General features: G+C 67.3%; 50 protein-coding genes (1 of these 50 only partly in view). 29 read left to right on the plus strand and 21 right to left on the minus strand.

Annotation, left to right across the window (positions count from 1 at the left end):
• Positions 1-53 precede the first annotated feature (53 nt).
• From AC0CH3_RS15245 to AC0CH3_RS15255, 3 genes are read right to left on the minus strand one after another with little or no spacing between them, the layout of a single operon-like run.
• A complete protein-coding gene (locus AC0CH3_RS15245; protein WP_465238037.1) occupies positions 54-1250 on the minus strand; it encodes a thiolase family protein in 1197 nt (398 codons plus the stop codon).
• 37 nt (positions 1251-1287) lie between these two features.
• A complete protein-coding gene (locus tag AC0CH3_RS15250; RefSeq protein WP_465238038.1) occupies positions 1288-1698 on the minus strand; it encodes a DUF4345 domain-containing protein in 411 nt (136 codons plus the stop codon).
• A complete protein-coding gene (locus AC0CH3_RS15255) occupies positions 1698-2174 on the minus strand; it encodes a DUF2721 domain-containing protein (RefSeq protein ID WP_056022111.1) in 477 nt (158 codons plus the stop codon). Before AC0CH3_RS15255 ends, AC0CH3_RS15250 begins: the two co-directional genes overlap by 1 nt.
• 138 nt (positions 2175-2312) lie before the next feature.
• Here AC0CH3_RS15255 and AC0CH3_RS15260 point away from each other — a divergent pair, with 138 nt between their 5' ends.
• Entirely contained in the window at positions 2313-3401 is a 1089-nt protein-coding gene (locus AC0CH3_RS15260; protein ID WP_354303130.1) for a GNAT family N-acetyltransferase, read from the plus strand.
• Here AC0CH3_RS15260 and trmB read toward each other — a convergent pair.
• Positions 3398-4078, minus strand: coding sequence for a tRNA (guanine(46)-N(7))-methyltransferase TrmB (gene trmB / locus AC0CH3_RS15265; RefSeq protein ID WP_354303128.1), 681 nt, complete (start codon positions 4076-4078; stop codon positions 3398-3400). The genes AC0CH3_RS15260 and trmB overlap by 4 nt on opposite strands.
• 170 nt (positions 4079-4248) lie before the next feature.
• Between trmB and AC0CH3_RS15270 the strand changes: the two genes are divergently transcribed.
• The 3 genes from AC0CH3_RS15270 (at position 4249) to AC0CH3_RS15280 (ending at position 6496) form a co-directional block, all read left to right on the plus strand.
• A complete protein-coding gene (locus AC0CH3_RS15270) occupies positions 4249-4860 on the plus strand; it encodes a phosphatase PAP2 family protein (RefSeq protein WP_056020443.1) in 612 nt (203 codons plus the stop codon).
• Between the two features lie 122 nt (positions 4861-4982).
• Positions 4983-5267 carry a hypothetical protein gene (locus AC0CH3_RS15275; protein ID WP_056020445.1) on the plus strand — a complete coding sequence of 95 codons (285 nt, stop codon included), beginning with the start codon at positions 4983-4985 and terminating at the stop codon, positions 5265-5267.
• Between the two features lie 119 nt (positions 5268-5386).
• Positions 5387-6496 (plus strand): AI-2E family transporter, encoded by a 1110-nt coding sequence (locus AC0CH3_RS15280; protein WP_333996098.1) that lies wholly within the window; start codon positions 5387-5389, stop codon positions 6494-6496.
• A 92-nt stretch (positions 6497-6588) separates the two neighbouring features.
• Here the strand turns inward: AC0CH3_RS15280 and metK are convergent, their stop codons facing one another.
• Together metK and lnt are read right to left on the minus strand one after the other, a co-directional pair.
• Entirely contained in the window at positions 6589-7806 is a 1218-nt protein-coding gene (gene metK, locus AC0CH3_RS15285) for a methionine adenosyltransferase (protein WP_333996099.1), read from the minus strand.
• 73 nt (positions 7807-7879) lie between these two features.
• Positions 7880-9418: an apolipoprotein N-acyltransferase gene (lnt, locus tag AC0CH3_RS15290; protein WP_354303125.1), complete on the minus strand. Its 1539-nt coding sequence runs from the start codon at positions 9416-9418 to the stop codon at positions 7880-7882.
• A gap of 191 nt (positions 9419-9609) precedes the next feature.
• Between lnt and AC0CH3_RS15295 the strand changes: the two genes are divergently transcribed.
• Together AC0CH3_RS15295 and AC0CH3_RS15300 are read left to right on the plus strand one after the other, a co-directional pair.
• Complete coding sequence (locus AC0CH3_RS15295) at positions 9610-10029, plus strand: VOC family protein (RefSeq protein WP_056020456.1); 420 nt, start codon at positions 9610-9612, stop codon at positions 10027-10029.
• A gap of 10 nt (positions 10030-10039) precedes the next feature.
• Positions 10040-10342, plus strand: coding sequence for a polyhydroxyalkanoic acid system family protein (locus AC0CH3_RS15300; protein WP_031438938.1), 303 nt, complete (start codon positions 10040-10042; stop codon positions 10340-10342).
• A 70-nt stretch (positions 10343-10412) separates the two neighbouring features.
• On the opposite strand, the gene AC0CH3_RS15305 is transcribed toward AC0CH3_RS15300, so the two are convergent.
• Positions 10413-11738: a PQQ-dependent sugar dehydrogenase gene (locus AC0CH3_RS15305; RefSeq protein WP_354303123.1), complete on the minus strand. Its 1326-nt coding sequence runs from the start codon at positions 11736-11738 to the stop codon at positions 10413-10415.
• A gap of 136 nt (positions 11739-11874) precedes the next feature.
• On the opposite strand from AC0CH3_RS15305, the gene miaB reads away from it, so the two are divergent.
• The 4 genes from miaB to AC0CH3_RS15325 all read left to right on the plus strand — a co-directional run bounded on the left by miaB (position 11875) and on the right by AC0CH3_RS15325 (position 16210).
• Positions 11875-13218, plus strand: coding sequence for a tRNA (N6-isopentenyl adenosine(37)-C2)-methylthiotransferase MiaB (gene miaB / locus AC0CH3_RS15310; RefSeq protein WP_354303121.1), 1344 nt, complete (start codon positions 11875-11877; stop codon positions 13216-13218).
• 413 nt (positions 13219-13631) lie between these two features.
• Positions 13632-14636, plus strand: a complete 1005-nt coding sequence (locus AC0CH3_RS15315) for a PhoH family protein (RefSeq protein ID WP_056020461.1) — start codon at positions 13632-13634, stop codon at positions 14634-14636.
• A 150-nt stretch (positions 14637-14786) separates the two neighbouring features.
• A complete protein-coding gene (ybeY, locus tag AC0CH3_RS15320) occupies positions 14787-15296 on the plus strand; it encodes an rRNA maturation RNase YbeY (RefSeq protein WP_056020464.1) in 510 nt (169 codons plus the stop codon).
• A gap of 8 nt (positions 15297-15304) precedes the next feature.
• Positions 15305-16210 carry a hemolysin family protein gene (locus AC0CH3_RS15325; protein ID WP_056020467.1) on the plus strand — a complete coding sequence of 302 codons (906 nt, stop codon included), beginning with the start codon at positions 15305-15307 and terminating at the stop codon, positions 16208-16210.
• A 122-nt stretch (positions 16211-16332) separates the two neighbouring features.
• Here the strand turns inward: AC0CH3_RS15325 and AC0CH3_RS15330 are convergent, their stop codons facing one another.
• The 7 genes from AC0CH3_RS15330 to AC0CH3_RS15360 form a co-directional block, all read right to left on the minus strand.
• On the minus strand, positions 16333-16917 hold the full coding sequence (locus AC0CH3_RS15330; protein ID WP_354303118.1) for a lysophospholipid acyltransferase family protein: 585 nt from the start codon (positions 16915-16917) through the stop codon (positions 16333-16335).
• Positions 16918-17050: 133 nt separating this feature from the next.
• A complete protein-coding gene (locus tag AC0CH3_RS15335; protein ID WP_031394622.1) occupies positions 17051-17473 on the minus strand; it encodes a Fur family transcriptional regulator in 423 nt (140 codons plus the stop codon).
• A 76-nt stretch (positions 17474-17549) separates the two neighbouring features.
• Positions 17550-18050 (minus strand): GNAT family N-acetyltransferase, encoded by a 501-nt coding sequence (locus tag AC0CH3_RS15340; RefSeq protein ID WP_354303116.1) that lies wholly within the window; start codon positions 18048-18050, stop codon positions 17550-17552.
• Positions 18050-18667: a tRNA (adenosine(37)-N6)-threonylcarbamoyltransferase complex dimerization subunit type 1 TsaB gene (gene tsaB / locus AC0CH3_RS15345; RefSeq protein WP_354303114.1), complete on the minus strand. Its 618-nt coding sequence runs from the start codon at positions 18665-18667 to the stop codon at positions 18050-18052. The genes AC0CH3_RS15340 and tsaB overlap by 1 nt, the downstream gene beginning before the upstream one ends.
• 87 nt (positions 18668-18754) lie before the next feature.
• Positions 18755-19348, minus strand: a complete 594-nt coding sequence (locus AC0CH3_RS15350) for a malonic semialdehyde reductase (protein ID WP_354303112.1) — start codon at positions 19346-19348, stop codon at positions 18755-18757.
• Positions 19348-19920 (minus strand): NifU family protein, encoded by a 573-nt coding sequence (locus AC0CH3_RS15355; RefSeq protein WP_354303110.1) that lies wholly within the window; start codon positions 19918-19920, stop codon positions 19348-19350. The genes AC0CH3_RS15350 and AC0CH3_RS15355 overlap by 1 nt, the downstream gene beginning before the upstream one ends.
• 77 nt (positions 19921-19997) lie before the next feature.
• Positions 19998-20735, minus strand: a complete 738-nt coding sequence (locus AC0CH3_RS15360; RefSeq protein WP_056020481.1) for an aspartyl/asparaginyl beta-hydroxylase domain-containing protein — start codon at positions 20733-20735, stop codon at positions 19998-20000.
• 309 nt (positions 20736-21044) lie between these two features.
• Between AC0CH3_RS15360 and AC0CH3_RS15365 the strand changes: the two genes are divergently transcribed.
• The gene (locus tag AC0CH3_RS15365) at positions 21045-24038 is read left to right on the plus strand and encodes a M16 family metallopeptidase (protein WP_457325896.1); all 2994 of its coding nucleotides are present in this window, start codon (positions 21045-21047) and stop codon (positions 24036-24038) included.
• Between the two features lie 179 nt (positions 24039-24217).
• Entirely contained in the window at positions 24218-24721 is a 504-nt protein-coding gene (locus AC0CH3_RS15370; protein ID WP_156350371.1) for a hypothetical protein, read from the plus strand.
• A 51-nt stretch (positions 24722-24772) separates the two neighbouring features.
• Here the strand turns inward: AC0CH3_RS15370 and AC0CH3_RS15375 are convergent, their stop codons facing one another.
• The 3 genes from AC0CH3_RS15375 to AC0CH3_RS15385 form a co-directional block, all read right to left on the minus strand.
• On the minus strand, positions 24773-26560 hold the full coding sequence (locus AC0CH3_RS15375) for an AMP-dependent synthetase/ligase (protein WP_465238039.1): 1788 nt from the start codon (positions 26558-26560) through the stop codon (positions 24773-24775).
• A gap of 174 nt (positions 26561-26734) precedes the next feature.
• Positions 26735-28489: a gamma-glutamyltransferase gene (gene ggt, locus AC0CH3_RS15380; RefSeq protein ID WP_354303105.1), complete on the minus strand. Its 1755-nt coding sequence runs from the start codon at positions 28487-28489 to the stop codon at positions 26735-26737.
• Between the two features lie 145 nt (positions 28490-28634).
• A complete protein-coding gene (locus tag AC0CH3_RS15385; RefSeq protein WP_354303103.1) occupies positions 28635-29666 on the minus strand; it encodes a quinone-dependent dihydroorotate dehydrogenase in 1032 nt (343 codons plus the stop codon).
• A 234-nt stretch (positions 29667-29900) separates the two neighbouring features.
• On the opposite strand from AC0CH3_RS15385, the gene AC0CH3_RS15390 reads away from it, so the two are divergent.
• The 9 genes from AC0CH3_RS15390 (at position 29901) to mtnP (ending at position 38567) form a co-directional block, all read left to right on the plus strand.
• Positions 29901-30329: an SUF system Fe-S cluster assembly regulator gene (locus AC0CH3_RS15390; protein ID WP_031441060.1), complete on the plus strand. Its 429-nt coding sequence runs from the start codon at positions 29901-29903 to the stop codon at positions 30327-30329.
• Between the two features lie 124 nt (positions 30330-30453).
• Positions 30454-31944 carry a Fe-S cluster assembly protein SufB gene (sufB, locus tag AC0CH3_RS15395; RefSeq protein WP_056020496.1) on the plus strand — a complete coding sequence of 497 codons (1491 nt, stop codon included), beginning with the start codon at positions 30454-30456 and terminating at the stop codon, positions 31942-31944.
• Positions 31945-32040: 96 nt separating this feature from the next.
• A complete protein-coding gene (gene sufC / locus AC0CH3_RS15400) occupies positions 32041-32784 on the plus strand; it encodes a Fe-S cluster assembly ATPase SufC (protein ID WP_354303101.1) in 744 nt (247 codons plus the stop codon).
• Positions 32785-32786: 2 nt separating this feature from the next.
• Entirely contained in the window at positions 32787-33857 is a 1071-nt protein-coding gene (locus tag AC0CH3_RS15405; RefSeq protein WP_354303565.1) for a SufD family Fe-S cluster assembly protein, read from the plus strand.
• A 2-nt stretch (positions 33858-33859) separates the two neighbouring features.
• Positions 33860-35068 (plus strand): cysteine desulfurase, encoded by a 1209-nt coding sequence (locus AC0CH3_RS15410; protein WP_457325973.1) that lies wholly within the window; start codon positions 33860-33862, stop codon positions 35066-35068.
• Positions 35065-35526, plus strand: coding sequence for an SUF system Fe-S cluster assembly protein (locus AC0CH3_RS15415; protein WP_055878177.1), 462 nt, complete (start codon positions 35065-35067; stop codon positions 35524-35526). The genes AC0CH3_RS15410 and AC0CH3_RS15415 overlap by 4 nt, the downstream gene beginning before the upstream one ends.
• 129 nt (positions 35527-35655) lie before the next feature.
• Positions 35656-36009 (plus strand): HesB/IscA family protein, encoded by a 354-nt coding sequence (locus AC0CH3_RS15420; protein ID WP_056020509.1) that lies wholly within the window; start codon positions 35656-35658, stop codon positions 36007-36009.
• 292 nt (positions 36010-36301) lie between these two features.
• Positions 36302-37693: an amino acid permease gene (locus AC0CH3_RS15425; RefSeq protein WP_354303097.1), complete on the plus strand. Its 1392-nt coding sequence runs from the start codon at positions 36302-36304 to the stop codon at positions 37691-37693.
• A gap of 10 nt (positions 37694-37703) precedes the next feature.
• Positions 37704-38567 carry an S-methyl-5'-thioadenosine phosphorylase gene (gene mtnP / locus AC0CH3_RS15430; RefSeq protein ID WP_354303095.1) on the plus strand — a complete coding sequence of 288 codons (864 nt, stop codon included), beginning with the start codon at positions 37704-37706 and terminating at the stop codon, positions 38565-38567.
• A 483-nt stretch (positions 38568-39050) separates the two neighbouring features.
• Here mtnP and acnA read toward each other — a convergent pair whose 3' ends face one another.
• Positions 39051-41735 (minus strand): aconitate hydratase AcnA, encoded by a 2685-nt coding sequence (gene acnA, locus AC0CH3_RS15435; protein ID WP_354303093.1) that lies wholly within the window; start codon positions 41733-41735, stop codon positions 39051-39053.
• Positions 41736-41983: 248 nt separating this feature from the next.
• Here acnA and AC0CH3_RS15440 point away from each other — a divergent pair, with 248 nt between their 5' ends.
• The 5 genes from AC0CH3_RS15440 to AC0CH3_RS15460 all read left to right on the plus strand — a co-directional run bounded on the left by AC0CH3_RS15440 (position 41984) and on the right by AC0CH3_RS15460 (position 47100).
• Complete coding sequence (locus AC0CH3_RS15440) at positions 41984-42472, plus strand: MarR family winged helix-turn-helix transcriptional regulator (protein WP_354303091.1); 489 nt, start codon at positions 41984-41986, stop codon at positions 42470-42472.
• A complete protein-coding gene (locus AC0CH3_RS15445; RefSeq protein ID WP_354303089.1) occupies positions 42469-43869 on the plus strand; it encodes an efflux transporter outer membrane subunit in 1401 nt (466 codons plus the stop codon). The genes AC0CH3_RS15440 and AC0CH3_RS15445 overlap by 4 nt, the downstream gene beginning before the upstream one ends.
• Complete coding sequence (locus tag AC0CH3_RS15450) at positions 43866-45044, plus strand: efflux RND transporter periplasmic adaptor subunit (protein ID WP_354303087.1); 1179 nt, start codon at positions 43866-43868, stop codon at positions 45042-45044. The genes AC0CH3_RS15445 and AC0CH3_RS15450 overlap by 4 nt, the downstream gene beginning before the upstream one ends.
• The gene (locus AC0CH3_RS15455; RefSeq protein WP_354303085.1) at positions 45044-46600 is read left to right on the plus strand and encodes a DHA2 family efflux MFS transporter permease subunit; all 1557 of its coding nucleotides are present in this window, start codon (positions 45044-45046) and stop codon (positions 46598-46600) included. Before AC0CH3_RS15450 ends, AC0CH3_RS15455 begins: the two co-directional genes overlap by 1 nt.
• Before the next feature lie 86 nt (positions 46601-46686).
• Complete coding sequence (locus AC0CH3_RS15460) at positions 46687-47100, plus strand: phasin family protein (RefSeq protein WP_333996115.1); 414 nt, start codon at positions 46687-46689, stop codon at positions 47098-47100.
• Positions 47101-47212: 112 nt separating this feature from the next.
• Here AC0CH3_RS15460 and AC0CH3_RS15465 read toward each other — a convergent pair whose 3' ends face one another.
• The 3 genes from AC0CH3_RS15465 to AC0CH3_RS15475 are packed head-to-tail and all read right to left on the minus strand — an operon-like array spanning position 47213 to position 53322.
• Positions 47213-48856, minus strand: coding sequence for an efflux transporter outer membrane subunit (locus AC0CH3_RS15465; protein ID WP_354303083.1), 1644 nt, complete (start codon positions 48854-48856; stop codon positions 47213-47215).
• Positions 48853-52128 carry a multidrug efflux RND transporter permease subunit gene (locus AC0CH3_RS15470; protein ID WP_354303081.1) on the minus strand — a complete coding sequence of 1092 codons (3276 nt, stop codon included), beginning with the start codon at positions 52126-52128 and terminating at the stop codon, positions 48853-48855. Before AC0CH3_RS15470 ends, AC0CH3_RS15465 begins: the two co-directional genes overlap by 4 nt.
• A gap of 6 nt (positions 52129-52134) precedes the next feature.
• On the minus strand, positions 52135-53322 hold the full coding sequence (locus AC0CH3_RS15475) for an efflux RND transporter periplasmic adaptor subunit (RefSeq protein ID WP_056020535.1): 1188 nt from the start codon (positions 53320-53322) through the stop codon (positions 52135-52137).
• 431 nt (positions 53323-53753) lie between these two features.
• On the opposite strand from AC0CH3_RS15475, the gene rpiA reads away from it, so the two are divergent.
• From rpiA to tal, 3 genes are all read left to right on the plus strand, one after another.
• Entirely contained in the window at positions 53754-54428 is a 675-nt protein-coding gene (rpiA, locus tag AC0CH3_RS15480) for a ribose-5-phosphate isomerase RpiA (RefSeq protein WP_354303079.1), read from the plus strand.
• A gap of 68 nt (positions 54429-54496) precedes the next feature.
• Positions 54497-56587: a transketolase gene (tkt, locus tag AC0CH3_RS15485; RefSeq protein WP_354303077.1), complete on the plus strand. Its 2091-nt coding sequence runs from the start codon at positions 54497-54499 to the stop codon at positions 56585-56587.
• Positions 56587-57093, plus strand: partial view of a transaldolase gene (gene tal, locus AC0CH3_RS15490; RefSeq protein ID WP_465238040.1) — the 5' portion only. Its footprint extends 618 nt past the window's final position; 507 of the gene's 1125 nt are visible here — the first part of the coding sequence; its start codon is at positions 56587-56589; its stop codon lies beyond the right edge, outside the window. Before tkt ends, tal begins: the two co-directional genes overlap by 1 nt.

Raw genomic sequence — 57093 nt, forward strand, 5'->3', positions numbered from 1 at the left:
GCTGGTGCGGGGCGACGGGCGGGAGGGGGCGGGTCAGCCCGTCCCCAGCCGCGTCAGACGATCTCGAACAGGCCGGCGGCGCCCATGCCGCCCGCGGTGCACATCGAGACCACGACATAGCGGACGCCGCGCTTGCGCCCCTCGATCAGCGCGTGGCCGACGAGGCGCGAGCCGGTCATGCCGAAGGGGTGGCCGACCGCGATCGCGCCGCCATTGACGTTGTAGCGCTCGGGATCGATGCCGAGATGGTCGCGGCAGTACAGGCATTGCGACGCGAACGCCTCGTTCAGTTCCCACAGGCCGATGTCCGCCACAGACAGCCCGGCGCGGTCGAGCAATTTCGGGATCGCGAAGATCGGGCCGATGCCCATCTCCGCGGGGTCGCAGCCCGCAGCCTGGAAGCCGCGATAGATACCGAGAATGTCCTTGCCCTCCGCCTCGGCGGTCCGGCGGTCCATCAGCAGCTGCGCGGACGCGCCGTCCGACAGCTGGCTGGCATTGCCCGCGGTGACGCTGGTCCCGGGTCCGGAGAATTCGCCGCCGGGCCAGACCGTCTTGAGGCCGCCAAGCGCTTCGCGCGTGGTACCCGCGCGAATGCCCTCGTCCTGCGCGAGCGTGACGGTCTCGCTGCCTGTCCGGTTGCCCTGCTTGTCGAACAGCGCCTTTTCGACGGTGATCGGCGCGATCTCCTCGGCGAAGGCGCCGTTCGCAACGCCGGCCGCGGCGCGTTGCTGGCTCATCGCGGCATAGGCGTCCTGCGCCTCGCGGCTGATCCCGTATTTCGCCGCGACGATCTCCGCGGTCTCGATCATCGGGATATACGCGGCGGGCTGCTTCTCGGTGACGCTCTGGTTGACGAAGCGCGGGGCGTCCTTGGTCACGGTATAGCTGATCGACTCCATCCCGCCGGCGAGCGCGACGTCGGCCTCGTCGCAGATGATCGTGCGCGCCGCGAGCGCGACCGCGGTCAGCCCCGACCCGCATTTCCGGTCGAGCGTGAACGCCGGCACCGATTCGGGGAGCCCACCCGCGAAAATCGCCATCCGCCCGGCATTGCCCCCTTGCGTCCCCCATTGGTTGCCGACCCCCCAGAACACCTCGTCGATGCGCGCCGGATCGATCCCGGCACGCTCGACCGCGGCGTTCATCACATGCCCCGCCAGCACCGGGGCCTCAGTCGCGTTGAACGCGCCGCGATAGGCTTTGCCGATGGCGGTACGGGCAGTCGAGACAATGGCGGCTTCACGCATGCTAAGACCTTTCGAGGACCGGGTATGGTCGGGCGGTCTAGATCGTCGCGGCCGCGTTTGGAAGGGGGCGGCGCGACAGCCGCCACTGCCAGAGCATCAGCAGCGGCACGACAACGGTTTCCATGCCGAGCCCGAGGACGTGGCCGGGCGAGGGGACGCCGACGTCGATCAGCGAGACGAGCCGCGCCAGCCCGCCGATCACGATCAGGCCGCCGAGCAGTCTGAACCGCGGCCCCTTCGTCTCGATCCGCGGGATGCAGCTCGCGAACCCGATCCCCGTCGCAAAGAAGATGCCCGAGATATACCGGAAGTGGCTGTCGAGATCGCGCGGGACATCGGCGAGGTGCCCGAACGGGGCGGGGCCGTGGACGATGCCCTGACCACCGACGAGAAGCGGCAACAGGCACGCGACCGCGACCACGGCCTGCAACAGGCGCCGTTCGCGCATCATGACAGCTTGTCGATCAGTTCGGCGGTGTCGAGCAGTTCGGGACGGATCCTGAAGGCGACCAGCGAGATCCGCACCTCGATCATGAAGCTGGCAAAGGCGGCAATCAGCAGGACCATCGCGAGGATGAAGGAGACCGCGACATAGGTGCCGAAATGCAGCTTGGCGAGCTCGGCGATGAACAGCAGCGCGATCACGATACACGTCATGATCGCGCTGGAGACCGCGAGAAAGAGCGCGGCGTTGATGATCGTCATCCGCCGGTCGAGCAGCCGCAATTCCCAGATATGGCGGACGCGTTCGCGTCCCGCGCTGCTCGGGTGGAGCTTTTCGAGCTGCCGGGCGCGGTCGATCACGCGCGACAGCCGGCCGGCCAGCACGTTGAGCAACTGGCCGATGCCCGCGAGCATGAAGACGGGGGCAAGCGACAGCTGGATCGTCTGCGCGATCGTCGAAAGGGCGGGAAGCGGTATCATCGCGGCCACCATGCGGAATAACCGCGCCCTAGGGAAGCGCCGTGCGCGCCATCGCCATCGCGCGCTCCTCCATCGCGGCGGTGTTCGCAGCGAAGAAGGGGCACGGCTTGGTAACGCATCGATGCTATGCAGCGATCGATGTCCAAGCCCATGCTCCTGTCCGACTTCGTGCAGTTGCCACCCGACGTCCGTGTGGGGCTGGTCGAGGGGCTGAGCGCGGCGATCGACACGGTCGCCGAACGCGCCGCGGAGAGCCACCGCTTCCTGCGCTATGGCTGGTATGCCGCGGCGCTCGCCGCCTATGGCGGGCAGGCGCGCACGCTCGTCGTCGAGGAAGACGACGTGCCCGTGCTGGCATTGCCGTTCGTGCCGCTCGGGCCAGCGATGCTGCGGCTCGCGACGGTGCCGGGCTGTTACTGGCCGTTTCGCAGCTTCGGCATGGCGATCGGCGCGAGCGAGGCGGCGCAGGCGGCTGCCCTCACCACGCTCGCCACGCATATCAACGGCTTGCGGATAGGCCCGGTCGAGGACGGCGATCCGGCGGCGACCGCGTTGATCGCGCGCGCGCGCGGAGCGGGCTGGACCGCGATCGACCGGCATGTCGGTGACAGCTGGGTGCTCGATCTCGCGCCGGTCGTCGACGGCCAGCCCTGGCCGCGCAATTCGACGCTGCGCAAGAACCGCTTTCACGAAAAGCATCTGGCCGGGCATGGCGCGCTCGACTGGCGGTTCCTCGATGGTGCCGACTGGCCGCAGGGTTTCGCCGACCTTGGCGCGGTCGAGGCGACCAGCTGGGTCGCGCACGACACCGATCGTCGCGACATGAAGTTCGTCGCGGAGGGCCATCTCGCCTTCTGGACCGCAGCGGTGGTCGACCCGGTGCTCGGCGACATGTTCCGGGCCGCGGTGCTCGACGTCGACGGCGCGCCCGCCGCCTTCTCGTTCGACATCGACACGGGCGCGCTGATCTACGCGATCGCCAACAGCTATGATCCGCGCTTTGCCAAGCATTCGCCGGGCAAGCTGCTCTACTGGCGCAACCTCGTCGCGGCGATGGCGCGGGGCGCGACGCGCGTCGACTGGGGCGCCGGCGACAGCGGGTACAAGCAGGTGATCGGCGCGACACAGGGTGCACCGATCCGTGACTGGCTGTTGCTCAGGCCCGGGCTGCCCGCGCTCGCCGGTCGCGCGCTGGCCGGCTGGTGGCGGCGCAGCGGCGGGCGCTAGTCGCGGATATAGCGAAAGTACCAGACCTCGTGGCCCTGCCGCCGTGCCTTGCGTTCGTAGCGCGTTTCGGGCCAGTCGTCGGGGCGCGTCAGAAAGTCGGCGGGGGTCCGCGCCTGCCAGGTGAAGTCGCGGCGCTGGTCCATGATCATCATCGACCAGCGGCAATAGGTCGGATCGTCGGTGCCCAGCCGGAATTCGGCACCCGGCTTGAGCTTGGCGGCAATCGTGTCGAGCGGGCCGTGATTGACCATCCGGCGCTTGGCGTGGCGCGCCTTGCGCCACGGATCGGGATGCAGCAGGTACAGCCGGTCGAGACTCTGATCGGGTAGTCGTTCGATCACTTCGAGCGCGTCGCCCATATAGAGCCGGACATTGTCCAGCGCGCCATCGCGGATATGGCCGAGCGCGCCGACGACGCCGTTGAGGAACGGCTCGCAGCCGATGAAGCCGATATCGGGGTTCGCCGCGGCCTGTCCCGCCAGATGTTCGCCTGCGCCGAAGCCGATCTCGACGTGCAGCGGGCGGTCGTCGCCGAACAGCCGCATCGAGTCGATCGGCCCGTCTTCGGGCACCGACAGGCGTGGCAGCATGTCCTCGACAAGCGCGGACTGGCCCTGGCGGAGCTTATGGCCCTGGCGACGGCCATAGAGGCGGCGGATAATGGAGGGGTCGGTCATCGCCGCGCGCTCTAGCGGTCGATTGCCACGGAGCAAAGCGTCGAGCGACCCGTTACAATGGCGTAATGGCCAAATCCGGTGGGTCCGGATCGCCCGGATGGGCAGGCAGACCGGGTCGCAACGGTGCCGCCGCCTGCGGTATCGGGCGGACGGCGACGGGAGACGCGACGATGACGGCGAAGAACGATACGGCGGCGGCACTCGTCGAAGCCGACCGGAAGACGACGTACAAGCTCGCCGAGAAACGCGACGCGCCGCTGGTCAAGGCGACGGGGTTCCTCGCCGAGGTCGCGGACCAGCCGCAATTGATCGCGACGTCCATCGGGACGTTGGTGATCGGCCTGATCGCGCGGCGGCCCGACCTGACGCGGGGTGGCGCACGCATGCTGGCCGCGCATTTTGCAGCGACGATGGCGAAATCGGCGATCAAGCACTCGGTCGATCGCACGCGCCCTGCGCCTGCGATCGAGAAGGGGCGCGCGCGCTTCGAACCCGGCGACAGCGAGGATCATGAGGAAACCTCGTTCCCGTCGGGGCATACCGCCGGCGCGGTCGCGGTCTCGCGCGCGGCGTCGCGCGATATCGACGGCGTGGCAGCGCCTTCCGCGCTCGCGACGATCGCGGTCGCCGCCGCGCAACCCGTCAACGGCAAGCATTATTTGTCGGATCTCGTCGTCGGTGCAGCGGTCGGCTGGATCGCCGAGGCGATGGTGAGTGCGGTGTTCGACCGGGTATTTCCGCCGGTCGACGACGCGCACATCGTCGCGGCCGGGCGGGCCTGATACGCAAGACTGATATGCGCGTGGATGGCACGGCATCGTCGCCACGAAAGGCGTCATTCATCGCCGATGGAACCGTTACACCTGCGTGACGGTTACGTCGGCCTTAGAAAGGGATTTTTCCAATGAAGACAATTGCTACCGCACTGATCCTGGGCATGCTCACGGTCCCGCTCGCCGCTTGTGGCGGCAAGGGCGACGACAAGCTCGGCAGCCAGGTCGAGGGTGCCGCCGAGAATCGCGCGGACGCGCTTGAAGCGGCTGCCGACAATCTCGAGGATCGCGCCGAGGCCGTGCGTGACCAGGGCGAGAAGCAGGGCGAAGCGATCGACGATGCGGACGTGAATGCCGCCGCGATGTCGGACACGCAGAAGGCAGCACTCGTCAACGGCAGCGCAAAGCTCCGTTGATCTATCCACCCGATCCCCGTCGGCAGGTGCTGGGGGATCGGGTGTCGACCGGAGCACCGGCGCCGTACCGCCTTGACGCCCGGGGGAGTCATGCGGCGGGGATTCATGGGGGATACACGATGATCGATCGGCGTCGGCTCGAAACGGGCGGCTTTCTAATATTCTTGATGGTGATCACGATCGCGCTTGCGGTCGTGGTGTCGACCTTTGCGCTGGCGCTGCTGTGGGCGGCGCTGGCGGCGATACTCTTTCAGCCCTTGTACCAGTGGCTGCTGACGCGGATGCCCGGCAGGCGCAACCTCGCCGCGGCTCTCACGCTGCTGATCATCCTGTTCGCGGTGGTGGTTCCCAGCATGATCATCGGCGGCATGATCGTCGATCAGGCCGGGACGGTCTACACGCGCATCCAGAGCGGCGACATCAACTTCGCCGCCTATTTCAATCAGGTGCACGACGCGTTGCCGACGCGCCTGCAGACGCTGCTCGACAAGGCCGGGTTCGATTCGATCGAACGCATCCAGGCACGGCTGTCGGAGACGATGGGCAACAGCGTGCGGACGATCGCCAGCCAGGCGCTCTCGATCGGTCGCAATGCGGCGGCGTTCCTGCTGGCGTTCGGTATCGCGTTGTACGTGATGTTCTTCCTGCTCCGCGACGGCGAGACGATCGGCCCCAAGGTGTGCGACGCACTGCCGCTCGAGCGTTCGGTGACCGGTGCGCTGGTGGAAAAGTTCGTGTCGGTCGTCCGCGCGACGATCAAGGGCACCGTGATCGTCGCGCTCGTGCAGGGCGGCCTCGGCGCGCTGACGTTCTGGATCGTCGGTTTGCCGGCCGCATTGCTGTGGGGGCTGTTGATGGCGCTAACGTCGCTGCTGCCCGCGCTCGGGCCGGCGATCGTCTGGGTGCCGGTCGCGGTGTATCTGCTCGCGACCACCGCGATCTGGCAGGGCCTTGCGGTGATCGTGTCGGGCGTGGTGGTGATCGGACTGGCGGACAACATCCTGCGTCCGATCCTGGTCGGCCGCGACACGGGGATTCCCGACTATATCGTGCTGGTGACGACGCTGGGCGGGATCGAGCTCGTCGGTCTCAGCGGGATCGTCGTCGGACCGCTCGTCGCGGCGCTGTTCCTGACGGCATGGCAGATCCTGACCGACCAGCGACATCGTCAGCCCGCGGGTGCGCCGCTGGTCGTCGAGCGGGATACGGGCAGGGCGGGGCCGGACTGATCGGCCCGTTCACGCACTTGCTGCTCCAGATACGAAAAAGCCTCCCCCGGACCGTCCGGGGGAGGCTTTTTCATGAGCCGATACGCGCCGTGTTACGCGGTGGCGGCCTTCAGCTTCTCGACCAGATCGGTCTTTTCCCAGGTGAAGCTGTCGCCCTCGGGATCGCGCCCGAAATGGCCGTAGGCGGCGGTCTTCTTGTAGATCGGTGCGTTGAGCTTGAGGTGCTCGCGGATGCCCTTCGGCGTCAGGCGCACGAGCTTCGGCAAAACCGCCTCGAGCTTGGCCTCTTCCACGGTGCCCGTGCCATGCGTGTCGACATAGACCGACAGCGGCTCGGCGATGCCGATCGCGTAGCTCAGCTGGATCGTGCAGCGACGCGCGAGCCCGGCGGCGACGACGTTCTTCGCCAGATAGCGCGCGACATAGGCGGCCGAACGATCGACCTTCGTCGGATCCTTGCCCGAGAACGCGCCGCCGCCATGCGGGGCTGCGCCGCCGTACGTGTCGACGATGATTTTCCGCCCGGTGACGCCGGCGTCGCCGTCAGGGCCACCGATCTCGAACTGGCCGGTCGGATTGATGTAGATCGCGGTCGCGTCGGTGATGAAGCCGTCGGGCAGCACGTCCTTGAACACGCCCATGACATAGTCACGCAGCACCGCGTACTTGGCGGGATCGGCGTTGTCGCCCTTCTCGCAATAGCCCGGCGCGTGCTGGGTCGAGACGACGAGCGCGGTCGCACCGACCGGCACTTCGTTCTCGTACGACAGCGTCACCTGGCTCTTGGCGTCGGGCTCGAGGAACGGCGCGGCGCCCGAATGACGGTCTTCGGCCATCCTGGCGAGGATCTTGTGGCTGTAATACAGCGTCGCAGGCATCAGGCCGGGGGTCTCGTCGGTGGCGTACCCGAACATGATGCCCTGGTCGCCGGCGCCCTCATCCTTGTTGCCGCTCTCGTCGACGCCCATCGCGATGTGCGCGGACTGGGCGTGGAGGTTGTTCTCGAAGCGGAACGTCTCCCAGTGGAAGCCCGACTGCGCGTAGCCGATTTCCTTGACGGTGTTGCGGACGGCCGCCTCGATCTCGTCCAGCACGCCATCGGCCCACTGGTCGTTCTCGAAGATGCCCTTGCCGCGGATCTCACCGGCAAGCACGACGAGCTGCGTCGTCGTCAGCGTCTCGCAGGCGATCCGCGCCTGCGGATCCTTGGCGAGGAACAGGTCGACGATGGTGTCGCTGATCTGGTCGGCGACCTTGTCGGGATGGCCTTCGGAGACCGACTCGGAGGTGAAGAGAAAGGACTTGCGCATGGAACCTCTTCGCAAAAGGCCTGCCGCGAAAGGGTCGGCAAGCGTCATATAAGGAAAGCTTTATATGACGCTTCTAACGATCGCGGCGGCGCAGGGCAACGGCCATCGCGATCATCGCCGCGGCCACCAGTGCAGCCGCTAGATTGCCGAGGCGCGCGAACGGCGTGACGACGAGCGCGGGGGGGATGGGGACGTCGACCGCGCCCGCCTTTTCATGCGCGACGGTGCCGACCAGCCGCCCGTCGGCGCCGATCACGGCGGATATGCCAGTCGGGGTCGCGCGGACGATCGGCAGCCCCTCCTCGATCGCGCGCATCCTTGCCTGGGCAAGGTGCTGTGGCGGCCCCCAGCTTCCGAACCAAGCGTCGTTCGATGGATTGAACAACAGCTTCGGGCGGTGCGCGCGGTCGACGGTCTGCCCCGAGAAGATGATCTCGTAGCAGATCTGCATGCCGACCGCGCCGAACCCTGGCAGCGTGAGACTGGCGGGGCCCTTGCCCGAGGTGAAGTCGATATCGCCGGGAACGAGGCGGGCGAGGCCGAGCGGCTTCAGCAGCCACGGGATCGGCAGATATTCGCCATAGGGGACGAGGTGCGCCTTGTCGTAGCGGCCGCGCAGTCGCGCCTGCGCGTCGATCGCGAATACCGAGTTGGTCGCGCCCGTGATCTTGTCGTCGCGGTCGAACGACAAGGCGGTACCGCCGGTCAGCAGGATGTCGTCGGGGCCAAGCAGGCGCGCGATGCGGCGGCGGAGGTAAAGCGGGCTCGACCAGTCATAGGCGTAGAACGGGTAGCCATCCTCGAGATAGTCGCGCACGACGCCCTCGGGCCAGACGATCAGCCGGGGGGTGCGGCCGGGCGTGCCCGACAGCCGTTCGAGCGCGGACAGCACGCGTTCGCCGTCCGATTCGCTGCGATCCTCCTGCCCGATATCGGGCTGGACGACGCGGACTCGCGGTGCGTCGGCCGGTGCGGACGGGGCATCGGTCCAGAGCGCGGACAGTGCCGCGAGCGCGAGCGCGGGGACGACGACAAGCGGCATCGTCCAGCGCCGCTGCGCCAGCATCAGCAGCGCACCCGCCGCGACGATCGTCACGCCCGACAGCGCATAGGTGCCGATCCATGCCGACAGCCGGGCGACGCCGATCAGCGGCAGCCATGCGACGCCGAGCGGATCCCAGGCATAGCCGGTGAACAGGACGCTGCGCAGCCATTCGGACGCGATCCAGGCCGCGGCGAAGACGAGCACGAACGCCGCGTCGGGGCCGCGGCGGCCATCGCCGCGCCCGAACCGCCAGGCGATCGCCGCGGCGGCCATCGGGAACACCGCGAGATACAGCGCCAGACCCACCGCGGCGAAATAGCCGAGCACCGGCGGCATCGCGTCCTGGAAGTCGAACGCGTGCTGGAACCAGTTGTTGTTGACCGTAAAGTGGCCGACGCCGAACACCCAGCCGCGCCACAGCGCGCTGCGCAGGCTCGGCGCCGCATGGACAAGCCAAAGCCACGCCGCGATCGCGACGAGCATCAATGGCCACAGGTCGAGCGGGGCAAAGCCGGTCGCGGCGATGGCGCCGAGGATGAGCGATGCGGAGGCGGGAAAACGGATCACGCGTGCGATATGACGTGATGCGGCAGGGTCGGCAACGACTTAGCAAGCCGCGGCATCGCTGCCGTTTTCGCCCAACACCGGGCTCTATTGGGTACCGCCGCATGGCGCCGCGCGTGCTCGCGATCGCTCATCTGGCCCGACATGCAAATGTCCGGGGTGACTCATGCGACCGGCCGACCTATCCTTGAGCCATGACCTTGCGCCCTTTTCATCTCGCCTTTCCTGTCCATGACCTTGACGCAGCGCGTAAATTCTACAGCGAGACGCTCGGCTGTCCCGAGGGGCGGAGCAGCGAAAGCTGGATCGATTTCGACCTGTTCGGTCACCAGATCGTCGCGCATCTCGATGCCTCGGCCAGGCCCGTCGCGATCGAGAACGAAGTCGACGGCCATCACGTCCCCGTGCCGCATTTCGGCGTCGTGCTGACGATGGACGACTGGAGCCTGTTGTCCGAACGCGTCAATGCCGCAGGCGTGGTGTTCGGGATCGCGCCGCATATCCGCTTCAAGGGCGAGCCCGGCGAACAGGCGACGATGTTCTTTATGGATCCGAGTGGCAACGCGCTCGAGTTCAAGGCGTTCGCACATGATGCGATGCTGTTCGCAACCTGAGGATCACAGAATGTCCAATCCCATTTCGGTCGATATCCCCCACAAGCTCGGCAAGGCGGGGGTGCGCTCGCGGCTCGACAGCGGCATCGACACGATCGGGTCGAAGATCCCCGGCGGATCGGTGACCGATCGGCGCTGGGAGGGCGATACGCTGCATTTCACCGTCAGCGCGATGGGGCAGGTCATCGGCAGCAAGGTCACGGTGTTCGAGGACACCGTCCATGCGATCGTCGACCTGCCCGGGCTGCTCGGCCTGTTCGCGGGCAAGGTGCAGGACATGATCCGCAAGGAAGGGCCGAAGCTGCTGCGCTGAGCGTTTGCGCGGCTTGATGCCGCCCCGCCCGTCATCCTGACGTTCGTCAGGATGACGGGGGAGGAGGCACTTACTTCGCGCTGACGCGCCAGATCGCGTTGCCGACGTCGTCCGCGACAAGCAACGCGCCGGTCTTGTCGGTGATGACGCCGACCGGGCGACCCTGCGCCTCGCCGTCCGCGTTGAGGAACCCGCCGAGGATGTCGACCGGCTTGGCCTTCGCCGCCGGGAAGCCGGTGTCGCCGAACGGGATATACACGACCTTGTACCCCGAGAGCGGCTTGCGGTTCCACGAGCCGTGCTCGCCGACGAACGCGCCGTTGGTGAAGCGGGCGCCGAGCTTGGCGTCGTTCGCAAACGTCAGGCCGAGCGCGGCGACATGCGGTCCGAGCGCATAATCGGGACGCTTGGCATATTGCTGCAGCGCGGGGTTCTTTGGCTCGACGCGGCTGTCGGGATAGCCGCCCCAATAATACCAGGGCCAGCCGAAATGGTCGCCGAACTCGACCTGGGTCAGGTAATCGGGGGCGAGGTCCGAGCCGAGCATGTCGCGTTCGTTGACCACGGTCCACAGCTGGCCCGAGCGCGGGTTGATCGCCATGCCGTTGGGATTGCGCAGGCCGGCGGCGTAGATCCGCCAGTTCTTGTCGGCGGGCCAGACCTGCAGGATATTCGCGCGGTATTTCTCCGCGTCCATGCCGTTTTCGGCGATGTTCGACGACGAGCCGACGCCGACATACAGCGTCTTGCCGTCCGCGGCGGCAATCACGTTGCGCGCCCAGTGGTTGCCGCCGCCGTTGAGCTTGATCACGCGTTCGGGCTTGGCGGTGATCTTCGTCGCGCCATCGGCATAGGGCACCCGGACGAGCGCGTCGGTGTTGCCGATATAGAGCTGGCCGTTCATCAGCGTCATGCCGAACGGCGAGTTCAGCCCCGTCATGAAGGTCGAGCGCATCTCCGCGGTGCCGTCGCCGTCCGCGTCACGCAGCAGCGTGATGCGGTTGGCGGAAGGAACGCCCGCACCGGCGCGCCCCATGAGGAAGTTCATCACGCGCGTGACGATCCCCGGCCCTTCGCGCGGCGGCGAATTGGTCTCGGCGACGAGCACGTCGCCATTGGGGAGGCGGTACATCCAGCGCGGATGGTCGAGACCTGTCGCGAACGGCTGCACGCCAAGGCCCGCGGCCGGCGTCGGCATCGCACCCTTTGGCCAGCCGACCGCCTTCGCCACGCCGATCGTGGGGAGCATCTGGATCCGCGGGGCGGTGATGTCGGGGGTCTTGCCCGCGACCTGATTGACGTCGAGCTTCGCGGTATCGGGCCAGGCCAGATAGGCAAATCCGGCGATGCCGACGAGGACGATCAGGCCCAGGACGATGAGGATATGTTTGCGCATCCTCGAGAGTTAGTCCGGGGCGCGGGCGGGGGCAATGGCGGCGTCGGCGCATGGTGTATCGGCGCGCATTTGCGCCGCGCGGGCGATCGGCGTGAAACGGGTTCAGCTTGCGCGCCGACGGCGCTATAGGCGCGCCATGTCGCTTCCCACCCAAACGCCCCCGAAGACACCGCCCAAGACCTATCACGTCAAGTCGTTCGGCTGCCAGATGAACGTCTATGACGGCGAGCGCATGGCCGAACTGATGGCCGCGCAGGGGATGACTCAGGCCGATGCGGTCGATGCCGACATCGTCGTGCTCAACACCTGCCACATCCGCGAGCGCGCCACCGAAAAGGTCTATTCGGATATCGGCCGGCTGCGAAAGGACCAGCGCCAAAAATCGGGCAAGACGCCGATGATCGCGGTCGCGGGCTGCGTCGCGCAGGCCGAGGGGGAGGAGATCTTCACGCGGGCCAAGGTCGACGTCGTCGTCGGCCCGCAGGCCTATCACAACCTGCCCGAGCTCGTCGCGCGGGCCGCGGCAGGGGCGCCGTCGCTCGACACCGACATGCCGTTGCTGTCGAAATTCGGCGCGCTGCCGTCGCGGCGCAAGGTCGCGCCCTCGGCGTTCCTGACGGTGCAGGAAGGGTGCGACAAGTTCTGCACCTATTGCGTCGTCCCCTACACCCGCGGCGCCGAGATCAGCCGGCCGTTCGCGGCGATCGTCGACGAGGCGAAGGCGCTGGTCGACGCGGGCGCGCGCGAGATCACCTTGCTCGGGCAGAACGTCAACGCGTGGTCCGAAGACGCGCGCGGGCTCCACGACCTGATCCGCGACCTCGACCGCATCCCGGGGCTTGCCCGGATCCGCTATACGACGAGCCACCCCAACGACATGACGCAGGGCCTGATCGACGCGCACCGCGACGTCGAGAGCCTGATGCCGTTCCTCCATTTGCCCGTCCAGAGCGGCAGCGACCGCGTGCTGAAGGCGATGAACCGGTCGCACAGTCGCGATTCCTATCTCCGCCTGCTCGACCGCGTCCGCGCGGTCCGTCCCGACATCGCGCTGTCGGGCGACTTCATCGTCGGCTTTCCCGGCGAGACCGACGCCGAGTTCGCCGATACGCTCAGCCTGGTCGACGCGGTCGGCTATGCGCAGGCGTACAGCTTCAAATACAGCCCGCGCCCCGGCACCCCCGCCGCCGCGATCGTCGAGCAGGTGCCCGAGGACGTGATGGACGACCGCCTCCAGCGGCTCCAGGCGGCGCTCAATCGCGACCAGCACGCGTTCAACGCGGCGAGCGTGGGCCGGACCTGTTCGGTGCTGCTCGAACGCAACGGCAAGCTGCCGGGGCAACTGATCGGCAAGTCGCCCTGGCTGCAATCGGTCCACCTGATCGGCGACCATGCGATCGGCGACCTCGTCGACGTCACGCTCGCCGCCGCCGGCCCCAACTCGCTGACCGGCGTGGAACGGATCGCCGAGGCCGCCTGACGCCTCCTACCAATCCTCCCCCGCCAGGGGGAGGTGGCAGGCGCAGCCTGACGGAGGGGGAGGACACGCAACGCCGGCTTTCCCTTTCCTCCCCCTCCGACGCCTTCGGCGCCACCTCCCCCTGGCGGGGGAGGATCGGCAGCCCCTCCCCATGAGGCGCGGCGGCAACACCCTGGCGGGTTCCAGCATGCCTCCCGCGATTTCGCTGTCCACCACCCGAATCGCCTGCCACACTCGCTCTCGATGCAGCTTCGCCCACGCGACTCGAATCATCTCCGGCCGGGCGCCCCGGCGCCGCTTGAACGCGCGGCCTCCCATGCTCATCTCTGGTCGAACGCCATCCCAGGCGTGATGCGTGTCGGCCCGAATCTGCCCCATTACCGTTCCGACACGCCTGCCCCCGAAAGGACCGCATGAGCCGTAAACCCGTTCCCGCCCAGTCCGGTGACCGCGCCCGAGTCGAGCTGCTGTTCGACAAGCCCCAATTGCTCGTCCGGCTGTTCGGCCAGTACGACCAGAATCTGGTAGCGCTCGAAAACCGCCTCGGCGTGTACATCACCGCGCGCGGCAACAAGATCGGGCTTGAGGGGACCGCCGAACAGGTCGCGCGTGCGCGTGACGTGCTCCACGATCTCTATGCCCGGATCCAGCGCGGCGAGGACATCGATACCGGCCTCGTCGACGCGTCGATCGCGATGGCCGACGAGCCGGTGCTCGCCGGGATCATCCGTGCCGATGCGGGCGGCGGTGCCGCGCCGCCGATCATGATCCGCACGCGCAAGAAGACGATCGTCCCGCGCACGCCCGCCCAGGCGCATTACATGCGCGAGCTGACCAGCAACGACATGATCTTCGCCCTCGGGCCGGCAGGTACCGGCAAGACCTATGTCGCGGTCGCGCAGGCGGTGCAGCAGCTGATCACCGGCAGCGTCCAGCGGCTGATCCTGTCGCGGCCCGCGGTCGAGGCGGGCGAGCGCCTCGGCTTCCTGCCCGGCGACATGAAGGAGAAGGTCGATCCGTATCTGCGCCCGCTCTACGACGCACTGTACGATTGCCTGCCCGCCGAACAGGTCGAGCGCCGTCTTGCGAGCGGCGAGATCGAGGTTGCGCCGATCGCGTTCATGCGCGGCCGGACGCTGGCCGACGCGTTCATCATCCTCGACGAGGCGCAGAACACGACGCCTGCGCAGATGAAGATGTTCCTGACCCGCTTCGGCGAGAACAGCCGGATGGTGATCTGTGGCGATCCGAAGCAGGTCGACCTGCCCGGCGGCGTTGCGGCGTCGGGGCTGGCGGATGCGGTCGCGCGGCTCGACGGGGTCGAGAGCATTTCGATGTGCCGCTTCACGTCGGGCGACGTGGTCCGCCATCCGATCGTCGGTCGGATCGTCGAGGCCTATGAGGGAACCGACGGCTGAGCACCGGTGCGCGGCGGCCATTCCGCCGCGCACCCCGGACGGGTCACTGACACCGCGCGCGTGAAAACCCGGGCGGCACGAAAACATGATGCGGAACTTCTGTGCGCGGCTATTGATTTCGCGGACACCGGTTTTGTCTGAAGGACCTGCATGCTTGAAATCGCGCTATCGTCGGATGCACCCTGGCCCGACCAGGACTGGGACGCGCTCGCGCTGCGCGCGGTGCGTGCCGCGATCGAACGGACACCGCATGGCGAGTTGCTGACCAGCCCCGCGACCGTCGAGATCTCGGTCCGTCTCGCCTCCGACGACGAGGTGCACACGCTCAACAAGCAATATCGCCAGAAGGACAAGCCGACCAACGTCCTGTCCTTCCCGATGGTCCAGCCCGACCTGCTCGAGACGATCGCGCAGAATTCGGACGACGGCGAGGTCCTGCTCGGCGACATCATCCTCGCACACGGCGTCTGCGTTGCCGAGGCCGGGGAGCGCGGCATTTCGGTCGAGGATCATGCGATGCATCTGATGGTGCATGGCGCGCTGCATCTGCTAGGCTATGACCATATCGACGACGACGAGGCGGAGGGCATGGAGCAGATCGAACGCGACGCGCTCGCAGCACTCGGACTCCATGATCCCTATCTCATCACAGAGGACTGACGACCACGATGGCCGATGGCCCCAATACCGGAAACGGCGACAGTAGTACCGAGAGCGGCATATGGCGCGGGCTGAAGGGCCTGATCTTCGGAGCACCCGAGGAGACGCTGCGCGACCAGCTCGAACATGCGATCAACCAGCATGAGGGCGATCCGACCCCCGACGCGGTCGGCGACCTGACTCCGCTCGAGCGGCAGATGGTCCGCAACCTGCTCCATTTCGGCGAGCGTGACGCGGGCGACGTGGGCGTGCCGCGCGCGGACATCGTCGCGGTCGAGGAGGGCACCAGCTTCGCCGATCTCGTCCAGCTGTTCGCCGAGGCTGGGCACAGCCGGCTGCCGGTGTACCGCGAGAAGCTCGATACGATCATCGGCATGGTCCACATCAAGGACGTGTTCAACATTCTCGCCACGGGTGCCGAGCATCCCGCCGCGATCGCCGATCTCATCCGCGAACCGCTCTATGTGCCGATGTCGCGCGGCGCGCTCGATCTGCTGGCCGACATGCGTCAGAAGCGCGTGCACCTCGCGGTCGTGCTCGACGAGTATTTCGGGACCGAGGGACTCGTGACGATCGAGGATCTGATCGAGGAGATCGTCGGCGACATCGAGGACGAGCATGACGACGCCCCCGAGGCACTGCTGGTACCGATCGACGGTGGGGCATGGGATGCGGACGCGCGTGCCGAGCTCGAGGACGTCGCGCAGTTGATCGACGCACGCCTTGCCGAGGCCGATGGCGATATCGACACGCTTGGCGGACTGGCCGCGCTGCTCGCGGGCCATGTTCCGCAACGCGGCGAATGCGTCGATCATGCGAGCGGCTGGAAGCTGGAGATCACCGAAGCCGACGAGCGTCGCGTCAACCGGCTGCGGCTCCATCCGCCGGTGGTCCCGCTCGACGAGGAGGACTGATCTGCGGGCGCCGTATTAGCTAATACGGCTACAGCCTGTCCCGGGCCGACCTGATCGTCCTCACCGCCAATGGCACGCTCGGATCGATGGGATTTGAGAAATAAGACTGGCGGCGTTGTCGTTTACAGCGCGAGGATGCGACGCCGTGCCTCGGCGGTGATCGCCTTGCGGTCGCCGATATCCGCCGGGTCGAAGGGTTCGGCAAAGTGCAGCGTCGGGGCGAAGCTGCCCTTGCGGCGCAGCACGCGCAGCGCGTGATGCTGGCCGGTTTCCTCGCCGACCCAGGCCAGTTCGCCCGTCGCCGCGCCATAGTCGATACGCACCGGCTGCACGACGATACCCGGTGGCGCGGGGTCGAGCGCCGCCATCAGCGCGGCCTTGAACGGGAGCAGCACGAGGCCGTCACCCGTCGTCCCCTCCGGGAACAACGTGACGGGCCAGTCCTGGGAAAGCGTCACCCGGACCTGCGCGATCTGCGCGGTGACCGCCATGCGGTCGGCGCGCGACACGAAGATCGTCGCGTTGAGCGTGCACAGCCAGCCGACGAGCGGGACGCCGCGCAGCTCGGCCTTTGCGACGAAGGCGCTGCCGGTGGCGCCGGCCAGCAGCAGGATGTCGATCCAGCTCAGATGGTTCGAGACGAAGACGACGTTGTGACGCCGAGGCGTACCGACGATCCGCGGCCTTGCCCCGACGATCCGCGCCACCAGCCCTAGAAACCGCCGCGGCCAGGGTGATTTGGCGCCGACCAGCCGCCAGGCACCGTGCAGCGGCAGCGCGGTGACCAGCGCGAGCAGAAGCGCTGCGAGCCGTGCGGAGAGACGCAGGCCGTCGATCGGATCAGTCCTTGCGGGTCAGCGCGACGCCGTAGAGTTCCATCCGGTGGTCGACGAGGCGGAAGCCGAGCTTTTCGGCGATCGCCTTCTGCAGTTGCTCCAGCTCGGGATCGACGAACTCGATGACCTTGCCGCTCTCGACGTCGATCAGGTGATCGTGATGCGCCTCGGGTGCGGGTTCGTAGCGTGCACGGCCGTCGCCGAAGTCATGACGGTCGAGGATCCCGGCCTCTTCGAACAGGCGAACGGTGCGGTAGACGGTGGCGATCGAGATACCGGGGTCGATCGCGGATGCGCGCTCATACACCTTCTCGACATCGGGATGATCGTCCGCCTCGGACAGGACGCGCGCGATCACCCGGCGCTGTTCGGTGATACGCAAGCCCTTCTCGTTGCAGAGTGCTTCCAGATCGATCTTGCGTGGCATTGTCATTCCCTCGTTGCGACCCCTTTAGGGCCTTCGCGCTGTTGCGAAAAGGGATACTGACTCGCAATAAGTACTATCAGGCGATCTCGCGCGAGAATGTATGGGCGTCGAACGCCTGACCCGTGCTTCCGCGGTAATAGGCGCGACGCTCGCCGACCTTTGCAAAGGCATGCGCCTGATACAGGTCGACCGCGGCGTTTCCCGCCCGGACCTCGAGGTGAAGGCGGGTGATCGCCGCGCTTTGGCATGCCGCGATCACGCCGCGGAGCAGCGCGGTCCCCACGCCGCGTCGATGGAAGTCGGGTGCGACCGCGATCAGCAGCAGTTCGGCTTCGTCCGCAATCATCCGGGTCATCGTGAAGCCGGCGGGCTGGTCGTCGACGAGCGCGATCGTGAGGTGGACGCCCGTCAGTGCGAGAACGCCGAGACACTGGCTGCGCGTCCAGGCCTCGCCGTAGCGCGGGTCGAACGCGCCGCGCATGATCAGGTCGACGAGCGCGAGGTCGCGCGTGTCGCCCGCACGCAGTGTGACGATCTGGCCCGCGGGCCTGCGCGCGCCGACGGATCGGCCGAGCATCACCGCGGCACGGACGGCTTGGCGTCGGGCGCACGACCATAGATCGGCCGCGGCGCAAGGCTGGTCAGCGTCGCCGGCAGCAACGCGGCAGCGGCGGCATCGGGGAGCATGTCGGTAAGATCGAGATCAACGCCAAGATCGGCGAGCCAGCGCACGCCGTTGCCCACCGCGCGCCGTCCCGCCAGCGCAGCAAGCGCATTGCCAGGCTTCAGCGACTCCATCGGGGAGCACGGCGTCAGATCGGCATTGAAGGCCTGCATGAAGACCTCACCGTGACCGCCTTCGAGAATCACTGCAATATCATCGGTTAACCGGTCGGAAAAACCCATCGCCGCGATGAGCGGCAACGCGGAGAAGCCCGCGATCTCGGCGCCCCAGCCAAGCGCCAGCCCGCGCGCGGCGGCGATCCCGACCCGGATGCCGGTGAAGCTGCCCGGACCACAGTCGACCAGCACCCGCGCGGCGCGACCGCCACCCGGCAGCGCGGCGACCATCGGGATCAGCCGTTCTGCATGCCCGCGACCGACGACGTCGTCGAGGCGCGCAACGACCGCGCCCTCCTCGATCAGCGCGACCGAACATGCGGTGGTGGATGTCTCGATGATCAGCGTGCGCACGTCGTTGTTCCTGTCGTCCCGGCAAGGGACCTCACCCTGAAGACGTCCCGATTCCCACCATAACCCATTCCGCGGAACGGGCCGTCGTCACGCGACCGTGTTGAACTTTGCAAAATCGGGGCGTGGCGAGCGATCATGGATCGAGGCGGGGTCGCCATGGCCGAGCGTCGAGATGAAGTTCGTGCGCACCGCAGGCGTGTCGGAGAAGAACGCCGCGTCCACCTTGCCCGCGTCGAACCCCGACATCGGTCCGGTGTCGAGCCCGAGCATCCGTGCCGCGATAATGAAATACGCGCCCTGCAGGGTCGAGTTGCGGAACGCCGATGCTGCGCGAAGTTCGGCATTGCCGTCGAACCAGGACTTCGCATCGACGTGCGGGAACAGTTCGGGCAGATGCTCGTGAAATTCGGTATCCATGCCGATGATCACCGATACCGGTGCGTTCAGGATGTTGGGCTGGTTCTGCGCGCTGCAGGCGTCGGCGAGCTTGCGCTTCGACTCGTCGCTGACGCACCAGATCAACCGGGCGGGCATCTGATTGGCAGATGTCGGGCCCCATTTCATGAGGTCCCAGATCGCGACGAGGTCCGCCTGCGAGACGGGCGTGTCGGTATAGCCGTTGTAGCTGCGCGCCTGGCGGAAGACCACATCGAGGACGCCGTCGTCGAGTTTGGCGGACATCAGACGGCTCTCACCTCGGTAACCTCGGGGACATAATATTTGAGCAGTTGCTCGATCCCGTTCTTCAACGTCGCGCTCGACGACGGGCAGCCTGCGCAGGCGCCCTGGAGCTGGAGGAACACCTTGCCCTTGTCGAACCCGCGATAGACGATGTCGCCGCCGTCATTGGCCACTGCGGGGCGTACGCGCGTGTCGATCAGCTCGCGGATCTGCGCGACGATGTCGGCATCCGCAGGATCGTCGCTCAACACGGTTTCGTCGGCGGCGACCGGGAACCCGGCGCTGGCGGGGCGGAACAACGGCATCGCCGCGGAGAAATGATCGAGCATGATCGCCAGCACGTCGGGCTTCAGGTCTGACCAGGCGGTGCCGGGCGCGGCGGTGACCGAGACGAAGTCGCGACCGAAGAACACGCCCGTCACGTCGCCGAGGCCAAAGATCGCATCGGCGAGCGAACTCGCTTCGGCCTCCTCGGGCGTGGCGAAGTCGCGGGTGCCGGATTCCATGACGGTGCGTCCCGGCAGGAACTTCAGCGTCGCGGGGTTCGGGGTGGATTCCGTTTCGATCAACATACAGGGCATGTGGCCCGGGCGGGGCGGGGGATCAAGCGGCGAACGGGAAACGGTTTCTTTCGCGCGGCACAGCGCGATCAGACGTCGAGCTGTTTCACCGCGGCGTTCCAGTCGCCGATGTTGCGAACCGCGTCCTGGACGAACGCCGAACGACGGACGACGTTGAGGAACAGGTCGGCGATCCACTTGCCCGGATTGCGCAACGGGCGCTCGAACTGGATCAGCAACACGACGCGCGTCCCGCACGTGTCGTTCCAGACCTCGTGGTTATAGGTGTCATCGAACACCAGCGTCTCGCCCTCCGACCAGCGAACCGTGCGGTTGTGGACGCGCATCCGGACATCGCCGTCGCGCGGCACGATCAGGCCGAGGTGGCAGGTGATCAGCCCCTTGGTCACGCCGCGATGCTCGGGGATATGCGTGCCGGGTGCCAGGATCGAGAAGAACGCGCTGTTGAGCCCGGGAATCGTCGCGACCAGATCGCGGGTCTTCGGGCAGCGATCGAGATTGTCGTCGATCGGATAGCCATAGCCCCACAGGAAGAAGGACCGCCATTTGTCGACCTCGGCGATCGCGCGGTGATCGGGCGAGATCGTGGCCAGGCTGGGCGAGGCCTCGCCGCGCAGCGCGACCGATACCGCTTCGTCGCGAATGTCCTGCCAATGCTCGCGCAGATGCTGCGTCCAGGCGAAGTCGCGAACGTCGAGGACGGGCTCGTTCGAGACCAGCGACGAGGAGGCGATGAGCGTGTCGAAGACGCCGCGCAGATGCTTGCCGACGCGGATGATCAGCGGGCGGCCGGGTTCGGCCTGCATCTTCGCCCCGGGGACGGGCGCGCCGGATATGACGTTCAGATCGGGTACCAGGTGATCGCCCCGCGACGGCCCGCGGCCAAATTTTCGCGATTGTACAGGCAGGTGTCCTGCATGGCCTTCCACAAGCATTCGCGCTCCATTTGGCATTCGCCGTCAACATCGTCGGCTCCCGGCCTTCGAATGGTCGGCCGATATTGCAACTATGAGACGAAATGATGGCGTTTCTATGGGTTTGCCCGGATATCACGTCCGCGCCCGCCACGGCGCCGCAGCGCTGGCGGAGCGCGGCGGGGGGCGCTACAGGGCGTCATGGTGTCTTTACCGCGTGCGCTCGGCGCTGCTCTTCTCCTGTCCCTCGTGGCCGGTCTTGCGATCCCCGTCAGCGGACAATCGGACTCCCCCGCCAAACGTCGGGTGCCCGCGAAAACAGCGCCTGTCTCCAGCCAGGCGGCGGCCCCGCAGCCGCAGCGTCCCGTCCAGGTCGCGATGCCCGGCGAGGCGCCGACGCTGCCCGGACTGACCGGCGTCGATACGACGGCCTGGCTGTACAAGGGCAGCGACCTCACGCGCGATCCCGAATGGAAGTTCGGCACGCTGCCCAACGGCGTGCGTTTCGCGGTGCGCAAGAACGGCGTTCCCCCGGGCCAGGTCTCGGTGCGCGTGCGGATCGACGCGGGATCGCTCAACGAGACCGATGACGAGCGTGGATACGCGCATTTCATCGAGCATCTATCGTTCCGCGGATCCGAATATGTCCCCGACGGGGAAGCGAAGCGCGTCTGGCAGCGGTTCGGCGCGACCTTCGGTTCGGACACCAACGCGCAGACGACGCCGACCTCGACGACGTACAAGCTCGACTTGCCCTCGGCGACCGAGGCGGGGCTCGACGAAAGCCTCAAGATCCTGTCGGGAATGATGGAAAAGCCCGTCCTGACCGATGCGACGGTCACGGCCGAACGTCCCGTCGTGCTCGCCGAGCAGCGCGAGCAGCCGGGGCCGCAAGTGCGGATCGGCGATGCGGTGCGCTCGACCTTCTTTGCAGGCCAGCCGCTGGCGGATCGCTCGCCGATCGGCAGCATCAAGACGCTCGAGGCCGCAACCGGCGCGAGCATCAAGGCATTTCACGACCGCTGGTACCGGCCCGAGAACACCGTCGTGATCATCTCGGGCGACATGGACCCGACGCTGTTCGGGCGGCTGGTCGTCAAGAATTTCGCCGACTGGAAGGGCGCGGGTCCGTTCACCCCGGCGCCGAGCTTCGGCAAGCCCGACCCGAGCGCGCCCGCCGCGACGACGATCGCCGAATCGTCGCTGCCCGCGATCGTCACGCTCGGCGTGGTACGCCCCTGGGTCTACAAGGACGACACCGCGATCATGAACCAGACGCGGCTGGTCGACGTGCTCGCCACCCGCCTGATCAGCCGCCGGCTCGAGACGCGCGCGCGTGCGGGCGGCAGCTATCTCCAGGCGGGCGTGTCGATCGACGACGTGTCGCGCTCCGCGAACCTGACCAGCGTCAACATCGTGCCGATCGGTACGAACTGGGAAGCCGCTCTGAAGGACGTCCGCGCGGTCATCTTCGACGCGCAGACCAACGCGCCGAGCCAGGCCGAGGTCGATCGCGAATATGCCGATTTCGACACCATCATGCGCACGCAGGTCGAAACCGCCCGCGTCGAGGCGGGGGCGCGGCAGGCCGACGACATGGTCGGCGCGCTCGACATCCGCGAGACGGTCGCCGGGCCTGAGACCTCGTACAAGATCCTCCAGGATGCCAAGGCCAAGGGCATGTTCACGCCTGCCACGTTGCTAGCGGCGTCGAAGCGCATCTTCGAGGGAACCGCGACGCGCGCGCTGGTCAACACGATCACGCCCGATTCGACCGCAGCCGCCAAGCTCGAAGCGGCGCTGAAGGCGGATGTCAGCGGGCTCGCTGGCACGCGCCGCCAGCAGAATGCGGTGACGTTCGCCGCGCTGCCGTCGCTCGGCAAGCCCGGCGCGATCGCGTCGCGCGCCAAGATCGCCGCGTTCGACATGGAGCAGGTGAATTTCGCGAACGGCACGCGGTTGCTGCTGTTTCCCAACACGGGCGAGACCGGCCGCGTCTATGTGCGGGTCCGGTTCGGACGCGGGTATCAGGCGATCCCGTCCAACCGTCCAAGCCCCGCATGGGCGGGCGATCTCGCGCTGGTCGCGAGCGGCGTCGGCAAGCTCGACCAAGGCGATCTGGACCAGCTGACGGCGGGACGGCGGATCGGGCTCGATTTCGGGATCGACGACGATGCCTTCACGCTCGGCGCGCTGACGTCGCCGGCCGATTATGCGGACCAGCTGAAGCTGATGGCGGCCAAGCTCGCCTTCCCGGCATGGGACGCGGCGCCGGTGGCGCGCGCACGCGCGGCGGCCCTGGCGGCGTTCGCGGGGTATGATTCGTCCCCCGACGGCGTCCTGTCGCGCGATCTCGAAGGGTTGCTCCGCGATGGCGATCCGCGCTGGGGCACGCCGTCGCGCAAGGCGGTCGAGACGCTCAACGCGAAGGACTTCCGCAAGTTCTGGGAGCCGGTGCTCGCGACCGGGCCGATCGAGGTCTCGGTGTTCGGCGACGTGAAGACCGAAGAGGCGGTGGCGGCGGTTGCCAACAGCTTCGGCGCGATGGCGGCGCGCAAGGCGTCGACCAGCACCGGCGCACCGGTCGGCTTCCCCGCGCACGTGGCGACGCCGGTGATGCGGACGCATACCGGCCCCGAGAACCAGGCGGCGGCGGTCATCGCCTGGCCGACCGGCGGGGGCATCGCGGCGATAACCGACAGCCGCCGGCTCGACGTGCTGGCGCAGGTGTTCGCCGACAGGCTGTTCGAGCGGCTGCGGCAGGCGGCGGGCGCCAGCTACAGTCCGAACGTCCAGAGCCAGTGGCCGGTCGGGATGGACAGCGGCGGGCGGCTCGTCGCGATCGGCCAGGTCGCGCCTGAAAAGGTCGCGTTCTTCTTCGAGACCGCGCGCAAGATCGCTGCCGAGCTTGTCTCGACGCCGATCGCCGAGGACGAACTGCAGCGGATCAAGCGGCCGATGGGGCAGTACATCCTGCGTGCCTCGACCGGGAACCAGTTCTGGTTGCAGCAGCTCGGTGGCGCCACCTACGATCCGCGACGGATCGACGCGACCAAGCGGATTGCCGAGGATCTGGTCGCGACGACGCCTGCGGAGTTGCAGGCGATCGCGGCGAAGTATCTGCGGCCGGACCGCGACTGGACGATGGCAGTGGTGCCCGCTGCCGCGGCCGGGCCAAAGGCGGCAGCAAAATAGCACGGGGGCCGGGGGCAACCCCGGCCGAGCCGAAGCGCGCGCGCCCGGCGACAAAAAGTTCCCTCGCCCGACGTCGAACGGCGTAATTTCAGCGCAGTTGGTCGAAGATCGCGCCCGGGGGCCGGATCGATCGCCGGGTCGCGGGCGTTGCTAAGTCGTTCATACCCGGGAGTGTATTGATGAATAAGACGTGGTTAGCGCTGGCGGTTGCCGGCGGACTGGGCGTGTCCGCCTGTTCGGGCTCGGCCTCGAACGAAATGGGCACTGCGAACGATACGGGCGCGACGAATGATTCGGGCGACGCAATGGTGTCGCTGCGCAATCTGGGCGAATCGAACATCGCGGCGCCGGCACCGGCCTCGTTCACGGTGAAGGGCGATCTGATCCCCACCCCGTCCGACACCGCGTCGCGGTATTTCCTGTTGCGCGAACGGCGGGCGATCGGCGGCACCGTGATCGCGATCATCCGGCAGGAACATGCCGGGCGCGTCGCCTATGCCCGCACCGAAGTCGATTGCGAGCACCGCTTGTTCCATGTGCTCGGCGTCGCCGCGCGACGTTCGCTGGTCGAGACGACGATCGCGTATGACGGCCCGCTGCGGCCGATCGAGGGGCTGCCTCTGCGCGAGGAGCTTGCGACCTATGTGTGCAAGCGGAGCAATATCCCGCTCGGCGCGGCCTGAACGAGCGGGGGCCCGCCGCCGGCGGGTCCCCCGTCACCGGGCGCGGTACGATCAGCTTTTGTAAAGCGCGTCGAGCCGTTCGCCATAGGCCTGCCGAATGACGTGACGCCGGATCTTCAGGCTCGGCGTCAGTTGTTCGTTCTCGATCGCGAACGGCCCGTCCGCCAGGACGAAGCGCCGGACGCGTTCGGTCACCGTCAGATCCTTGTTCACGCGCTCGATCGCATGACCGATCGCGGTGCGATATTCGCTGTTCTCGGCGAGTTTTCCGAAGCTGCAGACGTCACCATTCGCCGCACACCATTGCTGCGTCCATTCGGGATCGGCGACGACCAGCGCGACCATGTACGGGCGCTTGTCGCCCGCGATCATCGCCTGGACGATCTCGGGCTGGAGCGTGAGCATACCCTCGATCTTCTGCGGGGCGACATTCTCGCCCTTGTCGTTGATGATCAGGTCCTTCTTGCGATCGGTGATGCGGATGCGACCCTTGTCGTCGATCTCGCCGACGTCGCCGGTGTGCAGCCAGCCGTCCTTGAGCACCTTCGCGGTGTCGGCGTCGTTGCGCCAATAGCCGTGCATGACGAGCTCGCCGCGCACTAGGATCTCGCCGTCCTCGGCGATCCGCACCTCGGTATCCTTGAGCGGCGGGCCGACCGAGTCCATCCGCACGCCCGCTTGCGGGCGGTTGCACGAGATGACGGGCGCGGCCTCGGTCTGGCCATAGCCCTGGAGGAAGGTGAGGCCGATCGATTCGAAGAACAGCCCGACCTCGGGGTTGAGCGGCGCGCCGCCCGAGATCATCGCCTTCAGCCGGCCGCCGAACTTCTTCGAAATCTTCGGCTTGAACAAGGTCGCGACCGCGGCCTGCGCCGGCCTGTCGATCAGGCGGAGCTTGCCCGCATAGCGCCTGGCGCCGATGTCGAGCGCGCGGGCGAGCAGATAGGCCGACGCGCCGCCCTGTTTCTCGATCGTCTTCGAGATGCGCGTGCGCAACACCTCGAACAGGCGGGGGACGACGAACATGATCGTCGGGCGCGTTTCCTCGATGTTCGCGGCGAGCTTTTCGAGGCCCTCGGCATAATAGATCTGGCCGCCGAGCGAGATCGGGAAATGCTGGCCGCCGGTGTGTTCGTAGGCGTGGCTGAGCGGCAGGAACGAGAGGAAGACCTCGTCGTCCCAGCCGAAATCCTCCGAGATCACCGTGGCGCACCCGGCGCAATTGTGGAGGATCGCGCCGTGATGCTGCATCACGCCGCGCGGGGCGCCGCCGGTGCCCGAGGTGTAGATGATGCAGGCGAGATCGTCGCGGGTGAAGGTCGCGCGCGCCGCCGCGGCCTCGGGCGTGGTCGGATGCGCGGCGATCAGCGCATGCCAGTTGTGGAAATCGATCGAGGCGGGGACGCGCATGTCCTCGAGCCCGATCACGATCTGCGCCTGGTTCGAGCGAAGGACGGCGGGGAGCACCGTTTTGGCGAGCTTGGCGGTCGAGACGATGATCGCGCAGGCGCCCGCATTCTCGATGATGTGGAGGTGATCGCGTTCGGTGTTGGTGACATAGGTCGGCACCGTCACGCAGCCCGCCGCCATGATCGCGAGATCGCTGAGGCACCATTCGGGGCGATTCTCGGCGACCAGCATTACCCGGTCGCCGGGCTTCAGCCCGATCGCGGTCAGTGCGGTGGCGAGGCTCGCCACCTGTCTCGCGGCGTCCGCCCAGCTGGTTGCGACCCACGTCCCGCTCTGCTTGGTCCAGAGGAACGGGGCGTCACCCCGCTCGGCGGCACGCGTGAAGAACATCGTGACGAGGTTCGGGAATCGTTCGAGCTGGCGGGGCATGGTCTCTCCTGGGGCGCTCTTGCTGCTCGATATTCGACACTGCGGCATGCTTCAAAGCACGGGCAGTATAACAATATTCGTCATCCCAGCGAAAGCTGGGATCCAGAGCCGCGACCGGCGTCGCCTTTGGCTCTGGATCCCGGGTCGAGCCCGGGATGACGATGGTTTAAACGCTCATTCCGGCGCGCGTTGCAGTGCACCGACGCGCTGGATCTGTGTCACCGTGCCGTCCTGCGCGATCGCGACGCCTTCGCTGCGCGGATCCGCCGCGCCGACCCAGCGACCGCCCACGCGCTCGACTGCGTTGGCCTTGAGGCCGAGCGCGGTAACCTGCACCGTCTCGCCGAGGGCCTCGAGCGCGGGGACCATCGCCTCGCGCTCGGTGCCCTTCTCGACCGCGGCGACATGGCCGGGCGCGTAGATCAGCCCGAGCGCGATCGAATCCTGCGCAGACAGCTTCCAGTCGACGACGCCGATGATCGCTTTCGCGACCTGCGCGATGATCGTCGAGCCGCCCGCCGCGCCGACCGCGAGGCGGACCTTGCCGTCGGGGCCGTAGACGATCGTCGGCGACATCGAGCTGCGCGGCCGCTTGCCGCCCTCGACGCGGTTGGCGACGAGATAGCCGTCCTTGTCGGGAACGGTGTCGAAGTCGGTGAGCTGGTTGTTGAGCACGGTCCCGTCGACGCTCAGCCCCGAGCCGAAATAACCCTCGACCGTGGTCGTCACCTCGACGACGTTGCCGCGCGCATCGGCGACCGCGAGGTCGGTGGTGCCGGCGACCTCGCTGACGGGTGCGGACTGCCGCGCGGGGGCGCCGGGGGGCGAGCCGGCGCTGACGCTCGGCATCGTAGTGGTCGGCTGGATCAGCGCCGACCGCGACGCGAGATAGGCGGGGTCGAGCATGCCCTTGACCGGCACCGAGACGAAATCGGGATCGCCGACGTACAGGTCGCGGTCCGCATAGGCGAGCCGCGAGCTCTCGGCGAACACATGCCACGCCTGCGGACTGTCCTTGCCGAGCTTGGCCATGTCGAAGCGTTCGAGCTGTTTCAGGATCATCAGCACGGTGATGCCCCCCGAGGAGGGCGGGCCCATGCCGCAGATGCGGTGGACGCGGTAGGTGATGCAGACCGGCGGGCGGGTCTTCGCGTCGTAGCTGGCGAGGTCGCCGGTCGTCATCTTCGACGGGTTGCGCGCGGCGCCATTGACCGTGGTGACGATCTTCTGCGCCTCGGGTCCGACATAGAAGCTGTCGGCGCCGCGCGCAGCGATCCGCAGGAGCAAGGCGGCCTGGGCGGGGTTCCTGATCATCGCGCCGATCGCGACGGGCGATCCGTCGGGGGCGGAGAAGAGCGTACGCGTTTCAGGCGTGATGTGGCCGCCATACGCCTTCATCCCGTTGACGAGGCGCGGCGACGCCTTGAAGCCGTTGGTCGCGAGCCGGATCGCGGGGTCGAACAGCCGCGCCCAGGGGAGCTTGCCCGACGCACGGTGCGCGAGCGCCATGCCGCGCAGCGCACCGGGGACGCCGACGCTGCGGCCGCCTGGAACCGCGTCGCGGTGGCTGAGCGGGGTGCCGTCGGGAGCGTAGAACCAGCGCGGATCGGCGGCGGCGGGCGCCTTTTCACGCGCGTCGATCGTGCTGATCGCGCCGTTCGCCGCGTGGCTGACCCAGAAGCTGCCGCCGCCGATGCCGGAGCTTTGCGGTTCGACGACGTTGAGCGCGAGCATCGTCGCGATCGCCGCGTCGGTCGCGCTGCCGCCCGCGCGCAGGATCTCGGCGCCTGCCGCGGCGGCGCGCGGGTCGGCGGCGCTGACCATGCCCTGGTCCTTCGCCGGAGTGGGGCCGGGGGCGGGGGCGGTCTGGCGGGCTTCGGCGGTGGCGGTGGGGAGGAGGAGGGCGAGCGCGAGTAGGGGAGTCTTCATCGCGCGCGAACCTAGCGCGGATCGGGTGGGTGGCAAGGCGTCCGCCGCAATCTCACCGTCATCCTGGGCTCGACCCAGGATCCAGAGCCACGAAGATCACCGTGTGTGGCTCTGGATCCCAGCTTTCGCTGGATGACGAAATGTGTCAGCGGGCGTCGACGCCGATCGCGTCTGCGATCGTGGCGAAGCCGTCGCGCGTCAGCAGCGCCTCGAGCTCGCGCAGCATCCGTGCGGGGAGGCCGGGGCCTTCGTACACCAGGGCTGTGTAGAGCTGGACGAGGCTCGCCCCTGCGCGGAGGCGGGCATAGGCCTCCGCACCGCTGCCGATACCGCCGACCGAGATCAGCGGGATCGCCGCGCCGGTCGCCGTGCGGAAGTCCACCAGGCGCCGGCGCGCTAGCGGGGCGAGCGGGGCGCCCGACAGGCCGCCGGTTTCTGTCGCGTTCGCCGAGCGCAGGCTGGGGCGACCGATCGTCGTGTTGTTGACGATCAGCGCGTCGATCCGGTTGTCGATCGCGGCGCGGGCGATGTCGTCGATGTCGGCGGGCTCGAGATCGGGCGCGACCTTGAGGAAGATCGGCGTGGTCCCCTTGGCGGCGGTGCAGGCGGCGAGCAGGTCGCGCAACGCCGCGCCGTGCTGCAGATCGCGCAGGCCGGGCGTGTTGGGCGAGCTGATGTTGATCGTGATGTAATCGGCGTGCGGCGCGGCGCGGGTGACGCCGTGGACGTAATCCGCGGTGCGATCGGTCGCGTCCTTGTTCGCGCCGACGTTGATGCCGAGCACGCCCTTGCCGCGTGCATGCGTCTTCGCCCGGTCGAGCGCCGCGTCGAGGCCGCCATTGTTGAAGCCGAGGCGGTTGATGACCGCGCGGTCTTCGGGGAGGCGGAAGATGCGCGGCTTCGGATTGCCCGGCTGGGGCAGGGGGGTGAGCGTGCCGATCTCGACGCTGCCGAGCCCGAGCCCGAAGAACCCGTCGATCGCGCGGCCGTCCTTGTCGACGCCCGCGGCGAGGCCGACCGGGTTGGGAAAGGCGATCCCCGCCACCGTCGTTGCAAGCCGCGGGACGCTGCGCGCGAGCGGCGTGCCGGCCTTCCCCCAGGCGGCGAGCGCGGCGATCGTCAGGCCATGCGCGCGTTCGGCGTCGAGGCGGAAGAGAAGCGGGTGGTAGAAGGCCATGCCCCGTCCTCGCGTCCCGGCGGGGGAGCGTCAAGGTGCAGCCTTGGCTATGCCGCATTCCGGTGTCCGCCACACGCCGTCACCCCAGCGCACGCTGGGGTGACGGTGGATTTTGGAGTCGAAAGGGCATGCTCAGTTGCGAGTCGTTAGCACTGCCGGACGGGTTGACGCTGCCGCCCGCAAAGCCCATTTGTCAATCGGATCATATCGGTCCGATTGGACTCACAAGCCACCATGCGTCTTTCCAGCCTAGCCGACTATGCGGTCGTGATGATGAGCGCCGCGGCGCGTCATTGTGGCGGTATCGCGCGGCTGAACGCGACGCTGCTGAGCGAGGAGACCGGCGTGCCGTTGCCGACGGTGCAGAAGCTGGTCAGCCGCTTGTCGGCCGCGGGTCTGATCGAGAGCACGCGGGGGACGGGCGGCGGGTTTCGCCTGTCGCGGCCGCCTGCGTCGATCTCGCTGGCCGACATCATCGAGGCGGTCGAGGGCCCGATCGCGCTGACCGCGTGCGTCGACGGTGCGGCGCAGGATTGCTGCATCGACCAGACGTGCAAGGTGAAGCCGCACTGGAACGCGGTCAACGGCGCGGTCCGCGGCGCGCTCGCCGGCGTGACGCTCGCCAGTCTTTTGCAAGTCCCGAATTCGCCGGTGCCCGCATGACGCGTGCAGCGACTTACCCCTTTCTCCGCGATCTCTGCGCCTCCGCGCGCACAATCTCGTATTCGCGCAGAGACGCAGAGATCGTAGAGTTTTTAGAGAGCCGCGTTGCGGCGGAGATGGAATGATGGCTACCCGGAACGCAGAGGCCTATGCCGCCGCGAACAAGACGTACGAGTGGGGCTTCTCCTCGGACATCGAACAGGAATTCGCACCCAAGGGTCTGTCGGAAGACACGGTGCGCTTCATTTCCGCCAAGAAGGGCGAGCCGCAGTGGATGCTCGACTGGCGGCTGAAGGCGTTCGCCTTGTGGCAGACGATGGAGGCGCCCGACTGGTCGAAGCTCAACGTGCCCCCGATCGATTACCAGGATGCCTATTACTACGCGGAGCCCAAGGCGAAGCCGAAGCTGGGGAGCCTAGACGAGGTCGATCCCGAAATCCTGCGCGTCTACGAAAAGCTCGGCATCCCGATCGGCGAGCAGAAGATGCTGGCCGGCGTGGTCGAGGATCCGCTGAACGAGGACGGTACGCCGAAGCGTCGCGTCGCGGTCGATGCGGTGTTCGACAGCGTGTCGGTCGCGACGACGTTCCGCAAGGAGCTCGAGGCCGCGGGCGTGATCTTCCGGTCGATCTCCGAGGCGATCAAGGAATATCCCGATCTCGTGCGGAAATGGCTCGGCAAGGTCGTGCCGCAGCGTGACAATTACTTCGCGACGCTGAACTCGGCGGTCTTCTCCGACGGCACGTTCGTCTACATCCCCGAGGGCGTGCGTTGCCCGATGGAGCTGTCGACCTATTTCCGGATCAACGCCGAGAATACCGGGCAGTTCGAGCGCACGCTGATCGTCGCCGACAAGGGCTCGTACGTCTCCTATCTCGAAGGCTGCACCGCGCCGATGCGCGACGAGAACCAGCTGCATGCGGCGGTCGTCGAGCTCGTCGTGCTCGACGATGCCGAGATCAAATATTCGACCGTGCAGAACTGGTATCCGGGCGACGAGAACGGCGTCGGCGGGATCTACAATTTCGTCACCAAGCGTGCGCTGTGCCAGGGCAAGAATTCGAAGGTCAGCTGGACGCAGGTCGAAACGGGCAGTGCGATCACGTGGAAATATCCGTCGTGCGTGCTGGCGGGGGATGGCTCGGTCGGCGAATTCTATTCGGTCGCGGTGACGAACAATCGCCAGCAGGCCGATACCGGCACGAAGATGATCCACCTCGGCAAGAACACGCGTTCGACGATCGTATCGAAGGGGATTTCGGCGGGGCGGTCGGACAACACCTATCGCGGGCTGGTGCGCGTCGCGCCGACCGCGGAGGGCGTGCGCAACTTCACCCAGTGCGACAGCCTGCTGCTCGGCGACCAGTGCGGCGCGCATACCGTGCCGTATATCGAGGTCCGCAACCCGTCCGCGCAGATCGAGCATGAGGCGACGACGTCGAAGATCTCCGAGGACCAGCTGTTCTACGCGATGTCGCGCGGGCTGGACGCGGAGGCGGCGGTGGCGCTGATCGTCAACGGCTTCGCGCGCGAGGTGCTGCAGCAGCTGCCGATGGAGTTCGCGGTCGAGGCGCAGAAGCTCTTGGGGATTTCGCTCGAAGGCTCTGTGGGGTGATCCCCGCCCGTCATCCCGCTGGCGCGGGCATGACGGGACAGCGCTGGCGCAGGACGCGCCGCGGAAATTTAGAGATTTGGAATTGGGCAGAATTCGATGCTGAAAATTGAAAACCTTCATGCCGAGATCGACGGCAAGGAAATCCTCAAGGGGCTCTCGCTCGAAGTGAATGCGGGCGAGGTGCACGCGATCATGGGGCCGAACGGCGCGGGCAAGTCGACGCTGGGCTATGTGCTCGGCGGGCGGCCTGGGTACGAGGTCACGTCGGGCTCGGTGACGTTCGACGGCGTCGACCTGCTCGAGCTCGAGGCACATGAGCGCGCCGCGGCGGGCGTGTTCCTCGGCTTCCAGTATCCGGTCGAGATCCCCGGCGTATCGAACGTCCAGTTCCTGCGCGAGGCCTTGAACGCCCAGCGTGCGACGCGCGACGAGAAGGCGTTGTCCGGCGGCGAGTTCCTGAAGCTCGCGCGCGGACAGGCGGATCTGCTCGGCATGGACTACGACATGCTCAAGCGGCCGGTGAATGTCGGCTTTTCGGGCGGCGAGAAGAAGCGCAACGAGATGGTGCAGATGGGCATCGTCAACCCGAAGTTCGCGATCCTCGACGAGACCGATTCCGGCCTCGACATCGACGCGCTGCGCGTCGTCGGCGACGGCATCAACCGCATCATGCGCGCGCCCGACAAGGTGGTGCTGCTGATCACGCATTACCAGCGGCTGCTCGATTATGTGGAGCCGGACTTCGTCCACGTCCTCGCCGACGGCCGCATCGTCCGGTCGGGCGGCAAGGAACTGGCGCAGCAGCTCGAGAGCGAAGGCTATGTGGGGATCGCCGCGTGACGATGCTGCTCGACCTTCCCTCGACGCGCGAGGAATCGTGGCGCTGGGGTGATCCGGCGGCGATCGCCGCGGCGGCCGGCATGCCGCGCGGCGAGGCGCTCGCGGGGGCGTGGTTCCTCGATCTGGAGGGCGCGCGCGCGGTGTTCGTCGATGGCGTGCTCGATGCGGGGCGGAGCGATCTGCGCCATGTCGCGATCGCGCCCCTCGAAGGTGGCGAGCATGTGCTCGGCCGTCGCACGACCGGTCATGGCTGGTCTTTGCGCGTCGACGCGAACGTTTCGGCCGAGCTGATCCAGATCGTCCATATCTCGACGGGCGGCGACAACCAGCTTCCCGCCGAGATCGTGCTGGCGGGTGGTGCGCAGGCGTCGGTCGTCGAAACCTATGTTGGCACCGGCTGGTCGAACCGGTCGACGCGGATGACGCTCGGCGCGGGTGCGAAGCTGACGCGCGCGGTGCGGTTGCTGCAGGCGAGCGGGTTCGTGTCGTTGCGCGACGAGGCGGATGTCGGGGCGGAGGCGAGCCTGATCGTGACCGTGCTCGGCGCGGGCGATGCAGGCACGCGGATCGACGGCGCGATCACCGTGTCGGGCGACAATGCGTTTGCCGAATATGGCGGCGCGTTGTTGACGCGGAAGGCGCAGAAGCAGGAATGCGCGCTGTCCGTACGGCATGCCGCGCTGAACGGGCAGAGCAAGCAGATCTGGCGCGCGGTTGCGGCGGACACGTCGACTGCGAGCCTTGCGGCACGCGTCGAGGTGGCGCGCGATGCGCAGAAGACCGACGGCGTTCAGTCGTTGCGCGGCCTGCTGCTCAAGCGGACTGCGACGGTCAACCTGAAGCCCGAGCTCGAGATCTTCGCCGACGACGTGAAGTGTGCGCACGGTGCGACGGTCGGCGAGCTCGATCAGCGCGCGCTGTTCTACATGCAGAGCCGCGGCATCCCGCATGCCAAGGCGCAGGCGCTTCTCACGCGCGCGTTCGTGGGCGATGCGTTCGCGCAGATCGCCGACGAGACGGTGCGCGACGCGTTCGTCGCGGACGCGGATGCGTGGCTGGAGGCGGCGCTGTGACTCTGACGCTCGAAACGCGCCCGCTCGACCGGGTGTCGGACTTCCCGGCTATCCCCGAGGGCTGGGCGTATCTCGATACCGCCGCCACCGCCCAGAAGCCGCAAGCCGTGGTCGATGCGATCACGCGCGCGTACGGCGAGACCTATGCCACCGTGCACCGCGGCGTGTACCAGCGCTCGGCCGACATGACGGTTGCCTATGAACAGGCGCGCAAGGCCGTCGCGCGGTTCATCGGCGCGGGCTCGCCCGACGAGATCGTGTTCGTCCGCGGCGCGACCGAGGCGATCAACTTGGTCGCGACGTGCTGGGCGGGCACGCAGCTGAAGGCGGGCGACCGCATCCTGCTGTCGATGCTCGAACATCATTCGAACATCGTGCCGTGGCAGATGATTGCCGAAGCGCGCGGTGTCGCGATCGACGTGCTGCCGCTGACGCCGGACCATTGCATCGATCTCGACGCGATGGAGCGGATGCTCACGCCGGCGCACAAGCTGGTCGCGCTCGGGCATGTGTCGAACGTGCTCGGCTCGGTGCTCGACGCGAAGCGGGCGACGGAGATCGCGCATTCGGTCGGTGCGAAGATCCTGCTCGACGGCTGCCAATCGGTGCCGCGGATCGCGGTCGACGTGTCTGCGATCGGCTGCGATTTCTACGTGTTCTCAGGCCACAAGCTCTACGGCCCGACCGGGATCGGCGTGCTTTGGGCGAAGCCCGAGCTGCTCGAGGCGATGCCCCCCTATCAGGGTGGCGGGTCGATGATCGACAAGGTGTCGTTCGCCAAGACCACCTATGCGCCGGCGCCGGGACGGTTCGAGGCGGGGACGCCGCATATCGTCGGTGCGCTCGGGCTGCATGCGGCGATCGACTATGTCGAGAGCATCGGGCTTGGCGCGATCCATGCGCACGAGACCGCGCTGGTGACTGCGACGCGCGAGGCGCTGTCGGGGATCAATTCGGTGCGGCTCTATGGGCCTGCGGACTCGGCGGGGATCGTCTCCTTCACGATCGAGGGGGTTCATCCGCACGACATCGGCACCATATTGGACGAAGAGCGCGTCGCGATCCGGGCGGGCCATCACTGCGCACAGCCGCTCATGGAGGCGCTGGGCGTCGAGGCGACGGCACGCGCGAGCTTCGGGGTCTACAACGGTCCTGCCGACGTCGATGCGCTGGTGCGCGGTATCGCGCGAGTAACGAGGATATTTGGATGAGCGATCGGTTCGAGATCGAGGAAGTCGAGGCGGTGCAGTCGCCGCCCAAGGCGCGAGTCGTGCTGGACACCGACGGCGATGCGGAGCGCAAGCGCGACTATCTCGCCGGGTTCCTGGCGCAGAAGCCCCAGGTCGACTCGCCCGGGGAGCCGGGTGGCGCGGTGTACGATGCGATCATCGATGCGCTGAAGGAGATTTATGATCCCGAGATCCCGGTTAACATCTATGATCTCGGGCTGATCTACGGCGTCGAGGTGACCGAGGACGGTCATGCGGTGGTGGCGATGACGCTGACGACGCCGAACTGCCCGGTTGCGGAGTCGATGCCCGCTGAGGTTGAGATGCGGGTCGGGTCGGTGCCGGGCGTCGGGTTTGCGGAAGTGAACCTCGTCTGGGATCCGCCTTGGGATCCGCAGAAGATGTCGGACGAGGCCAAGCTCGAACTGGGCATGCTGTAGTGACTTGCCCCTCCCCTTCAGGGGAGGGGACGGGGGTGGGGCCTTCGCCGCCGCGCGCGCGGTCTGGTCGGGCGCCCCACCCCAACCCCTCCCCTGAAGGGGAGGGGCTTTAGATGGAAGGAACGAGCCATGGCGACGACATTGCGAGCACGCCCGGCGGCGCTGAACCTGACGGCGACGGCGCACGCGCGGATCGCCGATCTGATGGCGCGCGCGCCCGGGGATGCGGTCGGCGTAAAGCTGTCGACGCCCAAGCGTGGGTGTTCGGGGCTTGCCTATTCGGTCGATTATGTAAGCGAGGCCAAGCCGTTCGACGAACGGATCGACACCCCCGGCGGCACGCTATTCGTCGATGGCGGGTCGATCCTGTATCTGATCGGGTCGACGATGGACTGGGTCGAGGACGACTTTACCGCAGGCTTCGTATTCCAGAACCCCAACGCCAAGGGCGCGTGCGGGTGCGGGGAGAGCTTCACGGTCTGAGCGGGGGGGCGGCGTTTCTCCTCCTATGATCGTCATCCCCGCGGAGGCGGGGATCCATAGCGGCAGACTGTGGTGATCGATCGCGAGCTCAGCCAGTCTGGATTCCCGCCTGCGCGGGAATGACGGTAGGGGGTTGGGGGCGTTACCGTCATGCGGCCGCCCGACCGGGCAAAGGTTGCCGACGGGACGGACCTCGCTACAAGGGCGGCGCCAACTGGACCCCGGCCGTGCGCCGGGGTGGCGCGCTGGACCGAACGGAATGATCCGCGTCCAGATTGACGAGGGGATCTACGTGGCCAGTCTGTTTCGCCGAAAAATCGTCACCGAGCAGCCGCCCGAGCATCAGCTCGCGCGGACGTTGTCGTGGCCGCATCTGGTCGCAATGGGCGTGGGCGGGATCGTCGGCACCGGCATCCTCACGCTGATCGGCGTTGGGGCTGGGCTCGCCGGCCCCGCCGTCATCCTGTCGTTCGTCATCGCCGGCGGGATCTGTGCCTGCGCCGCGCTCGCTTATGCCGAGATGGCGACGATGATCCCCGCGAGTGGAAGCGCGTACACATACAGCTATGTCGTGCTCGGCGAACTGATCGCCTGGGTGATCGGCTGGTCGCTGATTCTTGAATATTCGCTGGTGGTGTCGACCGTCGCGGTCGGCTGGTCGGGCTATGCCGCGCCGTTGCTGCGCGGCGCGTTCGGGTTTCCCGAGGCGCTGACGCTCAGCCCCGAACTCGGCGGTATCCTCAACGTGCCGGCGATCGTCATCATCGCGGTCGTCGCGGGCGTGCTGTCGTTCGGGACGCGCGAGAGTGCGACGCTGAACGCGGTGCTGGTCGGCGTGAAGATGATCGCGCTCACCGTCTTCGTGTTCATCGCGCTGCACTATTTCAACGCCGCGAACCTGCATCCGTTCATGCCCTACGGCTTCCCAAAAGCAGTCGCGCCCGATGGCGCCGAGCGCGGGGTGATGGCGGCGGCGGCGATCATCTTCTTCGCCTTCTACGGGTTCGACGCGATCTCGACCGCGGCGGAGGAGACCAAGAACCCCGGCCGCGACCTCGCGATCGGCATCCTCGGGTCGATGGTGGCGTGCATCGCGATCTACATCCTCGTCGCAGTCGCCGCCGTCGGCGCGCTGTCGTACACGCGGTTCGCCGGTTCGGCCGAGCCGCTCGCGCTGATCCTGCGCGAGATCGGGCGGCCGGGATTCGCGACCTTCCTGGGCGCGTCGGCGGTCATCGCGTTGCCGACCGTGCTGCTCGCCTTTTTGTTCGGACAGAGCCGGATCTTCTTCACGATGGCGCGTGACGGCTTGCTGCCGCTGGGCCTCGCCAAGGTGTCGAAGCGCGGCGCGCCGGTGCGGATCACCTGGATCACCGCGGCGATCGTCGCGGTGATCGCGGGGCTGCTGCCGCTCGCCGAGATCGCCGCGCTTGCGAATGCAGGGACGCTCGCCGCGTTCGTCGCGGTGTGTGCGTGCATGCTGGTGATGCGTCGCCGCGCGCCCGATGCGGTGCGGACGTTCCGCGCGCCGGCCGCGACGCTGGTGGGCATCGTCGGCATTCTCGGCTGCCTGTATCTGTTCTTCAGCCTGCCGTCGAAGACGCAGTTGTATTTCGGGCTGTGGAACCTGCTCGGGCTGGTGATCTACTTCGTCTACGCCCGGCCACGGGCGCTTGCCGAGTGAGGGGGGCCGAATGAGCGGCTGGACGATCGGGGTCATCGGCGGTTCGGGTCTCTATGCGGTCGAGGGGATCGAGGACGGGCGGTGGCAGACGGTGGAGACGCCCTGGGGGGCGCCGTCGGACGCGATCTATACCGGGCGCGTCGGGGCTGTCGGGGTGGCATTCCTGCCGCGGCATGGACGCGGGCATCGCATCGCTCCGTCGGACCTGAACGCCCGTGCGAACATCGATGCGCTCAAGCGCCTCGGCGTGACCGACGTGCTGGCGGTGTCTTCGGTCGGCTCGCTTGTCGAGGCCCGCCCGCCCGGCAGCTTCACGATCGTCGACCAGTTTATCGATCGCACCAAGGGGCGGCCGTCGAGCTTCTTCGGGACCGGACTGGTCGCGCATGTGTCGATGGCGGACCCTGTGTGTTTGCGCCTGTCCCGCTACGCCGCCGACGCCGCGCGTGACGCGGGGGCAGCGGTCGATGATCGCGGCACCTACCTCGCGATGGAGGGCCCGCAATTCTCGACGCGTGCGGAGAGCCGGCTGTACCGCCAATGGGGGTGCGACGTGATCGGCATGACCGCGATGCCCGAAGCGAAGCTCGCGCGCGAGGCGGAGCTGCCTTACGCGCTGGTCGGCATGGTGACGGACTATGATAGCTGGCGCGAGGACGAGGCGGGGGTCGATGTCGCGCAGGTCGTCGCGCAGCTCGGGGCGAATGCGGCCAAGGCGCGCGCGATGGTGATGGCGCTGTTGCGCGCGCTGCCGGCGGAGCGCGAGGCGTCGCCGATCGATACCTGTCTCGACAGCGCGATCATCACCGCGCGGGATGCGCGTGATCCGGTACTCGTCGCAAAGCTGGACGCCGTGGCAGGCCGCGCGCTTTAGCCTCGCGACGCCGTCGCGACGGCGTATTGGAGGTGACGTATCGGCCCCTCATCCGCGACGCACGCCAGCCTGACGGGTACAGGCTCGGCGGGCAATTTTTGTAAAATTATTGTCATTCGTCGCGGCCGACACATTCGTGCAACATATCGGCGCGATGGAGGGGCGTCGCCGCTCCCTCTTCCCCCTGTGGACGGCGACATGACCGGGCCTCCCCTGTCCCGGTTCCCTCCCTGAACTACGGGGCGACTGTCATGGTCGCCCCGCCTTTTCGGGGTCGCGACCGCGACGCGGCGTCCACCATTCTTCCTGACCTGAAACACGTCATCCCAGCGAAGGCCGGGATATCCCTCGTGGTGGGCGACATGCGCCTCCACGGGGATATCCCAGCTTTCGCTGGGATGACGGTAGTGCTGGGATGGCGGTAGTTCGGGTAGCTGAAGGCAATGCCGTCGTCCCGGATCGCTCCGGGACGACGTCAGTCGCTTATGCGGCCAGCTTGCGCAGGACGTACTGGAGGATGCCGCCGTTGAGGAAATATTCCAGCTCGTTGACGGTATCGATCCGGCACTTGGTCTGGAACGTCTCGCTCGTGCCGTCGGCGCGGGTCATCTTCACGGTCACGTCCTGACGCGGACGGATGCTCGCCACGTCGAGGATCGTGAATGTCTCCGACCCGTCGAGGCCGAGCGTCTTGCGATCGGTCCCTTCGGCGAACTGCAGCGGCAGCACGCCCATGCCGACCAGGTTCGAGCGGTGGATACGCTCGAAGCTCTCGGTGATGACTGCGCGCACGCCGAGCAGGTTGGTGCCCTTGGCCGCCCAGTCGCGCGACGAGCCGGTGCCATATTCCTTGCCCGCGACGATCACGAGCGGCGTGCCGTCCTGCTTGAAGCGCATGGCGGCGTCGTAGATCGCCATGACCTCACCGTCATACTTGGACATGCCGCCCTCGACGCCGGGGACCATCTCGTTCTTGATGCGGATGTTGGCGAAGGTGCCGCGCATCATCACGTCATGGTTGCCGCGGCGTGCGCCATAGCTGTTGAAGTCGGCCTTGCTGACCTGATGCTCCTGGAGGAAGCGGCCGGCCGGGCTGTCGGCCTTGATCGAGCCTGCGGGCGAGATGTGATCGGTGGTGATCGAATCGCCGAGGATCGCGAGCGGCTTGGCGTCGATGATGTCCTGCACGGGGGCGGGGGTCATCGACAGGCCGTCGAAGTAAGGCGGGTTGGCGACATAGGTCGAGCCCGCACGCCACTGGTACGTGTCCGACCCCGTGACGTCGATCCCGCGCCACTTCGAATCGCCCGCATAGACGTCGCCGTAGCGCGCACCGAACATCGACGCGTCGATATTGGCGTCCATCGTGCTGCGGACTTCCTCGTTGGTCGGCCAGATGTCGCGCAGATACACGTCCTGGCCGTCGGTGCCCTGACCCAGCGGCGTCTCGATCATGTCGGTCGTGACGGTGCCCTTGATCGCATAGGCGACGACGAGCGGCGGCGATGCGAGGAAGTTGGCGCGGACGTCGGGCGAGACGCGGCCTTCGAAGTTGCGGTTGCCCGAGAGGACCGAGGCCGCGACGAGGTCGTTCTCGTTGATCGCCGACGAGATCGCCGGCGCCAGCGGGCCAGAATTGCCGATGCAGGTCGTGCAGCCATAGCCGACGAGGTTGAAGCCGAGCGCGTTCAGGTCGGCGGTGAGGCCGGCCTTGTCGAGATAGTCGGTGACGACCTGCGAACCCGGCGCGAGCGACGTCTTCACCCAGGGCTTCGACTTGAGGCCCAGAGCGTTCGCCTTGCGGGCGACGAGACCGGCGGCGACGAGCACCGACGGGTTCGACGTGTTGGTGCAGCTGGTGATCGCGGCGATCACGACGTCGCCGTCGCCGATGTCATGCTCACGACCCTCGACCGCGACGCGGGCGGGCTGCTCCTTGTGGTACAGCTTGTGGAGGTCGCTGTTGAACACCTCGTCGACCTTGTTGAGGCTGACGCGGTCCTGCGGACGCTTCGGGCCGGCGAGCGATGCGACGACCGAACCCATGTCGAGCTCGAGCGTGTCGGTGAAGACGGGGTCTTCTGCGTTCTCGTCGCGCCAGAAGCCGTTGGCCTTGGCGTACGCCTCGACCAGCTCGACATTCTCATCGGAACGTGCCGTGAGGCGCATGTAATCGAGTGTCTTGTCGTCGATCGGGAAGAAGCCGCAGGTCGCGCCATATTCCGGCGCCATGTTGGCGATCGTCGCGCGGTCGGCGAGCGTCATCGACGACAGGCCGGGCCCGAAGAACTCGACGAAGCGGCCGACCACGCCCTTGGCGCGCAGCATCTGCGTGACGGTGAGCACGAGATCGGTGGCGGTGATGCCCTCGTTGAGCTTGCCGAGCAGCTTGAAGCCGACGACTTCGGGGATCAGCATCGACACGGGCTGACCGAGCATCGCGGCCTCGGCCTCGATCCCGCCGACGCCCCAGCCGAGCACGCCGAGACCATTGATCATCGTCGTGTGGCTGTCGGTGCCGACCAGCGTGTCCGGATAGGCGATCATCGTGCCGTCGCCGTGGTCACCCGACGAGGCCGACGACCAGACGGCCTGACCGATATATTCGAGGTTCACCTGGTGGCAGATGCCGGTGCCGGGGGGGACGACCTGGAAATTGTCGAGCGCCTTCGAACCCCACTTGAGGAACTCGTAGCGCTCGATGTTGCGCTCATACTCCAGGTCGACGTTGTCCTCGAACGCCTTGGGCGTGCCGAACTCGTCGACCATCACCGAGTGATCGATGACGAGGTGGACGGGAACCTGCGGGTTGATCTTCTCGGGGTTGCCGCCGAGCTTGGTCATCGCATCGCGCATCGCGGCGAGATCGACGACGCAGGGCACGCCGGTGAAATCCTGCATCAGCACGCGGGCAGGGCGATACTGGATCTCGCGGTCGCTGCGACGCTCCTTCTGCCAGTCGACGATCGCCTGGATGTCGTCGCGCGTGACGGTGACGCCGTCCTCGAAGCGCAGCAGGTTCTCGAGCAGCACCTTCATCGAGAAGGGCAGGCGGCTGATGTCGCCGAGCTGTTCCGACGCCTTGGCGAGGCTGTAATAGTCATACGACTTGCCGCCGGTGGAGAGGCTCGTGCGGGTCTTTAGGGTGTCCTGGCCGATGGCAGTCATAGGGGTCCTTCCCGTGGGCGTCGGGCCGCCGGGCGCCGAGGGGAAAGCGGCCTATGGGACCGCGGGGGCGCGTAGGGGACCGACCTGAATGCGGTTACTGCGCGGGCCTTAGCAAGGGGGGGCGGGCGGGGGAAGGGCGGGTTTCGCCGATCCTGCGGTTTCGCAAGGCCAATTTGCCGCCGCCGAGCCACGGCGACATGAACGATTTGTCATTTTTATGCTTGAGCAGTGGTTGCTAAAGCAACTTTATGGACTTTTATTCCGTACAGGACTTTGCGCCCGACCGTTCGATCGGATTCCTCGGTCGGCAGATCCATCAGATGGGCGGCCAGTCGCTCGAGCCGCTGTTCGTTGAGGAGGGGCTGACGCACACGCAATGGTCGGCGATGATCGCGATCTGGTTCGGACGCGGGAATACGTGCGCGACGCTGGCGCGCGACATGGCACACGACAAGGGGGCGATGACCAGGCTGGTCGATACGCTCGAGAATAATGGCTGGGTGGCGCGGACGCGCAGCGTCGAGGATCGGCGGATCGTCCACCTTGCGCTGACCGACGCCGGGCGTGTCGTCGCGTTGCGCTGTCGCGACCGGGTGATCGAGCGGTGGAACCGGTGGCTGAAGGACTGGAAGCCCGACGAAGTGACGACGCTGATCAGCCTGATGCAGAAGCTGCGCGCGACGATGGAGGCGGATGCGGCCGACGGTCGCGCGGGCGGCGGCGGCCAGTCCGCGTGACGCGCGCGGTCCTCATCGCCGCGGGGCTGCTGGCAGGGTGCGCGGTTCCCGAGTCGAAGCCGCTCGTCACGCCGCTCGCGGCGCCTGCGCTGGGGCTGTCCGGAACCCCGACACCGGCGATCGCGGCGGACTGGTGGCGCGGCTTTGGGGATCCGCAACTCGACCGGCTCGTCGGTGATGCGGTTGCGGGCAATCCGTCGCTCGACGCGGCGCTGGCGCGCGTGGGGCAGGCGCGCGCGGTGCTCGCGACACGCGACGCCGAGAACGGACCGAACGTCACGCTCGATGCATCGGAGCAGGTTGCGCGGCTGAGCGGGCGCTACACGATCCCGCCCCCCTTTGCCGGGTCGACGCGGTTCATCGGGTCGACGGCCGCGAACCTGAGCTGGAACCTCGACCTGTTCGGGCGCCAGAAGGCTGCGATCGAGGGTGCGCGGGCGTCGGTTCGGGCGGCTGCGCTCGACGTCGCTGCCGCGCGGCTCACATTGTCGGGGGCGGTGGTCCAGACCTATGTCGACATGGCGCGCGCCGAAATGCAGGCCGGGATCGCACAGCGGACGATCGCCACGCGCGAAAACTCGCTCCGGCTGGTCAACGTGCGGATCCGCAACAACCTATCGAGCAAGCTCGAGGCGCAGGCGGCCGCGACGCTGCTGGCGCAGGCGCGACAGGCATTGCTGCGATCGCAGGCTGCACAGCTGCTGGCGAAGACCGCGCTGGCCGCGCTTGCGGGGCGCGGCGTGGATTATCCCGCGACGATCGGGCCGACAGCGATCCGGCTCGATGCCGCCTTGCCGTTGCCGCGCGCGGTGCCGGCGGACCTGCTCGCCCGTCGCGCCGATATCGCCGCGGCGCAGGCGCGGATCGAGGCGGCGGCGGCGGGGCGCCAGGTCGCGCGTCGCGCCTTTTATCCCAACGTCAATCTGGCGGCGATGGCCGGGTTCCAGGCGGTCGGGCTTGGCAATCTGGTATCGTTCGATGCGGGAACGGCGGGGGTAGGGCCCGCGCTGCATCTGCCCCTGTTCGACAATGGCCGGTTGAAGGCCGAGCTCGCCGGCTCGACCGCGCTGCTCGACGCCGCGACCGCCGATTATAACGACCGCATCGTCGGCGCGGTCCGCGAAGCCGCCGACGCGCTCGCGCGGATCGGCGCGCTCGAGGCGGACTGCGTTCGCCAGCGTGAGGTCGTGCGGGGGTTTGCCGAGACGGGGCGTCTCAACGCGATCCGCGTGTCGAGCGGCCTCGATAGCCGGCTCGACCTCGTCGACAACGACGTGCGGACGCTCGAGGCCGAACAGGCCGACGCCAATCTTGCCGCCGACGCGGCGCAACAGCGGATCGCGCTGGTGCTCGCGCTGGGGGGCGGTTTCGATTCTTCGCAGGACCCTGTTCAATGACCGACACGCAGACGGATTCGCAGACGGGCACGCCCGCTTCGCCAGATCCCGCGGGCAACCCGAAGGCGCGCAAGCGCTGGTTGACCCTCCTCGGCATCGTCGTGGCGATCGCGCTGATCGTCTGGGCCGTCTTCCATTTCCTGCTTGCGAAGCCCGAGGAGGAGACCGACGACGCCTATGTCGCCGGTGACGTGGTGTCGATCACCGCGCGCGATCCGGGGCAGGTGATCGGCATCCACGCCGACAATACGCAGATGGTGAAGGCCGGCGCGCCGCTGATCGATCTCGATGCGGCGGCGGCGGATGTCGGGCTGGCATCCGCCGAAGCGCAGCTCGCGCAGGCGGTGCGCGCGACGCGGTCCGACTTCTCGAAGGTCAACGAAACCGGTGCAGCCGTGGTGCAGGCGCAGGCCGAGCTGACGCGGACGCAGAGCGACCTGCAGCGGCGGCGCGGGGCGGCGGCCGAGGGGGCGATCTCGGGCGAAGAGCTCAGCCATGCCGCGGATGCGGTGAAGGTCGCGGCTGCCAATCTCGCGCTCGCACGCAGCCAGCAGGCGCAGTCGCGCAACAGCGTGTCGGGGACGACGGTGTCGAACAATCCTGCGGTCCTGTCGGCGATTGCCGCGTATCGCCGCGCCGCGATCACGCGCAACCACATGCACATCACCGCACCGATCGACGGCGTCGTCGCGCAGCGTACGGTGCAGCTGGGGCAGCAGGTCCAGCCGGGGATGCCGCTGCTGGCGGTGGTGCCGCTCGACCGCGTCTGGGTCGACGCGAATTTCCGCGAGACGCAGCTCAGGGACCTCCGGATCGGCCAGCCGGCAACGGTGACCGCGGACATGTATGGCGATGACATCGTCTATCACGGGCGCGTCGTCGGCCTGGGCGCGGGGAGCGGGAATGCGTTCGCGCTGCTCCCCCCGCAGAATGCCAGCGGCAACTGGATCAAGATCGTCCAGCGCGTCCCGGTGCGGATCGCGCTCGATGCGCGTGAACTGAACGCCAATCCCCTGCGCGTCGGGCTGTCGGTGACGACCATCGTCGATACCGCCGACGTGTCGGGGACGCGGATCGGCCGGCCGGCGCGACGGACGTTCGCGCAGGCCTCGACCGATGCGAACGACGCGAGGGTCGAGGCGAAGATCCGTCAGATCATCGCGGCGAACCGCTGATGGCGGCGCCCGCAGCGGGCGGAACGGGCGCCGGTCCCGCCCCGCTGACGGGCGGAAAGCTCGCGCTCGTCGCGTTCGCGCTCGCGCTCGGGACGTTCATGATGGTGCTCGACACGACGATCGCCAACGTCTCGCTACCGACGATCGCGGGCAATCTGGGCGTCAGCGCGGACAATTCGACGTGGGTCGTCACGGCATTCGCGGTCGCCAACGGCATCGCGGTACCGCTGACCGGGTGGCTGATGGGGCGGTTCGGGGTGGTCAGGACGTTCTGCGTCTCGGTCATGCTGTTCACGCTGGCATCGTTCCTGTGCGGGATCGCGTGGAGCCTGCCGTCGCTGATCGCGTTCCGGATCCTCCAGGGCGGTTTCTCGGGGCCGATGATGCCGGGAAGCCAGGCGTTGCTGATCTCGGTCTTCCCGCCCGAGAAGCGGTCCACCGCGCTCGGCATCTGGTCGATGACGACGCTCGTCGCGCCGATCATGGGACCGATCCTCGGCGGGTATATTTCCGACAATTATCACTGGAGCTGGATTTTCCTGATCAACGTGCCGTTCGGCGTGTTCGTCGCGTTCTTCTGCTGGCGCGGGCTCAAGGACCGCGAGACGCCAACGCGCAAGCTGCCGATCGACACCGGGGGGCTGATCCTGCTGGTGCTGTGGGTCGGCGCGCTTCAGGTCATGCTCGATCTCGGCAAGAACGACGACTGGTTCCAGTCGACGCGGATCGTCGTGATGGCGGCGGTCGCGCTGACCGGGTTCGTCGCCTGGATCATCTGGGAGGTGACCGCCGTGAATCCGGCGGTCGACCTGTCGCTCTTCCGGAGCCGCAACTTCGCGCTCGGCAATCTCGCCTTCTGCCTCGGCTATGCGGTGTTCTTCGCCAACATCCTGATCCTGCCGCTATGGCTGCAGACGCAGATGGGCTATACCGCCACCTGGGCGGGTCTGGTCGCGGCGCCCAGCGGCGTCGTCGCGGTGCTGTTGACGCCGCTGATGGCACGGCTCGCGGGGCGGATCGACGCGCGGCTGCTCGCGACGGTCGCGTTCGCGTCGTTCGGCTATTCCTATTACCTGCGATCGGGGTTCACGACGACCGCGAGCACCTGGGACCTGATGGTGCCGATGATGGTGCAGGGGATCGCGATGAGCACGTTCTTCCTGGCGATGCTGACGATCTCGCTCGACCGGATCCCGGGCGAGCGGCTGCCGTCGGCGACGGGGATGTCGAACTTCGCGCGGATCGTCGCGGGCAGCTTTGCCGCATCGATCATCACCACCGCCTGGGACCGGCGCGAGGCGCTTCACCAGAGCCGGATGAGCGAGGCGGTCGGGTCGGGCATGCCGTTGCAGATGGCGCGCGACACGCTGGGCCGGATGGGGATGAGCGACGTCCAGGCGGCGGGCGCGATCACGCGGCAGATGGTCGGGCAGGCCTATCTGTTGGCATCGACCGATCTGTTCCGCCTGTCGGCATGGCTGTGCGTCGCGTTGATCGCGATCGTATGGCTCACGCGGCGCGCGTCGCCGATGCAAGGGCACGTCGCGGCGGACTAGGCCTCCCGCCCATGAAACCAACCGCCTTTGTGCCGGTTGATAGAGGGTGCAATAAGGCATCAAACATAGGCAAGAGGAGCGCTGTCATGGCCGAGAACGTCAAGGCTTCGATCGACAAGGGTGCCGATACGCTGAAGGCGGCGTCCGACCGGATGCAGCAGGGCGCGGACACCGCACAGGCCAATTTCCGCGAACATGTCGCCGACCCGGCGCAGCGCGCTGGCGAGGCGATGCAGGAATCGGGGCGCAAGATCGCCGAGACCGGCTCGACCATCGGTGCCAAGATGATCGACCAGGCCGAGCAGAACGCACGCGAGGCCTTCGCGGCGATGCGCGAGGCGGCAAGCGCGAAGGACCTGTCGGACGTGATGAAGATCCAGAGCGCGTTCATGCAGTCGCAGGGTCAGCGCAGCATGAGCCAGGCGCGCGAGATCGGCGAACTCATCATGCAGTTCGGTCGCGATGCGGTGGCGCCGTTGAAGGGCGGCGGGCAGGGCTGATCGCCGCGGGGCGGGCGGCTTCGGGTCAAGGCTCGGATGCGCTGTCCCGCCCCTTCGGTCATCCTGCCGCGCGGCGGGATGACCGTCGCAAGCTGGTGACGGGCGCGCCTCGTCACTCCGGTCGGGGTGCGCCGCCCTGCGTTACCGGTTGTGGGCCGGATGCCGTCGCCTCGAGCGTGGAATCGCCGCCCAGCACGCGATAGAGCGTCACGCGGTTGCTGGCACCGACGAGCTGGGTCGCGACGAGATTGCGCTGCGCCGTGTACAGCGAACGCTGCGCATCGAGCGAGTTGAGGAAGGTATCGATGCCGCCACGATAGCGCGCATCAGACAGGCGGAACGTGTCGAGCGCGGCGTTGGCGAAATTCTGGTTCGCCTGGAGCTGATCCGCGATCGTCCCCTGCCGCGCCAGCGCATCCGCGGTTTCCTGAAACGCGGTCTGGATCGACAGCTCATAGGTCGCGAGCGCGGCGTCGCGTTGCGCCCTCGTGAAGGCGACGTTGGCGATCCCGGCACCGGCCTGGAATATCGGGTAGCTGACCGAGGGCGCGACAGAATAGTTGAACGCGCCACCGCTGAACAGCGATGACAGCGCGGTACTCGCGAACCCGACGAGCCCGGTGAGCGATATGCGCGGGAACAGCTGGGCACGCGCCGCACCGATCTCGCCGTTCGTCGCGCGCAGCTCATATTCCGCCTGCACGACGTCTGGGCGCCGCAGCAGGATGCCGCTGTCGAGCCCCGCGGGCAATGTCGCGACCGTCGGCAACGCCTGTTCGATCGACACGGGGAGCAGCGCGGCGTCGACCGGGGCGCCGACGAGCAGTTGCAGCGCGTTGACATCCTGCGCCAGCGCGGTGCGCTGCGCCGCGAGATCGGCCTGCGCGGTGTAGAGGATCTGCTGGGCCTGGCGGAGGTCGGTCCGGGGCGACACGCCGCCGCGCAGGCGCGCGTTGGTCAGCGTGACGCTGCGCTGCGAGCTGGTGACGGTATCCTGCGCGATCTTGAGCAGGCTCTGGTCCGAGGCGTAGGTGAGCCACGCATCGGCGATGTCGCCGACCAGCGTCAGCCGCGTCGCGCGCGCCGCGGCCTCGGTCGCGAAATAGCGGTCGAGCGCGGCGCCGGTGAGCGAACGGATCCGCCCGAACAGGTCGAGCTCGAACGCGGTGGTGCCCAGATCGACCGAAAACGCGCTGTTGGAGTTCGACGAGCTGATGACGGTGCCACCCGCGCCCGTGCCGCCCGTTCCGATCCCCCCGGTGCCGGTCCCGCCGGTCCCCGTGCCACCTGTCCCCGTGCCACCTGTCCCCGTTCCGCCTGTGCCCGCTCCGCCTGTGCCCGTGCCGCCTGTGCCCGTGCCGCCGGTTCCTGTACCAGTGCCCCCACCGCTCGTCGCGGTGCTGCGTGCGCCGTTACCGCCGCCCGAATAGCTGTACCGGCCGCTCGCATCGATCTGCGGGAAGAGATCGGCGCGCTGGATCCGATATTGCGCGCGGGTGGCGGCGATGTTTGCCGCGGCGACGCGCAGATTGCGGTTGTTCGCGAGCGCCTGCGTGATGATCTGCTGGAGGCGCGGATCGCGGAAGACGTCGCGGTAGGTGATCGCGGGCAGCGCCGCCTCCGATTGGCGCAGATACGCGTCGCCGACCGGCCATGACGGCGGCACCGGCAATTCGGTGCGCGCGTATTTCGGCGCGAGCGAGCAGCCCGCCAGCGCGGTCGAGGCGGCGAGGATCAGGATCAACGAGCGCATCATGCGGGCTCCGGCCGGTGAGGGCCCTGGGGTTCGGGCGGGCCAAGCGGCTCGTCATGGGCGCTGTCGTTATCGTGATGATCGCCCTGGAACCCGGTCGGACGACCGCGCAGCTTGGCGATGCCGTCGCGCGCGCCGCGGCGGACGAGGACGAAGAACAGCGGGATGTAGAAGATCGCAAGGATCGTCGCGGTCAGCATCCCGCCGACCACCGCCGTACCGATTGCGATGCGGCTGTTCGCACCGGCGCCGGTGGAGAGCGCGAGTGGCAGCACGCCGAGGATGAACGCGAACGACGTCATCAGGATCGGGCGGAGACGGATCTTGGCGGCCGACAGCGCGGCCTCGATGACGCGCTTGCCCTTCTTTTCCTCCTGCTCGGCGAATTCAATCATCAGGATCGCGTTCTTTGCGGCGAGGCCCATCGTCGTGAGCAGGCCGATCTGCAGATACACGTCGTTGATCAGCCCGCGCAGCGTCACCGCGAGGATCGCGCCGACAAGGCCGAGCGGGATCACGAGCAGCACCGCGATCGGGATCGACCAGCTTTCGTACAGCGCGGCGAGGCAGAGGAACACGACCAGCAGCGACAGGCCGTAGAGGATCGGCGCCTGGCCCGACGACAGGCGTTCCTGATAGGACAGCCCCGACCACGACACCGACGTGCCGGGGATCTGTCCCGCCAGCTGCGCGATCTTGTCCATCGCGTCGCCCGAACTGACGCCGGCCGCGCCCGAACCCTGGATTTCATAGGACGAGATGCCGTTGAACCGCGACAGCGTCGTCGGCGCCTGGCCCCAGCTGGTCGTCGCGAACGACGAGAAAGGGGCCATCTGGCCGTTCGCGCCGCGGACGAACCATTGCGCGAGGTCCGACGGCTCGGCGCGGAACTGCGCATCGCCCTGGACATAGACGCGCTTGACGCGGCCGCGATCGATGAAGTCGTTGACGTACTGGCCACCCCACGCGGTCGACAGCGTCGAGTTGACGTTCGCCTGCGTCAGACCCAGCGTCGACAGCTTCTGCTGGTTCGCGTCGACGCGAAGCGTCGCGACGTCGGGCAGTTCGGTCAGGCGGATCGCGGTCAGCGACGAATCGGCGCGCGCGAGCGCCAGCAGCTTGTCCCGTGCGGCGTTGAATTCGGTCTGCGTGAGGCTCCCGGTGTTCTGCAGCTGCATCGTGAAGCCGTTCGACGATCCGAGACCGCGCACCGCGGGGGGAACGAGCGAATAGACCTGGGCATCGCGGAATCCCGCAAAGGCCTTCGACGCGCGCCCGGTGATCGCTTCGGCGGTATTCTCCTTGCCCTCGCGCAGGTCCCAGGGCGCGAACGAGACGAAGCCCTGTCCGGTGTTCTGGCCGCTCGCGCCACCGCCACCGCCGCCGCTGACGGTGAACATCGTGCGGACGTTCGCCTTCTCCTGCGTGAAGTAATATTGCTCGATCTGCTTCTGCAGCGCGAAGGTACGGCCCTGCGTCGCGCCCGCGGGAAGCTGGAACTGGACGATGCCCGAACCCTGATCCTCGGTCGGCAGGAACCCCGTCGGCAGGCGGAGGAACAGCACGGCGAGCAGCGCCACGGTGCCCGCATAGATCACCAGGAACAGCCATTTGCGGTTGATCACCGACTGGACCGCATTGGTATATTTCTGCGTACCCTTGTCGAACCCGCTGTTGAACTTCTCGCCGGCCCGCGTGAAGACATGCGCGACCTTGGGGAACTTGCGCTCACCCCAGCTTTTCTCGTGATTGCCCTCGGCGTCCTTCTTCTTCTGCTTGAGAAGCGTCGCGGTGAGCGCCGGCGACAGGATCAGCGCGACGAGCACCGACAGGATCATCGCCGACACCATCGTCAGCGAGAACTGGCGGTAGATCACGCCCGTCGACCCGCCGAAGAACGCCATCGGCAGGAACACCGCCGACAGCACGAGCGCGATCGCGACGAGCGCGACGGTGATCTCGTTCATCGACTCGATCGTCGCCTCGCGCGGCGACATGTCGGGATTTTCCTCCATCAGGCGCTCGACATTCTCGACGACGACGATCGCGTCGTCGACGAGCAGGCCGATCGCGAGCACGAGCCCGAACAGCGTCAGCGTGTTGATCGAGAAGCCCGCGAGATAGAAGATCCCGAACGTCCCGAGCAGCACGACGGGGACGGCGATCGTCGGGATCAACGTCGCACGCCAGCTCTGCAGGAACACGAACATCACGATGACGACGAGGATCACCGCCTCGATCAGCGTCTTGATGACCTCTTCGATCGACAGCTTGATGAAGTCGGTCGTGTCGTTGGCGTAGGCGAATTTCAGCCCTGGCGGGAAGCTCTTCGCCGACTTCTCGACATAGGCCTTGACCAGTTCGGCGGTCTTGAGCGCATCGGCACCCGGCGCGAGCAGCACGGCGATACCCGCACCCGGATGCGCGTTGACGCGGCTGCGCGCATTGTAGTTCTCGGCGCCGAGCTCGATCCGCGCGACGTCGCGCAGCTTGACCGTGGCGCCGTCGTTGGTGGTCTTGAGGATGATGTTGGCGAACTGCTCGGGCGTCTGGAGGCGCGACTGCGCGGTGACGGTCGCGTTGAGCATCTGCGTGTCGGGCTGTGGCTGGCCGCCGAGTTCGCCCGCCGCGACTTCGGCGTTCTGCGCCTGGATCGCGGTCGTGACGTCGCTCGGGATCAGCTGAAAGCTCGCCAGCTTGTTCGGGTCGAGCCAGATGCGCATCGCATATTGCGCGCCGAACACGTTGCTGTCGCCGATCCCGGGGATACGGCCGAGCGGATCCTGCAGGTTCGACACGAGATAGTCCGAGACGTCCTGGTTCGTCAGCTTGTCCGTCTCGTCATAGACGCCGACGATCAGCAGATTGTCCGGGTTCGACTTGCGGACGACGAGGCCCTGCTGTTGAACCTGTTGCGGCAGGCGGGACAGCGTCTGCTGGACCTGGTTCTGGACCTGAACCTGCGCGATGTCGGGATCGGTGCCCTTTTCGAACGTGACCGTGACCGTCACCGAGCCGCGCGACGACGAGGACGAGCTGAAATAGATCAGCCCGTCGATGCCGGTCAGCGACTGTTCGACGACCTGCGTGACGCTGTTCTGGATCGTCTGCGCGTTGGCGCCCGGGAAGGTGGCGCGGATCGTCACCTGCGGCGGCGCGACGTCGGGATATTGCGCGATCGGCAGGCTCATGATCGCGCCGATGCCGCCGAGCATCACGATGATCGCGAGCACCCAGGCGAAGATCGGGCGATCGATGAAGACACGAGACATCATGAGGGGTTAGCCGGCCTTTTTCTGGCTGGCATCGCCACCCGAGGAATCTTGCTTGGGTGCCTCGATGCGCTGCGCGGTATTCTCGGGCACGGGCTTCACGCCCTGGTTCGGCGCGATCTTCGACAGGCCCTGCGTGATGATGCGGTCGCCGGGGTTGAGCCCGCTGGTCACGACCCAGAAGGCACCCTGCGTCCGGTCGGCCTTGACCTTCTTCTGCACCGCCTTGTTGTTGGCATCGACGACATAGACGGTCGCATTGCCCTTGGCATCGCGCGACAGGCCCGCCTGGGGGACGAGGAACGCGCGCTGGTTGATCGCCTGTGCGAACCGCGCCTGGACGAACATGCCGGGAAGCAACAGACCCTGCGGGTTCGGGAAGCGCGCGCGCAGCGTCACGGTGCCGGTCTCGGTGTTGACCAGTGCCTCGGCGAACTCGACCGTGCCGGTCGCGCCATAGTCGCTGCCATCCTCGAGCTTCAGCCGGACCTCGGCGCGCGTCGGGACGATGCCGTTCTGCCCGAGCGAACGGCGCAGCGCGAGCAGGTCGCCCGACGATTGCTGGATGTCGACGAACATCGGGTCGAGCCGCTGGATCTGCGCGAGCGGGTCGGTCTGCGTTGCCGACACCAGCGCGCCGACGGTGAACAGCGAGCGGCCGATCCGCCCCGTGATCGGCGCGGGTACGGTCGTGAATTTCAGGTTGATCTGCGCGGTTTCCAGCGCGGCGCGTGTCTGCGCGACCGACGCAGTCGCCTGGCGCGACGTGGCGATCGCGTTGGTATAGTCCTGCTGGCTGATCGCCTCCATCTCTGCGAGCGGCTTGTAGCGGTTGGCGAGCACGCGCTGCGCCTGTTCGTTCGCACGCGCGCTCTGCAGGTTCGCCTGCGCCTCGTTGGCGGCGGCGCGATAGAGGCGCGGATCGATCTCGTAGAGCGGCTGGCCCTTCTGGACGAGCGTCCCTTCGGTAAAGAAGCGACGACGGATGATCCCGGTGACCTGCGGCCGGACATCCGAGCTTTCGAACGCGGTCGTGCGCGCGCTGAGCTCGGTGGTCATCGCGACGCTCGAAGGCTGGATCACGACATAGCCGACGGTCGGCGTTCCCTGGCCGGGCTGACCGCCCTTGCCCTTGCCCTTTGCGGCGTCGTCGCCGCCGCCGGAGCAGGCCGCAAGCGCGATCAACGCGGGTGCCATCAGGGCGTAGCGCCGAGGGGTAAGTCGTGTGACTATCAAGTGGGGTATCCGCGATCAGATGAGGGCCGGCTAAACCATGCGGATGTACCAGAAGTGTGTCAGTTGAAAAGCGGACGTGAAAAATAGGGCAGGGAAAGTAACCTGTTTGATTGCCGGTGCTTTTTCCGCCGTCGGCGGGCGCTGACGGCGCTCGGTAACGTGCGGTGGCGGCTCGCTTTTCTCGAGCGGCAGCGAGGGGGGGCAACGGCGGCGCAATTTTGCCCCGGCGACGCGCTTTCGTCGGGATGACGCATTCGGCGGATGCGCGGTCGGGCGGTTTGGACGGGCGCGACTCGGCACTGCCCCGTCCCGTCGAGTTCAAGCCAGGATCCAGAGTTGCCGGGGGTGCGTTCCTCGGGTGGGCACTGACAACCATGCGGGGGGATCGCACGATGATCGATGACGACAAGCAGGCGGCGGCGATAGCGGCGGTGGCGGAGGTTCGGGACGGCATGTTGGTCGGGCTCGGTACCGGGTCGACCGCGGCGTTCGCGATCCGCGCGCTGGGCGAGCGGGTCGCGGCGGGGCTCGACGTCCGCGCGGTCGTCACGTCCGAGGCGAGCGGAGCGCTGGCGCGGGAGGTGGGTATCGCGGTGCTCGACTTTGCCGACATCGCGTCCGTCGACCTGACGATCGACGGCGCCGACGAGATCGACGCGCGATGTTTCGCGATCAAGGGGGCGGGCGGGGCGATGCTGCGCGAGAAGATCGTCGCCGCAAGCTCGGCACGGATGGTCGTTATTGCCGACGGCTCGAAACGCGTCGACCGGATCGGCGCGGCGAAGCTGCCGGTCGAGCTGCTGCCCTTCGCGCGGGGCTATGTGATGCGCGCCCTGGCCGATCTCGGCGGGGTGCCGGTGATTCGGGACAAGTATCGGACGGATCAGGGCAATCTGGTCGCAGACTGCCATTTCCCGACGCTCGGCGATCCACGCGCGCTGGCAGCGACGCTGTCGGCAATTCCCGGTGTGCTCGGCCACGGGCTGTTCCTCGACGAGGTCGATGCCGCCTATATTGCATCCAAAGGCGTCGTTACGCGACTGGAACGCTCGGGTGCATCCGCCTAAAGGCACCCTATCTTGGCAACCAGATCGGATGCGCGGCGTTCGGTCAGTCTAGAGCGAGGCTTTCTTCCATGACCGATACCGCAACCGCTGCCCCCAAGGCGGACCCCATGCTGCACGAGGATGGCTCGCCCGAGCGTCTCGCGATCGACACCATCCGCACGCTGTCGATGGACGCGGTGCAGAAGGCCAATTCGGGCCATCCCGGCACGCCGATGGCGCTCGCGCCGGTCGGCTACACGCTCTGGTCGAAATTCCTGCGCTATGACCCGAAGCACGCCGACTGGCCCAACCGCGACCGTTTCGTGTTGTCGGTCGGGCATGCGTCGATGCTGCTCTATTCGCTGATCCACCTCGCCAAGATCGAAGAGATCGACGCCGACGGCAACAAGACCGGCAAAGAAGCCGTCAGCCTTTCGGATATCGAGCAGTTCCGTCAGCTGTCGTCGAAGACCCCGGGGCATCCCGAATATCGCCACACGACGGGCGTCGAGACCACGACGGGTCCGCTGGGCCAGGGCTGCGGCAATTCGGTCGGCATGGCGATCGCCGAGCGCTGGCTCGCCGCGCGCTACAACAAGGACGGCTTCACGCTGTTCGACCATGACGTCTATGCGCTGTGCGGTGACGGCGACATGATGGAGGGCGTCTCCGCCGAGGCGGCGAGCATGGCCGGGCATCTCAAGCTCAGCAATCTTTGCTGGATCTACGACAGCAATCACATCTCGATCGAGGGCGCGACCGATCTCGCGTTCGACGAGGACGTCGGGCTCCGCTTCGATGCCTATGGCTGGAACGTCATCCATGTCGACGACGCGAACGACACGGCCGCGCTCAGCCGTGCGATCGAGACGTTCAAGGCGACCACCGACAAGCCGACCTTCATCGTCGTGCATTCGGTGATCGGTTACGGCAGCCCCAAGGCGGGCAGCGAGAAGGCGCATGGCGAGCCGCTCGGCGAAGAGAATATCCGCCTCACCAAGCAGGCCTATGGCTGGCCCGAGGACAAGTCGTTCTACGTGCCGGACGGTGTCATCGAGCATTTCAATGGCGCAATCGCGGACCGTGGTGCGAAGCTGCGCGACGAGTGGGTCGCGCTGACCGACAAGTATCGTGATGCGCACCCCGAGCTGTCGGCCGAACTCGACCTGCTGCTCAAGGACGATCTGCCCGAGGGCTGGGATGCCGACATTCCGGTGTTCGAGGCGGATCCCAAGGGTCTTGCCAGCCGTGATTCGGGCGGCAAGGTACTCAACGCGATCGCCGCGAAGGTGCCGTGGCTGATCGGTGGGTCGGCCGATCTCGCGCCGTCGACCAAGACCGACATCAAGGGCCAGCCGTCGTTCGAGGCGAACAACTATGCCGGCCGCAACTTCCATTTCGGCATTCGCGAACATGGCATGGGCGCGATCGTCAACGGCATGGCGCTGTCGCATCTGCGCTCCTACGGCTCCACCTTCCTCGTCTTCGTCGACTACATGCGCGCACCGGTGCGCCTGTCGGCGATCATGGAAGTCGGCGCGGTCTGGGTGTTCACGCACGATTCGATCGGCGTCGGCGAGGACGGCCCGACGCACCAGCCGATCGAGCATCTCGCCACGCTGCGCGCGATCCCGGGTCTCGACACGATCCGTCCGGGCGATGCGAACGAGGTTGCCGCGGCGTGGAAGGCGGTCCTGAAGGACGCGAGCACGCCGGCCGCGCTGATCCTGTCGCGTCAGGCGCTACCGACGCTCGATCGCACGAAATATGCGAGCGCGGACGGCGTCGAGCAGGGCGGCTATGTGCTCGCCGACTGCGACGGCACCCCCGACGTGATCCTCATCGCGACGGGCAGCGAGGTGTCGCTCGCGATCGACGCGCATGAGAAGCTGGTCGCGGACGGCGTGAAGAGCCGGGTCGTGTCGATGCCGAGCTGGTATCGTTACGAACTGCAGGACGCCGCCTACAAGGAAAGCGTGCTGCCGCGAGGCGTGCGTGCGCGCGTTGCGATCGAGATGGCCGGGTCGATCGGCTGGGACCGCTATGTCGGTCTCGGCGGCGCGACGGTGACGATGTCGACCTTCGGTGCCTCGGCACCGCTCGCCAAACTGCAGGACAAGTTCGGGTTCACCGTCGACAATGTCGTCAAGGTTGCCCGTCAGGTTATGGAGACCAAGTGATGGGTACGCTCAACGACCTCGAAGGCTTCGGCCAGGCGGTGTGGCTCGATTTCGTCGACCGGAAGTTCCTGGAGGCCGGTGGCCTCCAGAAGCTGGTCGACGAGGATGGCCTGACCGGCGTGACGTCGAACCCGTCGATCTTCGAAAAGGCGATGGGGCATGGCGACGCCTATGACTCGACGCTCGCGGAGTTCGACAAGGAAAACCCCGGCGCGGCGACGATCGACCGCTACGAGCATCTCGCGATCCAGGACATCAAGGCGGCGGCGGAGACGCTGAAGCCGGTGTACGACAAGCTCGCCGCCAAGGACGGCTATGTCAGCCTAGAAGTGTCGCCGTACATCTCGGACGATACCGACGCGACGATCGCCGAGGCACGCAAGCTGTGGGCGGCGGTCGACCGGCCGAACCTGATGATCAAGATCCCGGGGACGCTCGCGGGCGGCCCGGCGATCTCGACCGCGATCTCGGAAGGGATCAACGTCAACGTGACCTTGCTGTTCTCG

Source organism: Sphingomonas sp. AC449 (genome assembly GCF_979253475.1).

Bases quoted from the DNA above. Each gene is read 5' to 3' on its own strand.
- AC0CH3_RS15475 (WP_056020535.1), bottom strand. From the start codon at position 53,322: ATGGCACCCGCGTTGATCGCGCTTGCGGCCTGCTCCGGCGGCGGCGAC.
- AC0CH3_RS15245 (WP_465238037.1), bottom strand. From the start codon at position 1,250: ATGCGTGAAGCCGCCATTGTCTCGACTGCCCGTACCGCCATCGGCAAA.
- trmB (WP_354303128.1), bottom strand. From the start codon at position 4,078: ATGACCGACCCCTCCATTATCCGCCGCCTCTATGGCCGTCGCCAGGGC.
- AC0CH3_RS15350 (WP_354303112.1), bottom strand. From the start codon at position 19,348: ATGTCCGCCAAACTCGACGACGGCGTCCTCGATGTGGTCTTCCGCCAG.
- AC0CH3_RS15275 (WP_056020445.1), top strand. From the start codon at position 4,983: ATGAAGACAATTGCTACCGCACTGATCCTGGGCATGCTCACGGTCCCG.
- AC0CH3_RS15335 (WP_031394622.1), bottom strand. From the start codon at position 17,473: ATGCCACGCAAGATCGATCTGGAAGCACTCTGCAACGAGAAGGGCTTG.
- AC0CH3_RS15385 (WP_354303103.1), bottom strand. From the start codon at position 29,666: ATGGCCTTCTACCACCCGCTTCTCTTCCGCCTCGACGCCGAACGCGCG.
- miaB (WP_354303121.1), top strand. From the start codon at position 11,875: ATGTCGCTTCCCACCCAAACGCCCCCGAAGACACCGCCCAAGACCTAT.
- AC0CH3_RS15450 (WP_354303087.1), top strand. From the start codon at position 43,866: ATGACCGACACGCAGACGGATTCGCAGACGGGCACGCCCGCTTCGCCA.
- AC0CH3_RS15465 (WP_354303083.1), bottom strand. From the start codon at position 48,856: ATGATGCGCTCGTTGATCCTGATCCTCGCCGCCTCGACCGCGCTGGCG.
- AC0CH3_RS15455 (WP_354303085.1), top strand. From the start codon at position 45,044: ATGGCGGCGCCCGCAGCGGGCGGAACGGGCGCCGGTCCCGCCCCGCTG.
- AC0CH3_RS15375 (WP_465238039.1), bottom strand. From the start codon at position 26,560: ATGCCCCGCCAGCTCGAACGATTCCCGAACCTCGTCACGATGTTCTTC.
- AC0CH3_RS15370 (WP_156350371.1), top strand. From the start codon at position 24,218: ATGAATAAGACGTGGTTAGCGCTGGCGGTTGCCGGCGGACTGGGCGTG.
- AC0CH3_RS15360 (WP_056020481.1), bottom strand. From the start codon at position 20,735: ATGCAGGCCGAACCCGGCCGCCCGCTGATCATCCGCGTCGGCAAGCAT.
- AC0CH3_RS15300 (WP_031438938.1), top strand. From the start codon at position 10,040: ATGTCCAATCCCATTTCGGTCGATATCCCCCACAAGCTCGGCAAGGCG.
- AC0CH3_RS15315 (WP_056020461.1), top strand. From the start codon at position 13,632: ATGAGCCGTAAACCCGTTCCCGCCCAGTCCGGTGACCGCGCCCGAGTC.
- AC0CH3_RS15295 (WP_056020456.1), top strand. From the start codon at position 9,610: ATGACCTTGCGCCCTTTTCATCTCGCCTTTCCTGTCCATGACCTTGAC.
- AC0CH3_RS15325 (WP_056020467.1), top strand. From the start codon at position 15,305: ATGGCCGATGGCCCCAATACCGGAAACGGCGACAGTAGTACCGAGAGC.
- metK (WP_333996099.1), bottom strand. From the start codon at position 7,806: ATGCGCAAGTCCTTTCTCTTCACCTCCGAGTCGGTCTCCGAAGGCCAT.
- AC0CH3_RS15280 (WP_333996098.1), top strand. From the start codon at position 5,387: ATGATCGATCGGCGTCGGCTCGAAACGGGCGGCTTTCTAATATTCTTG.
- AC0CH3_RS15250 (WP_465238038.1), bottom strand. From the start codon at position 1,698: ATGCGCGAACGGCGCCTGTTGCAGGCCGTGGTCGCGGTCGCGTGCCTG.
- AC0CH3_RS15405 (WP_354303565.1), top strand. From the start codon at position 32,787: ATGCTGCTCGACCTTCCCTCGACGCGCGAGGAATCGTGGCGCTGGGGT.
- tkt (WP_354303077.1), top strand. From the start codon at position 54,497: ATGACCGATACCGCAACCGCTGCCCCCAAGGCGGACCCCATGCTGCAC.
- AC0CH3_RS15420 (WP_056020509.1), top strand. From the start codon at position 35,656: ATGGCGACGACATTGCGAGCACGCCCGGCGGCGCTGAACCTGACGGCG.
- AC0CH3_RS15440 (WP_354303091.1), top strand. From the start codon at position 41,984: ATGGACTTTTATTCCGTACAGGACTTTGCGCCCGACCGTTCGATCGGA.
- AC0CH3_RS15305 (WP_354303123.1), bottom strand. From the start codon at position 11,738: ATGCGCAAACATATCCTCATCGTCCTGGGCCTGATCGTCCTCGTCGGC.
- AC0CH3_RS15255 (WP_056022111.1), bottom strand. From the start codon at position 2,174: ATGATACCGCTTCCCGCCCTTTCGACGATCGCGCAGACGATCCAGCTG.
- AC0CH3_RS15365 (WP_457325896.1), top strand. From the start codon at position 21,045: ATGGTGTCTTTACCGCGTGCGCTCGGCGCTGCTCTTCTCCTGTCCCTC.
- AC0CH3_RS15415 (WP_055878177.1), top strand. From the start codon at position 35,065: ATGAGCGATCGGTTCGAGATCGAGGAAGTCGAGGCGGTGCAGTCGCCG.
- mtnP (WP_354303095.1), top strand. From the start codon at position 37,704: ATGAGCGGCTGGACGATCGGGGTCATCGGCGGTTCGGGTCTCTATGCG.
- ybeY (WP_056020464.1), top strand. From the start codon at position 14,787: ATGCTTGAAATCGCGCTATCGTCGGATGCACCCTGGCCCGACCAGGAC.
- AC0CH3_RS15470 (WP_354303081.1), bottom strand. From the start codon at position 52,128: ATGATGTCTCGTGTCTTCATCGATCGCCCGATCTTCGCCTGGGTGCTC.
- acnA (WP_354303093.1), bottom strand. From the start codon at position 41,735: ATGACTGCCATCGGCCAGGACACCCTAAAGACCCGCACGAGCCTCTCC.
- ggt (WP_354303105.1), bottom strand. From the start codon at position 28,489: ATGAAGACTCCCCTACTCGCGCTCGCCCTCCTCCTCCCCACCGCCACC.
- rpiA (WP_354303079.1), top strand. From the start codon at position 53,754: ATGATCGATGACGACAAGCAGGCGGCGGCGATAGCGGCGGTGGCGGAG.
- AC0CH3_RS15270 (WP_056020443.1), top strand. From the start codon at position 4,249: ATGACGGCGAAGAACGATACGGCGGCGGCACTCGTCGAAGCCGACCGG.
- AC0CH3_RS15390 (WP_031441060.1), top strand. From the start codon at position 29,901: ATGCGTCTTTCCAGCCTAGCCGACTATGCGGTCGTGATGATGAGCGCC.
- AC0CH3_RS15355 (WP_354303110.1), bottom strand. From the start codon at position 19,920: ATGTTGATCGAAACGGAATCCACCCCGAACCCCGCGACGCTGAAGTTC.
- AC0CH3_RS15460 (WP_333996115.1), top strand. From the start codon at position 46,687: ATGGCCGAGAACGTCAAGGCTTCGATCGACAAGGGTGCCGATACGCTG.
- AC0CH3_RS15260 (WP_354303130.1), top strand. From the start codon at position 2,313: ATGTCCAAGCCCATGCTCCTGTCCGACTTCGTGCAGTTGCCACCCGAC.
- AC0CH3_RS15340 (WP_354303116.1), bottom strand. From the start codon at position 18,050: ATGCTCGGCCGATCCGTCGGCGCGCGCAGGCCCGCGGGCCAGATCGTC.
- sufB (WP_056020496.1), top strand. From the start codon at position 30,454: ATGGCTACCCGGAACGCAGAGGCCTATGCCGCCGCGAACAAGACGTAC.
- sufC (WP_354303101.1), top strand. From the start codon at position 32,041: ATGCTGAAAATTGAAAACCTTCATGCCGAGATCGACGGCAAGGAAATC.